The 54287-nt window shown below is 43.0% G+C and carries 47 protein-coding genes; 16 read left to right on the top strand and 31 right to left on the bottom strand.

Annotated elements, in window-relative coordinates; genetic code table 11:
* Nucleotides 1–387 precede the first annotated feature (387 nt).
* The 6 genes from LPH68_RS26630 to LPH68_RS14345 all read right to left on the bottom strand — a co-directional run bounded on the left by LPH68_RS26630 (nt 388) and on the right by LPH68_RS14345 (nt 5598).
* Nucleotides 388–513, bottom strand: a complete 126-nt coding sequence (locus LPH68_RS26630; RefSeq protein ID WP_008019746.1) for a hypothetical protein — start codon at nt 511–513, stop codon at nt 388–390.
* On the bottom strand, nt 506–1858 hold the full coding sequence (gene creD / locus LPH68_RS14325) for a cell envelope integrity protein CreD (RefSeq protein WP_015530935.1): 1353 nt from the start codon (nt 1856–1858) through the stop codon (nt 506–508). The genes LPH68_RS26630 and creD overlap by 8 nt, the downstream gene beginning before the upstream one ends.
* A 26-nt stretch (nt 1859–1884) precedes the next feature.
* Nucleotides 1885–2181, bottom strand: coding sequence for a transcriptional regulator (locus tag LPH68_RS14330; RefSeq protein WP_004313179.1), 297 nt, complete (start codon nt 2179–2181; stop codon nt 1885–1887).
* Nucleotides 2182–2781 carry a hypothetical protein gene (locus LPH68_RS14335; protein ID WP_004313178.1) on the bottom strand — a complete coding sequence of 200 codons (600 nt, stop codon included), beginning with the start codon at nt 2779–2781 and terminating at the stop codon, nt 2182–2184. It lies immediately after the preceding gene.
* A gap of 231 nt (nt 2782–3012) precedes the next feature.
* The gene (locus LPH68_RS14340; protein WP_004303833.1) at nt 3013–4503 is read right to left on the bottom strand and encodes a UxaA family hydrolase; all 1491 of its coding nucleotides are present in this window, start codon (nt 4501–4503) and stop codon (nt 3013–3015) included.
* Between the two features lie 30 nt (nt 4504–4533).
* Entirely contained in the window at nt 4534–5598 is a 1065-nt protein-coding gene (locus LPH68_RS14345) for a LacI family DNA-binding transcriptional regulator (RefSeq protein WP_004303832.1), read from the bottom strand.
* Nucleotides 5599–5851: 253 nt separating this feature from the next.
* On the opposite strand from LPH68_RS14345, the gene LPH68_RS14350 reads away from it, so the two are divergent.
* The 13 genes from LPH68_RS14350 to LPH68_RS14410 all read left to right on the top strand — a co-directional run bounded on the left by LPH68_RS14350 (nt 5852) and on the right by LPH68_RS14410 (nt 20639).
* On the top strand, nt 5852–6877 hold the full coding sequence (locus LPH68_RS14350) for a sugar kinase (RefSeq protein WP_015530936.1): 1026 nt from the start codon (nt 5852–5854) through the stop codon (nt 6875–6877).
* A gap of 51 nt (nt 6878–6928) precedes the next feature.
* The gene (locus LPH68_RS14355) at nt 6929–7291 is read left to right on the top strand and encodes a four helix bundle protein (RefSeq protein WP_009040469.1); all 363 of its coding nucleotides are present in this window, start codon (nt 6929–6931) and stop codon (nt 7289–7291) included.
* A 49-nt stretch (nt 7292–7340) separates the two neighbouring features.
* A complete protein-coding gene (locus LPH68_RS14360) occupies nt 7341–8009 on the top strand; it encodes a bifunctional 4-hydroxy-2-oxoglutarate aldolase/2-dehydro-3-deoxy-phosphogluconate aldolase (RefSeq protein ID WP_004300153.1) in 669 nt (222 codons plus the stop codon).
* A 276-nt stretch (nt 8010–8285) separates the two neighbouring features.
* Nucleotides 8286–9185, top strand: coding sequence for a cation diffusion facilitator family transporter (locus tag LPH68_RS14365; RefSeq protein WP_015530937.1), 900 nt, complete (start codon nt 8286–8288; stop codon nt 9183–9185).
* Nucleotides 9186–9233: 48 nt separating this feature from the next.
* Nucleotides 9234–10832: an aspartate:alanine exchanger family transporter gene (locus LPH68_RS14370; protein ID WP_009040471.1), complete on the top strand. Its 1599-nt coding sequence runs from the start codon at nt 9234–9236 to the stop codon at nt 10830–10832.
* A gap of 71 nt (nt 10833–10903) precedes the next feature.
* Nucleotides 10904–11260 (top strand): hypothetical protein, encoded by a 357-nt coding sequence (locus tag LPH68_RS14375; protein WP_032851504.1) that lies wholly within the window; start codon nt 10904–10906, stop codon nt 11258–11260.
* An 85-nt stretch (nt 11261–11345) separates the two neighbouring features.
* Nucleotides 11346–13673, top strand: a complete 2328-nt coding sequence (locus LPH68_RS14380; RefSeq protein ID WP_009040473.1) for a TonB-dependent receptor — start codon at nt 11346–11348, stop codon at nt 13671–13673.
* 125 nt (nt 13674–13798) lie between these two features.
* A complete protein-coding gene (locus tag LPH68_RS14385) occupies nt 13799–14140 on the top strand; it encodes a hypothetical protein (RefSeq protein ID WP_370638801.1) in 342 nt (113 codons plus the stop codon).
* A gap of 109 nt (nt 14141–14249) precedes the next feature.
* A complete protein-coding gene (locus LPH68_RS14390; RefSeq protein WP_008022917.1) occupies nt 14250–16589 on the top strand; it encodes a TonB-dependent receptor in 2340 nt (779 codons plus the stop codon).
* A 104-nt stretch (nt 16590–16693) separates the two neighbouring features.
* On the top strand, nt 16694–17887 hold the full coding sequence (locus tag LPH68_RS14395) for a helix-turn-helix domain-containing protein (RefSeq protein WP_008022915.1): 1194 nt from the start codon (nt 16694–16696) through the stop codon (nt 17885–17887).
* Nucleotides 17888–18105: 218 nt separating this feature from the next.
* Nucleotides 18106–19299, top strand: coding sequence for an Ig-like domain-containing protein (locus LPH68_RS14400; RefSeq protein ID WP_008640656.1), 1194 nt, complete (start codon nt 18106–18108; stop codon nt 19297–19299).
* Between the two features lie 60 nt (nt 19300–19359).
* Nucleotides 19360–20175 carry a DNA-binding domain-containing protein gene (locus tag LPH68_RS14405; protein ID WP_004312541.1) on the top strand — a complete coding sequence of 272 codons (816 nt, stop codon included), beginning with the start codon at nt 19360–19362 and terminating at the stop codon, nt 20173–20175.
* A 119-nt stretch (nt 20176–20294) separates the two neighbouring features.
* The gene (locus tag LPH68_RS14410) at nt 20295–20639 is read left to right on the top strand and encodes a hypothetical protein (protein ID WP_004312540.1); all 345 of its coding nucleotides are present in this window, start codon (nt 20295–20297) and stop codon (nt 20637–20639) included.
* A 280-nt stretch (nt 20640–20919) separates the two neighbouring features.
* Here LPH68_RS14410 and LPH68_RS14415 read toward each other — a convergent pair whose 3' ends face one another.
* Both LPH68_RS14415 and LPH68_RS14420 read right to left on the bottom strand, forming a co-directional pair.
* The gene (locus tag LPH68_RS14415) at nt 20920–22485 is read right to left on the bottom strand and encodes an ATP-binding protein (protein ID WP_008640655.1); all 1566 of its coding nucleotides are present in this window, start codon (nt 22483–22485) and stop codon (nt 20920–20922) included.
* A gap of 89 nt (nt 22486–22574) precedes the next feature.
* Entirely contained in the window at nt 22575–23489 is a 915-nt protein-coding gene (locus LPH68_RS14420; protein WP_008022898.1) for a cation diffusion facilitator family transporter, read from the bottom strand.
* 188 nt (nt 23490–23677) lie between these two features.
* On the opposite strand from LPH68_RS14420, the gene LPH68_RS14425 reads away from it, so the two are divergent.
* Nucleotides 23678–25999, top strand: a complete 2322-nt coding sequence (locus LPH68_RS14425) for a family 20 glycosylhydrolase (RefSeq protein WP_151923769.1) — start codon at nt 23678–23680, stop codon at nt 25997–25999.
* 171 nt (nt 26000–26170) lie between these two features.
* Here LPH68_RS14425 and ccsA read toward each other — a convergent pair whose 3' ends face one another.
* The 10 genes from ccsA to LPH68_RS14475 form a co-directional block, all read right to left on the bottom strand.
* Complete coding sequence (ccsA, locus tag LPH68_RS14430) at nt 26171–28270, bottom strand: cytochrome c biogenesis protein CcsA (protein WP_008640653.1); 2100 nt, start codon at nt 28268–28270, stop codon at nt 26171–26173.
* 19 nt (nt 28271–28289) lie between these two features.
* Complete coding sequence (locus LPH68_RS14435; RefSeq protein WP_008640652.1) at nt 28290–29444, bottom strand: Rid family hydrolase; 1155 nt, start codon at nt 29442–29444, stop codon at nt 28290–28292.
* 20 nt (nt 29445–29464) lie between these two features.
* Nucleotides 29465–30178: a cytochrome c gene (locus LPH68_RS14440; RefSeq protein ID WP_008640651.1), complete on the bottom strand. Its 714-nt coding sequence runs from the start codon at nt 30176–30178 to the stop codon at nt 29465–29467.
* 23 nt (nt 30179–30201) lie between these two features.
* Nucleotides 30202–31416, bottom strand: coding sequence for a porin (locus LPH68_RS14445; protein WP_015530945.1), 1215 nt, complete (start codon nt 31414–31416; stop codon nt 30202–30204).
* Between the two features lie 27 nt (nt 31417–31443).
* Nucleotides 31444–32874, bottom strand: coding sequence for a di-heme oxidoredictase family protein (locus LPH68_RS14450; protein WP_008640649.1), 1431 nt, complete (start codon nt 32872–32874; stop codon nt 31444–31446).
* A gap of 110 nt (nt 32875–32984) precedes the next feature.
* The gene (locus LPH68_RS14455; protein WP_008640647.1) at nt 32985–34139 is read right to left on the bottom strand and encodes an imelysin family protein; all 1155 of its coding nucleotides are present in this window, start codon (nt 34137–34139) and stop codon (nt 32985–32987) included.
* Between the two features lie 26 nt (nt 34140–34165).
* A complete protein-coding gene (locus LPH68_RS14460; RefSeq protein ID WP_015530947.1) occupies nt 34166–35506 on the bottom strand; it encodes a hypothetical protein in 1341 nt (446 codons plus the stop codon).
* Between the two features lie 391 nt (nt 35507–35897).
* Nucleotides 35898–36260, bottom strand: coding sequence for a DUF2023 family protein (locus LPH68_RS14465; RefSeq protein WP_008640645.1), 363 nt, complete (start codon nt 36258–36260; stop codon nt 35898–35900).
* A gap of 33 nt (nt 36261–36293) precedes the next feature.
* A complete protein-coding gene (gene fldA / locus LPH68_RS14470; RefSeq protein WP_151923768.1) occupies nt 36294–36800 on the bottom strand; it encodes a flavodoxin FldA in 507 nt (168 codons plus the stop codon).
* Nucleotides 36801–36934: 134 nt separating this feature from the next.
* Entirely contained in the window at nt 36935–38110 is a 1176-nt protein-coding gene (locus tag LPH68_RS14475) for a phosphoribosylaminoimidazolecarboxamide formyltransferase (RefSeq protein WP_074708834.1), read from the bottom strand.
* 209 nt (nt 38111–38319) lie between these two features.
* On the opposite strand from LPH68_RS14475, the gene LPH68_RS14480 reads away from it, so the two are divergent.
* Together LPH68_RS14480 and LPH68_RS14485 are read left to right on the top strand one after the other, a co-directional pair.
* Nucleotides 38320–39024 carry a hemerythrin domain-containing protein gene (locus LPH68_RS14480; protein ID WP_032841758.1) on the top strand — a complete coding sequence of 235 codons (705 nt, stop codon included), beginning with the start codon at nt 38320–38322 and terminating at the stop codon, nt 39022–39024.
* A complete protein-coding gene (locus LPH68_RS14485) occupies nt 39014–39625 on the top strand; it encodes a LuxR C-terminal-related transcriptional regulator (RefSeq protein WP_004312521.1) in 612 nt (203 codons plus the stop codon). Before LPH68_RS14480 ends, LPH68_RS14485 begins: the two co-directional genes overlap by 11 nt.
* A 746-nt stretch (nt 39626–40371) precedes the next feature.
* Here the strand turns inward: LPH68_RS14485 and LPH68_RS14490 are convergent.
* From LPH68_RS14490 to trpB, 13 genes are all read right to left on the bottom strand, one after another.
* A complete protein-coding gene (locus tag LPH68_RS14490; RefSeq protein WP_004316628.1) occupies nt 40372–41019 on the bottom strand; it encodes a DapH/DapD/GlmU-related protein in 648 nt (215 codons plus the stop codon).
* The gene (locus tag LPH68_RS14495; RefSeq protein ID WP_009040483.1) at nt 40971–41918 is read right to left on the bottom strand and encodes a glycosyltransferase family 2 protein; all 948 of its coding nucleotides are present in this window, start codon (nt 41916–41918) and stop codon (nt 40971–40973) included. The genes LPH68_RS14490 and LPH68_RS14495 overlap by 49 nt, the downstream gene beginning before the upstream one ends.
* Before the next feature lie 11 nt (nt 41919–41929).
* On the bottom strand, nt 41930–43087 hold the full coding sequence (locus tag LPH68_RS14500; RefSeq protein WP_008022882.1) for a sugar transferase: 1158 nt from the start codon (nt 43085–43087) through the stop codon (nt 41930–41932).
* Between the two features lie 17 nt (nt 43088–43104).
* Nucleotides 43105–43470, bottom strand: a complete 366-nt coding sequence (locus tag LPH68_RS14505; RefSeq protein ID WP_004300114.1) for a PleD family two-component system response regulator — start codon at nt 43468–43470, stop codon at nt 43105–43107.
* A 234-nt stretch (nt 43471–43704) separates the two neighbouring features.
* Nucleotides 43705–46089, bottom strand: a complete 2385-nt coding sequence (locus tag LPH68_RS14510; protein WP_074705270.1) for an LruC domain-containing protein — start codon at nt 46087–46089, stop codon at nt 43705–43707.
* 246 nt (nt 46090–46335) lie between these two features.
* The gene (locus LPH68_RS14515) at nt 46336–47376 is read right to left on the bottom strand and encodes an asparaginase (protein ID WP_004316615.1); all 1041 of its coding nucleotides are present in this window, start codon (nt 47374–47376) and stop codon (nt 46336–46338) included.
* Nucleotides 47377–47597: 221 nt separating this feature from the next.
* Nucleotides 47598–48368: a tryptophan synthase subunit alpha gene (gene trpA, locus LPH68_RS14520; protein ID WP_004316614.1), complete on the bottom strand. Its 771-nt coding sequence runs from the start codon at nt 48366–48368 to the stop codon at nt 47598–47600.
* 12 nt (nt 48369–48380) lie between these two features.
* Entirely contained in the window at nt 48381–49010 is a 630-nt protein-coding gene (locus LPH68_RS14525; protein WP_008640637.1) for a phosphoribosylanthranilate isomerase, read from the bottom strand.
* Nucleotides 49011–49036: 26 nt separating this feature from the next.
* Complete coding sequence (trpC, locus tag LPH68_RS14530; RefSeq protein WP_074705265.1) at nt 49037–49819, bottom strand: indole-3-glycerol phosphate synthase TrpC; 783 nt, start codon at nt 49817–49819, stop codon at nt 49037–49039.
* A 51-nt stretch (nt 49820–49870) separates the two neighbouring features.
* The gene (gene trpD / locus LPH68_RS14535) at nt 49871–50866 is read right to left on the bottom strand and encodes an anthranilate phosphoribosyltransferase (RefSeq protein WP_004316609.1); all 996 of its coding nucleotides are present in this window, start codon (nt 50864–50866) and stop codon (nt 49871–49873) included.
* Nucleotides 50867–50870: 4 nt separating this feature from the next.
* On the bottom strand, nt 50871–51437 hold the full coding sequence (locus LPH68_RS14540) for an aminodeoxychorismate/anthranilate synthase component II (protein WP_008770619.1): 567 nt from the start codon (nt 51435–51437) through the stop codon (nt 50871–50873).
* 133 nt (nt 51438–51570) lie between these two features.
* Nucleotides 51571–52977 (bottom strand): anthranilate synthase component I family protein, encoded by a 1407-nt coding sequence (locus LPH68_RS14545; protein ID WP_074705262.1) that lies wholly within the window; start codon nt 52975–52977, stop codon nt 51571–51573.
* A 48-nt stretch (nt 52978–53025) separates the two neighbouring features.
* On the bottom strand, nt 53026–54213 hold the full coding sequence (gene trpB, locus LPH68_RS14550; protein ID WP_007752215.1) for a tryptophan synthase subunit beta: 1188 nt from the start codon (nt 54211–54213) through the stop codon (nt 53026–53028).
* Between the last annotated feature and the right edge of the window lie 74 nt (nt 54214–54287).

Raw genomic sequence — 54287 nt, forward strand, 5'->3', positions numbered from 1 at the left:
CGTGGGCTCGGAGATGTGTATAAGAGACAGTTTATGGATGGGCTAAAAATGGTTTTTCTAGAAATGGGTTATTCAGAGCATTATAAAAAGATGATGAAATTGAAATAATCACTGTAATGATTTGAAATAAACATTGAGAAGAAAAGAATAATCTATTAGCATCTTTTCATTAGCTTATAGCAAAATCAAATATCATTATAGCAAAAAGAATTATGCTTATAGCTAATGAAATATTGATCCTGGTGGAAGGGTAGGTGAAGAGTTAGCCCTTCACCCTGTATCTCCGATGAATAAAAAGTATCGGAGCAAGGTGAAGGGTGAATTGCTTATTAAAAAATACAAGAAAAAAGCCATTTGTTAAGTATTTCAGTTCCATTATGGTTATTATCAGGCACCGTAATTAATCTTAGCTTTCGTTTCCCCTTGTAGTAATATGGATAGAAAGGAAGCGATCATCATCGTCTGATTCTCCTTTTGGATCAGGATGTGAATTTCCCCCAATGGTTTATTCATTAAACCAATCTATCTTCTTTGAAAAATACATTACCATTGCAAGGATAATAAATAATCCCAAGCTGCCTGCCAGTAACGCAAAAGTTTCTAGCTGAATAAGAACAAATATATAAAGATAAAGTATACCTAATAGTCCGGACATGATTAATGACGGTTTCTTTTTCTTGGTGATTCCGAACATGTATCCGCCTACCAGTATAATAGTCAGTGCAGAAGATAACAAATAGGCAGGGTTGAAACCGATGTGTTCAGAGAAGGAGAGGAGCAGGCTGTAGAATAGGCAGAGTGCCAGTCCTACCAATAAATACTGCAAGGCATGAATGCGGGTCTTGTTCATGATTTCAGTGAAGAAGATAACTCCGAAAGTCAGTAGGATAATCAGAATGGCATACTTTGCGGAGCGCATGGACTGCTGGTACTGTTCCACCGGAATTTTGAAGTTTACACCAAAACTAGAGTTTTCAATATCCTTGATGTTCGAGGTGTTGTAGTCAGCCATCACCTGCGAGTAATTTCGGTTCAAGTTTAAGACTTGCCATTGTGCGGAAAATTCCTTCTCCGTAATATTCCGGTTGTTAGGCAGATAGTTCCCGGTGAAGCTCGGTGTATTCCAGTTGGCTTTCAGGTCTACACGGGTTGTTTTACCCAACGGGATAAAGTTGAGTGACTGTGAACCTTTCAGTTTGATTTTTATTTCGTATGGCAGTTTTTTGTTCTGCTTCAACTCCGACAAATTAGCGATCGCATGAACTCCGGTGTTAGCTATTCCTCTGTTGTCCATACCCGGCTCGAATATATAAACAGAATCTCCCAAGGTGATGCTGATTTGTTCGCTGATACCCCGCATATCGGTTAGGTTCAAGCAAATAGCCGCCCTGTCAAACTGCAACTGGTCCATGTCTATTCTGCTCTTTTTCAATTCTTCCGAACTGAATGACCCTTTCAATGTCAGTTCCGATTGATATACATTGACCTCATAGATACTTCTTTTCAGGATTTCGGTCTTCAGTTGTCCGTTGACCATAAGCTCGTCAGGAAAAAGTATCAGGTCTTTGATGGAAACCTTCTTCTCACCGTTGTTTTCAGTGACAACCGGATACTGGAGATTCAGATAAGGGCCAGTGATGGTCTGTGCAAGACTCCATTTTTCGCTTACCTCGTCGATAGCTTCTTCTTGGGTTCGTCCCCGTTCGGAAATAAGATTCTCAATCATAAACATGGGTATCATCAGGAGAAGGATTAATAATCCGATGATGACAACCTTGATTGTTTTGGAGAAACGGTGGAGGCATCCCATAGGTTGCTGCGCCTGTTGCTCATTTAAATTTTCATTGAAAGCGTCCATAAGCCAGTAGTGTTTTGATGAATTATTTATTTTGATTTTAGAAATTTCTCTAAGGCTTCAATATGCGATTTGAAAGCTTCTCTGCCTTGCGGGGTTGCCTGAAAAACAGTCCGTGGTTTTCGTCCGACAAAACTTTTGTTGCATACGATATATCCCAGTTCTTCCAGGGCACGGGTATGGCTGGCAAGATTGCCGTCGGTCAGAGAGAGCTGCTCTTTCAGAAAATTGAAATCAGCTTCCTCATTTACCATCAGAATAGCCATGATGCCCAGTCGGACCTTGCTTTCGAATGCTTTATTAATATATTGGAATGCTTCTATCATTTATGATCTCTTTCTTTCGTAGTGTAAATAGAACAATATACCATAGAGGATATGGAAACCGCCGAAACCGATGGTCCAAAACAATAATGAATGACCTTCCCAAAAACAGTCTACGACGCCCAAACAGATGAAAGCATAACCTAACCATATGATGCTGGAATAAGTAAACTTGGAAACGTTGACCAGTGCCAGCCCATAAAATAGAAGCATGACCGAAGCCAGGATGTCATAATACTCGTGCATAAGGATGGAAATACATAAAACACCTCCGGTCAGCATCGGAAGAGAGAAATTCCACAATGCCCGGTAAGTGAGGCGGCTGAAAAATTTTTGCCCTGTCTTCTTGGATTTGTAATAGGACAGGATGCAAGCAGTGACCGCAGCAGCTACCAATACGAGCGAGGCTATTATAGCCATCAATTCAAGGGCAACAATTAAATGAGTGCCCGGTGTAATAACTTGTGTGGCGATATATGCGCCAACTAATGCGTAAATGCCCGCCATGATTGCAGCGAGACCACTTAGAGAGATAAACTTTGAGGACTTTTCCATCAACTCTTTTATCTCATTTACCGATTCTAATGCTTTATCTTTATTCATATAAAAAGTACTTTGTGCTGCAAAGTAAAATAAAAGATTTCAGATGAACAAACTTTTTGCTTGAATATTTTGATAATAAAGAGTTCAATGGTATGATGAGGCTTTGATATGGTATTATACAAAAAAGAATTGCTGTCCCGTTCAACTTCTTGTTGAGTAGGGGATAGCAATTCTATGGTGTTAACGATATGTCTTTTAACTTCGTATAAGTTACTGTATCAAAAAAATAATTTACAAGGTTACGCCTGTTTTAAAGATAGCAATTTCGCGATAGCCTTTCTTTTCGTTGTTTACGAATTCACCGCTTGCTACTTTGATAATATAATCAATGAAACGTTCGCAAGTCTTTTCCATCGGTTCGTTTTCTACAATCACACCAGCGTTGAAGTCAATCCATCCCGGTTTGTTTTTAGCCAGCGTCGAGTTGGTGGAAATCTTCATGGTTGGAACAAAAGTACCGAAAGGAGTACCACGTCCGGTGGTGAAAAGTACCATGTGACATCCGCTTGCAGCAAGGGTGGTGGCTGCAACCAGATCATTGCCCGGAGCAGAAAGCAGATTAAGACCTTTTTTCTGTAAACGTTCGCCGTAAGGCATCACGCCGGATACATAGCTCTTTCCGCACTTCTGGGTACATCCCAGTGCTTTTTCTTCCAGGGTGGAGATACCGCCGGCTTTGTTTCCCGGAGAAGGATTTTCACCGACAGGCTCTCCGTGTGACAGGAAGTATTCTTTGAAGTCATTAATCAGATGGACGGTCTGTTCAAACAGTTCCTCGTTTTTGCAACGGTTCATTAGGATGGTTTCTGCACCGAACATTTCCGGTACTTCGGTCAATACGCTTGTACCTCCCTGTGCAATCAGGAAATCGGAGAACATACCCAATAGCGGGTTTGCTGTAATGCCGGAGAAACCATCGGAACCACCGCATTTCAATCCCACACGCAGTTCGGACAAAGGAACATCGGTGCGTTCGTCTTTAGAAGCCTTTGCATATAAATCACGCAGGATTTCCATTCCTTCTTCATACTCGTCACCTACCTTTTGAGTAACCATGAACTTCACGCGGTCTTCATCAAACTCGCCCAGAAACTCACGGAACACGTCCGGCTGGTTATTTTCGCATCCCAAGCCTACTACCAATACAGCGCCTGCATTGGGGTGAAGCACCATGTCACGAAGAATCTTTTTCGTATTTTCGTGGTCGTCACCAAGTTGTGAGCAACCGTAGTTGTGTGGGAAAGCGACAATGGCATCCACTCCCTTACCTTCGGTTTCGCGACGCAGTCCTTCAGCCAGTTGACCGATGATACCGTTTACGCAACCTACTGTCGGGATAATCCATATTTCGTTTCTTACCCCTACATCACCGTTTTTGCGACGATAACCTTTGAATGTAAGATCTTTATGAGGAATATCCAAAGAAACCTGAATCGGGTTGTAAGTGTAATCCAACAATCCGGCGAGGTTGGTTTTGATGTTCGTTTCGTTCATCCAGTCACCCTGTTTCTTTGCCATTCGTGCATGTCCGATAGGATAACCGTACTTGATTACATTTTCGCCTTCAGCAAAATTCTTCAATGCGAATTTATGTCCGGCAGGAATGTCTTCGTTCAATGTAATTTCAATGCCATCTACAGAAAGATGCTCTCCTGCCGGGAGGTTGACAATGGCAACGGCAACGTTGTCGGCAGGATTAATTCTTAAATACTTTGTTTCCATGTAATGTACTTGTAAAGTTGTACTTTGTTGTTATTTGCTATGGTAATAGTCTATTGTTTCTACCGTTAACAAGTCGATGGGCATATAGTTGATGCAGGTCACTTCTTTCTTGAAAATAAGGTGATCGCAAAGAGCTTTGATGCCATTGGCGCCTTGCAGTTCCGGTTGCTGGGCAATGAGGAAAGAGATGCTTCCTTCTTTCAGGCAGGTGACATTCCGTTCCAGAAGGTCATAACCTATCAGATTGAAATCTTTCTTTCCGCGACTTTGCAGGTATTCGCCGACGATATAGGCTTTAGAGTTGAATGTGATTCCGTTCTTCACTGTCGGGTAGGTACGGAAGAATTCATCCAGCATCTCATTGTCTTCGTCGTTGCGTTCGGCATGCAAGTCGAGCTCCAGTATAGTACAAGACGGATGATGTTCTTTCATGTACTGCCTGAAACCGATTTCTCTGTTCTCTTGCTGGTTAGAACCCACAATTCCTTCATGTATTTTGCGGAAAATAACGATTTCCTTTTCATCCCGTGCCAGTAACATCATCATTCTGGCAGCAAAATATCCGCTTTGGCGTGAGTTCTGACCGAAGAAGGCAAGAGGAGGAACGTCTTTGATATTGGAGTCTATATATATATAAGGTATATCCAATGCCTGCAACTGATCGGTGAAACCTTTCGTATATTGCGGAGCGGTAGGAGCTACCATCACTCCGTCCGGCTGTAAAGCCAGAATGGCTTCGCTGGCATTCTCGAATGAATGGTAGTCGTACGGATCGTAATAGTTGATTTTCACCGAAGTATTGAAATCCGAATAAGTGGCAATGGCTTCGTGGATACCGGTTTCTACCGCTGTCCAGTATTCGCCTTCCAGATGCTCCGGCAGCAGACAGATAAACGTATACTTCTTATTAGAAGCCAAAGCGCTGGCGTACATGTTGGGCTGGTAGTCAAGCTGCTTCAGAATTTCTTCTACGCGTTTCTTGCTGGCTTCCGACACTCCGCTACGTCCATGAATAACGCGGTCTACTGTTCCCACTGATACATCTGCCAGACGGGCGATGTCTTTGATTCTGATCCTTTCGGGCAATTTATTCATACGATAACCTTTATTTATATAGGTTTTTGTGCTCGCACACAATAATAATCTTAATATTTTCGATACAAATATATAACAATTTTTGTAATTACGAAAATTGTTGTATCTTTGTGCCCGCACACGAAAGGTATGTGGTGTTAGTCTTTTTATAGATTAATAGTCATGTTATCAGTGTATTAACCCCTAAAATAGGGCTGGAATGATAAATTGAAAGTTCATAATATTAATAACTTAGAATTTAAAACATAAGATTATGGGAAAGAAAGTCGTTACATTAGGCGAAATCATGCTTAGATTATCAACTCCGGGTAATACTCGTTTTGTTCAATCTGACTCTTTTGATGTAGTATATGGTGGTGGAGAAGCTAACGTTGCAGTGAGCTGTGCCAACTACGGACATGACGCCTATTTCGTAACTAAATTACCGAAACACGAAATTGGACAGTCTGCTGTTAACGCATTGCGTAAATATGGCGTAAAGACAGACTTTATTGCCCGTGGTGGCGACCGTGTAGGTATCTACTACTTGGAAACAGGTGCTTCTATGCGTCCTAGCAAAGTTATTTATGACCGTGCTCATTCTGCAATTGCTGAAGCTGACGCTACTGATTTCGACTTTGATGCTATCATGGAAGGTGCTGACTGGTTCCACTGGTCTGGTATCACTCCGGCTATTTCTGACAAGGCTGCCGAGTTGACTCGTCTGGCTTGTGAAGCTGCAAAACGTCACGGCGTAACTGTTTCTGTTGACTTGAACTTCCGTAAGAAACTGTGGACGAAAGAAAAAGCACAGTCTATCATGAAACCGTTGATGCAGTTTGTAGACGTATGTATCGGTAACGAAGAAGATGCAGAACTTTGCTTGGGCTTCAAACCGGATGCTGACGTTGAGGCTGGCCACACAGATGCTGAAGGCTATAAGGGTATCTTCCAGCAAATGATGAAAGAATTCGGATTCAAATATGTAGTTTCTACTTTGCGTGAATCTTTCTCTGCTACTCACAACGGTTGGAAAGCTATGATCTACAACGGAGAAGAATTCTATACTTCAAAACGTTATGATATCGATCCGATTATCGACCGTGTAGGTGGTGGTGACTCTTTCTCCGGCGGTATCATCCATGGTTTGATGACTAAACCTAATCAGGGTGCTGCTCTTGAATTCGCTGTTGCTGCATCTGCATTGAAACATACTATCAATGGTGACTTCAACCTTGTTTCTATAGAAGAAGTAGAAGCATTGGCTGGTGGTGACGCAAGCGGTCGCGTACAGAGATAAGCTTATTTACGATTGGACGATTTACTATTTACGATTTAATACTTTTGCGTAATGACAACTATTGAACTTAAAAATAGACTAAAGGAATTAGCAATACGTATTATTCGATTAGTAGATAAGTTGCCCAATACTCCTGCTGGTAGAGCTATCGGTAATCAAATCATTCGTTCGGGTACATCTCCTGCTGCCAATTATAGAGCTGCATGTTTAGGAAAATCAGATAAAGATTTTCTTAATAAATTGAAGATGGTGGAAGAAGAATTGGATGAGACTTTATATTGGCTAGAATTATTAATGGAAGTTCAATTGGTTAAATCAGAATTGTTAGTTGATTTATACAAAGAAAATGAGGAACTTTTAAAAATAATAGTTAGCTCGATAACCACTATGAAAGGCCGGATGAATAATAAATAGCAAAAGTATTAAATAGTAAATTGTAAATAATAAAATAGTAAATAATAAGATGGCAAAATTCGATAAAATAGCCGTATTGAATAAGATCGGCTCTACAGGAATGGTTCCTGTATTCTATCACAAAGATGCAGAAGTTGCAAAGAAAGTAGTAAAGGCTTGTTATGACGGTGGTGTTCGTGCTTTTGAATTCACAAACCGTGGTGACTTCGCACAGGAAGTATTTGCTGAAATCGTTAAGTTCGCAGCAAAAGAATGTCCTGAAATGGCAATCGGTATCGGTTCTATCGTTGATCCGGCTACTGCTGCTATGTACTTGCAGCTGGGTGCTAACTTCGTAGTAGGTCCGTTGTTTAATCCTGAAATTGCTAAGGTATGTAACCGTCGTTCGGTAGCTTATACTCCGGGATGCGGTTCTGTATCAGAAGTAGGTTTTGCGCAGGAAGTAGGTTGCGATCTTTGCAAAGTATTCCCGGGTGATGTTTACGGAACTAACTTCGTGAAAGGCTTGATGGCTCCGATGCCATGGTCTAAGCTGATGGTGACAGGTGGGGTAGAACCTACTAAAGAAAACCTGACTGCATGGATCAAAGCTGGTGTATTCTGCGTAGGTATGGGCTCTAAATTGTTCCCGAAAGATAAAGTGGCAGCAGAAGACTGGGCTTATGTAACTGCAAAATGTGAAGAAGCTCTCGGTTATATTGCCGAAGCTCGTAAATAAGATTAGAGAGCGAAAGCTGTCTATAATAAAAAGAGGTTGATGCGACAGCCTCTTTAAAATATGCCTCGAGGGTTAGTTAGTTTAGTTAGTATATGAGGCATATTTTCATTTTGTTTAAAGGTGTTTAAAGGGGATAAGCCATCGGGATGATTCATTCATTTCGGTGGCTTGTTTTTTCTGGAGGGGAGCCGTTACTATTGCCGAAAGTGGAATGGGGATGAACCAATCTCCCAATAAGATGTTTTTTAGGTAGTAGATGTAATAACAATATATAATATGGAATCTCATCATCACGAACATAATCATCAGTTGACATCGCTCAATAAGGCTTTTATTATAGGCATCACTCTGAATATTGCTTTTGTTATCGTAGAATTCGGAGTAGGGTTTTATTATAATTCTCTGGGATTGCTTTCTGATGCCGGGCATAACTTGGGTGATGTAGCCAGTCTGGTGCTTGCTATGTTGGCTTTCCGGTTGCAGAAAGTTCATCCCAATAGCCGTTACACGTATGGATATAAGAAGAGTACGATTCTTGTCTCTTTATTAAATGCAGTTATATTATTGGTTGCCGTGGGCATTATTATTGCCGAGAGTGTAGATAAATTCTTCCACCCGGTTTCCGTAGATGGTTCTGCCATCGCATGGACAGCCGGGGTGGGAGTGGTCATCAACGCACTGACTGCCTGGCTCTTTATGAAAGATAAAGATAAGGATCTGAATGTGAAAGGAGCTTATCTGCACATGGCAGCAGATGCATTGGTGTCTGTCGGTGTAGTTGTTTCCGGCATTATTATCACCTATACAGGATGGAGTATTATTGACCCGATTATCGGACTTGGCATTGCTGTTATCATTATTGTCTCTACTTGGGGATTGCTTCACGATAGCCTTCGGTTGTCGTTGGATGGAGTACCGGTGGAGATAGACGCTCAAAAGATACAGCAACTTATCATGGAACAACCCGGCGTGGAGAATTGCCATCACCTGCATATCTGGGCGTTAAGCACAACGGAAACCGCTTTGACTGCCCATATTGTTATTGACAATATCACACAGTTGGAAGAAGTGAAACAGCATATAAAGGAAGCACTTGAAGAGGCAGGTATTCATCATGCCACTTTGGAGTTTGAAGACGAAAGGACTACTTGCTGCAAGGAATGTTGTGAGGATTAAATAAAATCCGTACCTTCGCGCCCTTAAACTAACTAACCTTTATTTTTTATGTTTACTGACTTATTGCATTCCTCTTATTTTTCCCTTTTCCTGATTGTCGCATTGGGATTTATGCTGGGAAGAATTAAAATTAAGGGGTTATCTCTCGATGTGTCGGCAGTTATTTTCATTGCCCTTCTTTTCGGGCATTTTGGTGTTATCATTCCTAAAGAATTAGGAAATTTCGGCTTGGTGCTCTTCATTTTTACCATCGGTATTCAGGCAGGGCCCGGATTCTTCGATTCTTTCCGTAGCAAAGGAAAGACGCTTATTCTCATCACTATGCTTATTATTTGTTCCGCCTGTCTTACTGCAGTCGGACTGAAATATGCATTTGATATCGATACACCGAGTGTTGTCGGTCTGATTGCCGGAGCGCTGACTAGTACGCCGGGTTTGGCTGTTGCCATCGACAGTACCAATTCTCCTCTGGCATCCATTGCTTACGGTATCGCATATCCGTTTGGAGTGATCGGCGTGATTCTGTTTGTCAAGCTGTTGCCTAAAATCATGCGGGTGGATTTAGATAAAGAAGCCCGTCGCCTGGAGATAGAACGTCGCGGACAATTCCCGGAATTGACTACTTGTATTTATCGCGTCACTAATGCGAATGTGTTCGATCGCAGCTTGGTGCAAATTAATGCGCGTGGTATGACAGGTGCTGTCATTTCACGTCTGAAACACAATGATGAAATATCCATTCCTACCGCCCATACGGTGTTGCATGAAGGAGACTACATACAAGCCGTAGGCAGCGAAGAGTCACTGGATCAACTGGCTGTGTTGGTAGGCAATAGAGAAGAAGGTGAACTGCCTTTGGATAAAACACAGGAAATAGAGTCTTTGTTGTTGACTAAAAAAGACATGATAAACAAACAACTGGGTGATTTGAACTTACAGAAAAACTTTGGTTGTACAGTGACTCGTGTTCGTCGAAGCGGTATTGATTTATCTCCGTCTCCCGATCTAGCCTTGAAGTTTGGTGATAAACTGATGGTAGTCGGTGAGAAAGAGGGACTTAAAGGAGTAGCCCGCCTGTTGGGAAATAATGCGAAGAAACTATCTGATACGGACTTTTTCCCCATTGCAATGGGTATTGTATTGGGCGTGTTATTCGGCAAAATAAATATCTCTTTCTCTGATAGCCTGTCATTCTCACCGGGACTGACCGGGGGAGTTTTGATGGTAGCTCTTGTGTTGAGTGCGATAGGTAAGACAGGACCCATTATCTGGTCTATGTCCGGACCTGCCAATCAGTTGTTGCGCCAGTTAGGTCTGCTTCTTTTCCTTGCCGAAGTGGGAACTTCTGCCGGTAAGAATCTGGTAGCTACCTTCCAGGAAAGCGGATTATTGATGTTCGGAGTAGGAGCCGCCATCACATTGGTGCCAATGCTTGTTGCAGCCATTGTCGGACATTTCGTATTTAAAATCAGTCTGCTCGATTTGCTGGGAACTATTACAGGAGGGATGACAAGTACTCCGGGACTCGCTGCTGCCGACTCGATGGTGGATAGCAATATTCCGAGCGTAGCTTACGCAACTGTTTATCCGATTGCCATGGTATTCTTAATTCTGTTTATTCAAGTAATAGCCTCGGCTGTATATTAACAGAATTTCATATAATAATTGATTGTTAAATAAATAGTTCGTATCTTTGCCGCCTCAAAGAAAAAAATGAGGTGAAACGATTGTTATTGAATATTACACGCTACTTCTTGCCGATACTGTTTGTATCGTATCTGGTAAGCTTTACATTCTTTGCCCACGTGCATGTGGTCAATGGCGTGACAATCGTCCATTCACACCCGTTTAAGAAAGGGGCGGCACATGAACATTCTACAGTCGAACTACAGCTGATTCATTGTCTGTCTCACTTAACGGCAGACGGTGCGGCTGTTGTTTTTGCTCTTTCCCTTTTTATTCCTTTCTTATTATGCTTGTTGCCCGGACGTTCGCAACACACTCACTATCACTGTCCGTATCATGGGGTAGTGGGACTTAGGGCACCCCCGGTTATTCGTTTCTCTATTCTTTAAATGATGATACCGTACCTTGCATGAGGTACGGGCATTATCTGTCTATCCATGTAAATACTTATCGAAAACGAATAACAAACGAAAAATGAAGAATTACATCTTTTCGCTTGTCTGCTTGTGCTGCACATTGTTGCCTGCCCTCGAAGGACAAGCTCATGAATATCCTAATCATCCCGAATTACGTAAGTCAGATGCCAATATCGTTGGCCATATTCTTGATAAAAATACAAAAGAGCATTTACCCTATATTACAGTCGCCTTGAAAGGTACGACCATCGGAACTGTGACCGATGCTACCGGGCATTATTTTTTGAAGAATCTTCCCGAAGGTAATTTTGTGCTGGAGGTCAGTTCGGTGGGATATAAAACCGTCAGACGGAATGTGACGCTGAAGAAAGGGCGTACATTGGAAGAAGATTTCGAGATAGAAGAAGATGCGGTTGCTTTGGATGGCGTAGTCGTATCTGCCAATCGTAATGAAACCACCCGCCGTCTGGCTCCGACACTGGTGAATGTAGTAGATTTGAAAATCTTTGAGAATACCAATTCTACGACTTTGGCGCAAGGCTTGAGCTTTCAGCCGGGTGTTCGTGTAGAGTCCAATTGTCAGAATTGCGGTTTCCAGCAAGTGCGTATCAATGGACTGGATGGCCCTTATACGCAAATCCTGCTCGATTCCCGTCCCATTTTTAGTGCGCTTTCCGGTGTGTATGGTATCGAACAGATTCCTGCCAGCATGATAGAACGTGTGGAAGTGATGCGTGGAGGCGGCTCGGCACTGTTCGGCTCATCTGCCATTGCCGGTACAATCAATATCATCACCAAAGAACCGATGCGCAACTCTGGTATGTTATCTCATACGATTACGGGAATTGGCGATGGCGACGTTTTCGACAACAGTACGGCATTGAATGCGTCTCTCGTGACGGACGACCAGCGTGCAGGTCTGTATATCTTCGGTCAGAACCGCCACCGTTCTGCGTATGACCATGACGGCGACGGATATTCCGAAATACCCAAATTGCACGGTCAGACAATTGGTTTCCGTTCGTTCCTGAAAACAACGACTTATTCGAAACTTACTTTTGAATATCACCACATGGAAGAATTCCGCAGGGGAGGAGACTTATTGAACCGCCCGCCTCATGAAGCGAATGTGGCGGAGCAGACCGAACACTCAATCAATGGCGGAGGACTGAAGTTCGATTATTTCTCCCCTAACGAGAACCATCGTTTCAATGTGTTTGCATCTGCACAGCATATCAATCGCGACAGCTATTATGGTCCAGGTGACAGAGACCCTTTGGATGCTTACGGAAACACCACTGACTTGAACTGGATGGCAGGCTCACAGTATGTCTACAGCTTCGGCAAATGCATCTTCATGCCTTCCGACCTGACTGCCGGAATAGAGTTCAATCAGGACAAACTGGAAGATAACATGTGGGGATACAACCGCACGGTAGACCAGAAAGTGAATATCGGTAGTGCTTTCCTTCAGAACGAATGGAAAAATGATCATTGGGGATTCCTGATTGGCGGCCGTTTGGATAAGCATAATCTGATTGACCATGTGATATTCAGTCCGCGTGCCAACTTGCGTTATAATCCGACAGAAAACATCAATCTTCGTTTTAGTTACTCATCCGGCTTCCGTGCTCCGCAGGCTTTCGACGAAGATTTGCATGTGGAAAATGTAGGCGGTAATGTAGCGATGGTTGAATTGGCGGATAATCTGAAAGAAGAAAGATCACAGAGCTTGAGTGCTTCGGCAGATATTTATCATCGTTTTGGTGCGTTTCAGGTTAACTTCCTGGTAGAAGGATTCTATACAAAGTTGTCGGATGTTTTTGCCCTTACCGACGGAGAGGTAGTGGATGGAATTCTGACACGTACCCGTCACAATGCATCAGGAGCGCAAGTTCTGGGATTGACACTGGAAGGAAAGATGGCTTACCTGAATAAAATCCAAGTTCAGGCGGGAGTCACTCTGCAACAGAGCCATTACAGCAAACCGCACATCTGGAACAAAGAAGCTCCGGCGGTGAAGAAAATGATGCGTACGCCAAATACTTACGGCTATTTTACAGCAACCTACACCCCGATAAAACCGTTATCTATCGCTCTTTCCGGTACCTATACCGGTTCGATGCTGGTTCCCCACGAGCCGGTTCCGGGATTCCTTGAAAATCCGATAACGGTGAATACCAAAGACTTTTTCGATATCGGTTTGAAAGCTGCTTATGACTTCAAACTTTACAAGTCGATGAACCTCCAGTTGAATGCCGGCATACAGAATATTTTCAATGCCTATCAGGACGACTTCGATAAAGGAGCTGACCGTGACTCCGGCTATATCTATGGTCCGTCACTTCCGAGAAGCTTCTTTGCCGGGGTGAAGATCAGTTATTAAGATTCGGTTAAGATTTAAAATCGTTATAAATAGGGATTGTTTTGCATGGAGACAATCCTTATCTTTGCAAAAAAACAAACTAAACCCTGACTTTACTGCACAGAATAGATGTGCAAGATTACCGGATGAAACAATTGTACCTACATATAATGAAGTGGTTTTTGCCTGTACTGTTTATCTCGTACATGGCAGGAATCACTTTATTTAATCACTCCCATGTAGTAAACGGGGTAACGATTGTCCATTTGCATCCATTTAAAAAAGGCAGTGAACATAGCCATACGACGGTTGAATTCCAACTCATTCACCTGTTGAATCATGTATTGGTGACAGACAGCGGATTAATACCTACATTCGCGGTCGCTGCTTTATCTCTATTATGTATCCTGTTTATCCGCCCGCAAGTTGAGCCATATCACCGTTCTTGTCCGGGCGTCATATCTCTTAGAGCACCTCCTGTCGCTTAGTCTATCTTTTCGGGAACAGTATTCATCAGTTAGGAACAACGATTAATGATCGCTGCTTCCCTTTCCCTTATTATTATTTTTGATTTTAAACATTAAAAGACTAACGACAATGAAGAAATATCTTTTAGTCCTGGCCGGCCTGTATTGTGTCCTGTCATACGCATTGGCTGAACATCCGGACTACCCTGAACTGAAAAAATCCGATGCGAACATCATAGGCCATGTACTGGATAAGAAAACGAAAGAGCACCTTCCTTACATCACCATTGCACTGAAAGGAACAACGATAGGAACCGTGACCGACGCTACCGGACATTATTTTTTGAAGAATTTGCCGGAAGGTAACTTTATACTGGAGGTTAGCTCGGTCGGCTACAAGACCGTGACCCGCAACGTGACTCTGAAAAAAGGAAAGACACTGGAAGAGGATTTTGAAATAGAAGAGGACGCGATTGCTTTGGATGGGGTAGTGGTTTCCGCCAACCGCAGTGAAACGACGCGCCGTTTGGCTCCTACTTTGGTAAATGTCGTCGATCTGAAGCTATTTGAAACGACTAACTCTTCCACTTTATCGCAAGGGCTGAACTTTCAGCCCGGTGTACGTGTAGAGACAAACTGCCAGAATTGTGGTTTCCAGCAAGTCCGCATCAATGGACTGGACGGACCGTATACGCAGATTTTGATAGATTCCCGTCCCGTATTCAGTGCCCTTTCCGGAGTGTATGGCCTGGAACAGATTCCCGCCAGCATGATTGAACGCGTAGAAGTGATGCGTGGGGGAGGTTCCGCCTTGTTCGGCTCTTCGGCCATTGCAGGAACCATCAATATAATCACCAAAGAGCCTTTGCGCAATTCCGGCCAGCTGTCGCACACCCTTACTGCTTTAGGGGGCGGCTCCTCATTCGATAACAATACCTCCCTGAATGCTTCATTAGTGACGGACGATCATCGTGCCGGACTGTATATCTTTGGTCAGAACCGTCACCGGTCCGGATATGATTATGACGGAGACGGATTCACCGAACTACCTAAATTGAAGAATCAGACAGTGGGCTTCCGCTCTTATCTGAAAACAAGCACTTACTCCAAACTAACCTTCGAATATCACCACATGCAGGAATTCCGTCGGGGAGGGGATATGTTGGACCGTCCTCCTCACGAAGCCCATATTGCAGAGCAGTTGCAACATTCGATTGATGGTGGAAGTTTGAAGTTCGATTATTTCTCGCCAGATGAAAAGAACCGTCTAAGTATCTTTGCGTCAGCCGCCAATACAGATCGGGACAGTTATTACGGACCGGGTAACGATCCTCTGAAAGCCTATGGAAAAACAACGGATTTAACCGCTATGGGCGGCGCGCAGTATGTACATACGTTTGATAAGTGTTTTTTTATGCCTTCTGACCTCACGGCAGGACTTGAATATAACCGTGATCGTCTGAAAGATAATATGTGGGGATATGACCGCCACACGGATCAGACGGTAAATATTTACAGTGCTTTTCTGCAGAACGAGTGGAAGAACGACCGTTGGGGCATTCTGATCGGTGGTCGTCTGGATAAGCATAACATGGTAGATAATGTCATCTTTAGCCCCCGTGCCAACTTGCGTTTCAACCCGACACAGAATATAAACCTGCGTTTGAGCTATTCATCCGGATTCCGTGCTCCGCAGGCTTTTGATGAAGATATGCATATTGAAAATGTGGGCGGAACAGTGGCAATGATTGAGCGTGCGAAGAACTTGAAAGAAGAGAAATCCCAAAGTTTCAGTGCGTCCGCAGATATGTATCACCGTTTCGGAGTATTCCAGACGAATTTCTTGATCGAGGGCTTTTATACAAGACTGACAGATGTCTTCGTGTTGGGCGAACCTTATGACCGTGGCGATGGGATATTGGTAAAACCACGCAGTAACGGTCCCGGCGCGAAAGTGATGGGGCTAACGCTGGAGGGCAAAGTGGCTTATCTTTCCATCCTGCAAATACAAGCGGGACTCACTTTGCAACGCAGCCGATACGATGAACCTCATAAATGGCATGACGACGCACCGGCAGAAAAGAAAATTTTCCGTACTCCCGATACATATGGTTACTTCACAGCTACTTATACTCCCATCAAACCTTTATCCATTGCCCTGTCAGGAACTTATACCGGGAGAATGTTAGTGCAACGCATGGATATCACCGCCGAGAACGCCGAACTGGGCGCAATGCCCGAACGAAAGGCGGAAGCCATCCGTACACCCCGTTTCTTCGATTTGGGAGTGAAACTGGCTTATGACTTCAAGCTATACAAAACAGTCGATTTGCAACTAAACGGCGGAGTTCAGAACCTCTTTGAGTCTTATCAGAAGGACTTTGATAGAGGAGCTAATCGGGATTCCGGCTATATTTACGGGCCTTCTCTGCCGAGAAGTTTCTTTGCCGGAGTGAAGATTAGCTATTAGGTTGTTTCTATACGATTTTGCAGACTTGTCGAGTTTTACAGGGTGTAACTAGTCGGTTTCTCGTCAAGATTCATTAACTTTGTCGGGAAAATAAATGCTAAGCAATGGATATACCGGCTTTACACACACTAACAAACGGCATTATTATCGGAATATGTCTGTCTATATCTTTCGGTCTTGTCTGCTTCAAGCAGATGGCGCACGCCATTAATCCCAAATACAGGCGTGCATGCCATTTCTTCATCGCTGCTTCTCTCATTATCGCTGCCGGTCATTTGGCGGAGTTGCTGGTTGACGGGTTCGGCGTATACCGGTCGTTGGACTTATTCTCAATATTGGTGTTGGTGCTTGCTTCTTCGCAGGCGTTGATGTTCACGTTTATGTTGATATTGCTGTTCGACAGCAGATACGTCACTTTTGCCAATGTGATGAAGCATGCGGCGCCTTCGCTCGTTTTCATTCTGCTGTATGTGGTGAGTTGCTGCATTGAAGCGGACGTCTGTGTATATTCTTTAGCAGAATGGCGTGCGTGTGTCGTTCACAATCTCCCGTTGGCAGTGCGGACCTTGTTCGGTGTCACCTATACCGTACAACTGTTCGTTTACGTCCGCCTCTTTTTCCGTAAAAAACACCGCTACATCACGCATTTAAAAGAATTGACCGGAGAGTGTATCTCAAAACTGGAACTCCGGTGGACGATGCGCGCTTTCCTTTATGCGTTGAGTATCGGCATTGGCGCATGGGTTTTACTTGTCTGTCCGGGACCGATACCCGAGTTTAGTTTCAGTTTCCTTATCGTGGTTTTCTATCCTGCTTTTGCATGGCTGTACACTAACTATCATTACACTTACGAGATGCTACGCCGTTTTATCGTCGAACAGGATGGAAAACTGTCCCAACCACCGCTCGAAGCCGATATGGGCGACCTCATCTGTTACCTGCAATCCGGCGATAGCAACCACTTGTTTGAAGAGCTCGAAGCCTATCTGCAGAAAGAACAACCGTACCTCGACTACAACTTCAAGCGTGACGACCTGATTAAAGCTCTTGGCACAAACGAGCGTAATCTCTCCGCCGCTGTGGGGCGTGCCACAGGACTGACCTTGCAAAATTATCTTCTCCGCCTGCGCATCCGTCATGCCATGGACTTGCTCCTGCTTCCGGACTACGCGAACCACACAATCGAAGACATTGCCGGAGCGTCGGGCTTCAAGGCAATGCGCACCTTCAACCGCAATTTCCGCGAATTGGTAAAAATGACTCCTACTGAGTTCCGCCAACAAAAGTCTGTACTTTAAAGGAGAAGGCGATACTCTTTTATCATCAAATGCTGTTGTTTCCATCAATGCATAGGTAGAAGTTTCTCCGAACAATGGAATTTCCGGCAATCCTGCAAGATTTGCAGGATTTTGGCTATACAATGCAGGATTTTGGCTATACCTTTTCGTTGTTGCATATTATTTTTGTCCGAAAAGAGAACACGATTTATTCACCCTTTTAGAAAGACAAAAGACGTATGAAACAACTAAGAATCTTTTTCCTCTGCCTTATGGCAGCAACGTTGGCAACCGCCTGTGGCGACGACAACAATGACGACAACTCCGTGCCCGTAGAGAGCATCACCCTCAATCATGAGACTCTGACCCTGAAATCGGGAGCGACCGAAACGCTGGTTCCCACCATTGTCCCCGACCGGGTGACTGCCGAATCCGTAGTATGGAGCAGTGACAAAACTTCCGTAGCCACCGTAAGTAAAGACGGACTGGTGACCGCCGTAGCTGAAGGAACAGCTACCATCACCGCCACCGCACGCGAAAAGTCCGCCACCTGCCTTGTGACGGTCAGCAACAAGACGCTTGTCACTACCGCAGCCGAACTGAAAACCGCTATTGAAACGGCAGACGGCACTGCGGATGCACCAACACAAATCATCCTCGGTGGAAGTTTTGAGGTTGCTGCGGATGCAGAGCATTTTGCCTTTTCAATAGACGGCAAACACATTGCTATTGACGACGGAAATAATCCTATCAGCGGCGATAATTATAGTATTTCCCGTACCGCTAGCGACAAAAGCCTTTTTGAGCTTACAAACGGCGCGTCATTGAAGCTGACCAACCTCAACATTTATGGAAATGCTGATGCCCATTTAGCTGAAGTCGCCTGCATATTTGTTAGGGCGTCTTGCAAACTAACGCTGGGTAACGGCTTCGAACTATATTCCGGCAATGGGAATGATAATGACCAGCTAATTGGTATCTCTGTCGGTGATAATGCCACGCTCATTATGGAAGGCGATGCTGAAATCTCCAAAAGCATAAAGGGGCAGGAAGTGCTTGTTGCCCCTACAGGAATACTGCAACTGAAAGGCGGAAAAATAAAAGCAAGGGAGGAGGGAACGTATGGGAGTGAACGGAGCCTCTGTCTGCAAGCTGCGATTAATGGCAATCAAGTGACCATCCCCACCGTTACGGTTGAAAACGAACTTCCGGCGGATTCTGATTTTAAATTAGATCTATATGATTACTTGTTGAGTCGTTCCACTGTCCGGCCAGGAGCCGAAACCGTTGTTAAGGGAACCGACAGCTACACCTTGACTGACAGTGATCTTATGAAGTTCCATCTGATGACTAATACTACTGGGGGCATGACATATGACAGTTATCTCGAACTTTATCTGGACGGTAATGCTATCAAGATACGTGCGAAATGACAAGCAGCACAGAACGTAACTAATAAATAGATATTCACTTTCCTTAAAACAATCATTATCATGGCAACAAACGAAAAAATCACGCTCAATGTTGACCTTTACGACAACATCATGACCGAGCAAAAAGGCGACTACACCGGACGCGCACGCATCACAGGCAGTCTGCACAACAAAGAAATCGCAGCACGCATCATCAAGGAGCGTACCGAGTACCGGCAGGAAACCATCGAGAACATCCTCGACCTTGCCGACCAGAAGAAGGTGGAAGCCATCGCCGAAGGGAAGAGCGTGGTAGACGGTGTGGGACAGTACATCGTCACCGTACGCGGTTCGTTCCTCGGGGAGAACGCCCAGTTTGACGCCACGAAGCACTCGCTCGGTGTGTCCTACACACCGGGACAACTGCTGCGCGACCAGCTCAAAGCCGTAAAAGTAATCTGCAACGGGCTGGCACAGACGGGGCCGGTCATCAACTCCATCACCGACTCCGTGACGAAGAGTATCAGCCAGGTCATCACTTCCGGCGGTCCTGCCGTTATCAGCGGAAGCAACATTAAAATCCTCGGTGACGACCCTTCGGTCGGCATCTATCTCACCAAAGACGAAGAGGGAGCCGTCCCGTTGAAAGTGTCCGTCATCGTTCACAACGCACCGTCACAACTCACCATCATGCTACCTGCCATAGAAGCCGGAAAGCTCTATGCGCTAAGCATCACGACACAATATAGCGGAAGCAACAAGGCATTGAAAACGCCACGCTCTTACCGTTTCCCGATTCTGCTGGGTGACGAAAACGCGGGTGGTGGCGGTGGCGGTGGCGAAGCGCCCGACCCTGAAATCCCCGGAGGAGGTGAAGCCCCCGACCCGGCTGCATAAAGAAGCAGGTCACGAATGAGGACGGACAGTCCGGCTGCAGACAGCGCATCCGCCCTCATGGCAAACAAAAAAGCGGCAGCCTTTCATAATTTACCCTTTTAAAGAAAACAGAAAGACGCATGAAACAACTAAGAATCTTTTTCCTCTGCCTTGTGGCAGCAACGTTGGTAACCGCCTGCGGCGGCGACGACAAAGACAACTCTACACCGGTAGAGAAAATCACCCTTGACAAGGACAAACTGACGTTTGTGGCTCAATGGAAGATGCGGCCATCCCATTTTCCCGAAGGTGGATTCACGGTGGTGAAAGGAGACGGATACACCTTAACCCAACTCGATCTTGAGAAAATCACCTCATTGGAAATGGACGTCACCGGTAGTTCTGTAACCTCTGAAAACTGCGAACTGGTACTGGATACAGCCGAAAATGCCATCAAGCTGCGTATCAAAGCAACAGCCTATTGAATACGTAAAACCGGAACGGCGGAAAGGGATGTGTGCCGCAGTAGGCTGGGGAGACGTGCCGCAGCAGGCTAGGGAAGCATGCCACAGCAGGCAAGGGGAGCATGCCACAACAAGTTAGGGAAACGCACCACAGCAAGCTGTGGCAATACACCCTAATTTCCCGGCTACGACAGCACAGAACACGCAAAAAGGCAGCAGTTACTCACAGACGAGAGCAACTGCTGCCTTTTTCATGTGTCACATCATATCCTTGTCTACTTCAAGCAAGTGGCGTACGCTGTTAATCCGTTTCGATTTTCCAGTCTCCAATCGTTCTCGTGGTACTGTCGAAGTTGATGCCGACCTTCACCACTTTCCGGTGGTCTGCCTCATAAGGAATCGCATACCCTTTGCTGTTAATCTGCGCTAAAGCCTCTTCTGCGGTGCCGTTCATTTTAAATTCAAGTATATAAATAGCATCCTGCATTTTGATAACCACGTCCGCCCGTCCGACAGCGCTTTTGACTTCGGTATCCACATATTGTCCCATCAAGCGGAACAGAAGATAGAATATAGTTTGATAATGTTTTTCCTCTTTGTTGTTTAGGTCGTTCGGAATAGAGGCGAAGAAAGACCGGGTGCGTTCAAGGCAAGATTCAAGGTTTCCTTTCATTAAATCACGCACAAAGGACACTACATAAAAGTTGCTTTCGCGCGTAGGTTGGTAAAGATAAGAAGGGATGAGCGACTCGATAAAGCCGATTCTTACTTCCTCGTTCGGGTAGCCTAATGTATAGGTACGAAAGAAAGCATCGTACGACTTGATTGTGAGATAACCGCTTTGGTAGAGCACCGGAATTGGGTCGGTGAGACAATCCGTAGCCTTGTCGAAGTCTTCCGGCTTGGCGTCCATACGGTCGAGCAGACGGATATCAAAGTTCATTTGTTGCAGGAGTTCTATCAGAAAGGTAGGGGTACCGGTAGAAAACCAGTAGTTCTCATAACTCTTTTGGGCAAAAGCATTAATCAGGCTGAAAGGATTGTACACATCCACACAGGATTTACTGAAATGATATCCGTCATATTGCTTCTTCAAGTGGGCACACGCCTCTTCATACGTTTCATCGTTGGCTTGTGCCATCTGTTCGACATCAATTTTCATCTGTGTCAGCAGTTCCTGTTCGGTGATACCGCAGATAGTGCTGTAATTATCGCTCATGCTGACGTTCTGAAGATTGTTAAGTTCGCTGAATATGCTCATCTGGCTGAATTTGCTGATGCCCGTCAGGAAGAGGAAGCGAAGATATTTACCTGACTTTTTTAAGGGGCTGAAGAAGTCGCGCATGATACCACGAATCTCATGCTGCAACTCATGGTTATTGTTACTGTCCAGCATCGGGGCGTCATATTCGTCCACTAATACGACAACCTGCTGCCCGGTTTGCTCATAAGCGCGGCGGATGATACCTTCCAGACGTAAACTAAATGTGTCTTCGCCTTCCTGACGTCCGTAGACGTTTTCCCAAAGTAACAGCTGAACATTGATAGATGCGCGAAGTGACTCTGCTTCCATATATTTACTGCCGCTAAAGTCGATATGTAGCACCGGATACACTGTCCAGTCTTTCTCTAACTGCTCCATGTCCAGTCCGTTGAAAAGTTCTTTCTTTCCCAGAAAATAGGCTTCGAGCGTAGAGACAAGCAGACTTTTCCCGAAACGACGGGGACGACTCAGGAAATAAATCTTATTTGTATTGACGAGTTGATAAATCAGTGCAGTCTTATCAACATATATGTAATCATTATTGCGCAAATCTTCAAAATCCTGTATCCCGATAGGATAGCGCCTGAATGTTCCTTCTTCCATATCAAATTTTTATTAAAATGTGAACGATGAATGCAAAGTTAAGAAAAAGAAGCGGAATAGCTTTCTTTGTTGCCGAAGATTTTCACGTGTCACACCATATCCTTGTCTACCCCGAATTTCTCATCCGTCTGACACTCCCCGGCAGGTTCCACATGCACCAGAATATCATAGACATTATCTATCGAGCTTTCAATACTTTTCTCCACCGCCCCGGCAATCTCATGCGCTTGTGTAATCGTTATCTGCGGATTCACCTCTATATCGAGCGTAATTATATACCGGTTTCCTATCATTCTCGACCTGACCCGGTGCGGATTACTTGCTCCCGGCACTTTCTCGACAGCTTCGAATATCTTATTATACACATTGACATCCTTCACGCCATCCATAAGCTCCACATTCGAGTCGAGAAAAATACCAATGGACGACTTGATGATAAAGAGGCTGATTATCAATCCCGTTATCGAATCGAGTATCGGCAATTTGAATATAAAAGTAAAAATCAACCCTAATAAAACTCCGGCCGAGATGACAACATCATTACGCATATTTATCGCATTCGCCGTCAGCATGGAACTGTCTATTTTCTTTCCCTGTTTGTACTGGTACGAAGCCAGCATCAGTTTGCCGACAATAGAGAATATAGTCACATAGATAGCGATAGCCGATGGTATCTCTTTCACTTCATCTGAAAAGATGCTTTGAATGGAAGATATCAGCATTTGCATACCGGCATAAAATATCACCAGTGACAGAATCTTTGTCGCGATGCCTTCCGCTTTCTCATAACCAAATACATATTTCTTTGAAGGAGGACGGTTGATGAGGCGTGCCGTAAAAATCATAACGATAGAGATAACGACGTCGGTTGCCGAGTCGATACCGTCGCCCACTACCGCCAAACTACCGGCCCATAAACCGATGATGATTTTTGATGCGGACAGGATTGCATTGCCAATGGTGCTAATCCATGAGGTTTTGATTAAGATGTTCTCTCTTGACATTGAAGTGACTCTTTATAATTAATTGTTTGATTGCGATTGGCTAGCAAAGATAAACATTTATAGGAGTCTGTGACGTCAAGTCGCAAAAAAACTTTTTCCGGGTTTTTAGTAGTTTCTATGTTTTAGTTGTATTATATATAGATGGTCAATTAAAGACAGGACAAATCATTTATTAAATAGTTAACCGCATGTTCAAAAAACTAAGTAGTTCTTTACTCATTGTATCAGCTTGTGTTTTTTCTTCTTGTACGCCCACCGTCAAGCAAGAGATTGCAATCCTACCTACCCCCGTTAGTCTGACCGAGCAGTCTGGCTCGTTTGTTTTAAAAGATGGAATGAAGATTGGGGTTTCCGATCAGTCCTTGTTTCCGGCTGTCGGGTATCTGCAGGAGATTCTTCGGAATGTCATATCGTCTTCTGTTGAAGTCACTACCGATCAGAATCAGGTAGATATGTATTTCCAGTTGAAAGATACCGGTGGAAAGCCCGGCTCTTATAAACTTGAGTCTACACCGGAGTCTGTTCGGGTAGAGGCAACTGACTATTCGGGCTTTATTTCTGCGATTACTACTATTCGCCAGTTGCTTCCTGCAACGATAGAAGTACAGGGAGAAAAACAAACTTATTCGATTCCTGCCGTGCAAATAGAAGATGCCCCCCGTTTTGAATGGCGTGGATTTATGCTGGATGCTTCCCGTCATTTCTGGAATAAAGATGAGGTGAAGCATGTACTGGATCTGATGTCTTTGTATAAACTCAATAAATTCCACTGGCATTTGTCTGACGATCAGGGCTGGCGTATAGAGATTGAGAAATACCCGCTGCTTACCGAAAAAGGAGCTTGGCGTAAGTTTAATAAGCACGACCGTACCTGCATGGCACGTGCGAAAGAGGAAGATAATACCGATTTCCTGATTCCGGAAGATAAGATACGCATTGTGGAAGGAGATACGCTGTATGGAGGTTATTACACTCATGATGATATCAAAGAAATAGTAGCCTATGCTACGCAAAGAGGAATTGATGTCATTCCCGAGATTGATATGCCGGGACATTTCCTCGCGGCTATCAGTCAATATCCGGAGTTGGCATGCGACGGACTAATCGGATGGGGAGAAATCTTCTCTTCTCCTATCTGTCCGGGTAAAGACGCGACGCTGGAATTCTGCCGGAATGTGTTCAAAGAAGTTTTCGAGCTTTTCCCTTATGAATATGTGCACATGGGTGGTGATGAAGTGGAAAAAGCCAACTGGAAGAAATGCCCTCTCTGTCAGAAACGTATCCGTACGGAGAAGCTGGGTTCGGTAGAAGAACTTCAGGCATGGTTTGTACGTGACATGGAGAAATTCTTCCTCGCCAACGGAAAGAGACTCATCGGCTGGGATGAAGTGGTAGCCGACGGATTATCTTCCGATGCTGCTATTACATGGTGGAGAAGTTGGGCGAAAGACGCGTTGCCTACGGCGACCGCGCAAAAGCAGAAAGTGATTGCTTGTCCGAATGAATATTTCTATTTCGATTATGCGCAGGATCAGAATTCAGTGAAGAAAATACTGGCATACGATCCGTGTTCGGATGATAGATTATCACCCGAACAGAAGAAATATATTTGGGGTGTACAGGCTAATCTCTGGTCTGAATGGATTCCGACAATGAAGCGCATTGAATACCTGATCGTTCCCCGCATGATTGCATTGAGCGAAATAGCCTGGGTAGAACCGGCTGTTAAACCAAGCCTCGAAGAGTTTTATCGTCAGCTTGTTCCGCAGTTTAAACGGATGGATGTGATGAGGGTAAATTATCGTGTGCCTGATTTACAGGGATTCTATAAAGTGAATGCATTTATTGATGAAACAACGATTGACTTGACTTGCCCGTTGCCCGGTACTGAAATACGCTATACGACAGACGGCAGTATGCCTACCAAAGAGTCTACTCTTTATAATGGTGCTCTGGACGTGACGGAGACTACCGATTTCGCTTTCCGCACGTTCCGTCCGGACGGTTCTCCTTCGGATGTGGCACATACTAAATATGTAAAGGCTCCTTATGCGGAGGCGGTGACTGCTCCGGCTGCCTTGCAGCCCGGCTTGAAAGCTGTATGGCATGACTTCCGCGGTAATCTTTGTGCAGATATTGACGCGGCTCCGGTAAAAGGGGAATATGTGGTAGAATCGGTATCTATCCCCGAAGAGGTGAAAGGAAATATCGGCTTGGTGATGACCGGTTATCTGGAAGTTCCCGCTGATGGTATTTACACCTTTGCCCTTCTATCGGATGACGGTAGTACATTGACGCTTGACGGTGAATTGCTGGGAGATAATGACGGTGCACACTCATCGGTAGAGATTATTGTGCAGAAGGCATTGAAAGCCGGATTGCATCCGATAGAGGTTCGTTACTTCGATTGTAACGGAGGTGTATTGCAGATGGAACTGGTGAATGAAAAAGGTGAAAAAGAAATGCTGCCGGGTGCGTGGTTGAAACATGAGGTGCACGCACGTGTGTGAAACTGGATGGGTAAAAGAGGGTATCCTTTTGTGAAGTGCACCCTCTTTACCTCTTTTAGAATACATCATCTATTCATATTCCAAAATGAATACATTAATGTTTTTTCAACTTAACAACCAAATAAAAGAAATGCGGGTGAATCACTTCGGCCGATTCTTATGTATGGTGGTTCAGGAGTTTGCATAACTATGCATCCCGCCAAGAACATAATTCACTCCGAAATAAGTCATTAAGACTGTAAGGAAAGCAAGAATCATATAAATATGGAAAAATAAAGGCTTGCGGAAAATGCGCAGGCTTTGTGAATGGAAGGCTGCTCCATATACAAGGAAGGTAATCAGCGCCCATACTTCTTTCGGGTCCCACGCCCAGTATCTTCCCCAGGAAACGTTTGCCCAGACTGCTCCCAAAAAGATGCCTGCCCCTAAAAAGAACGTCGCAGGATAGAGTAGCAAACGGCTGACTAGCGTCAACTGTTCTATCCGGTTATCTTGTCTGTCGTCATTTTCAGAGACATTGTTTTCCGGCTCTTTTTTTCGGAGACATAATGCCAGTATTCCGTTTAGCATGATAAATGCCAATAGGGCATAAGACATCATAATCAATGAAACATGAATGCTTAACCACGGAGAGACGAGCACCGGCATTAATGGCGTTATCTGCGGATTCATTTGTCCCAGATAAGAGACTAACAACGCAAAGCCGGAGAGCAAGAATCCGAATGGAAGTACGAATGAGAATCTTCGATGGAGCAGGCAGGCTACCAAGAGGATGCAGAGTGCCATAAACTGCATGGTTTCGTAACCGTTGCTAAGTGGAATGCGTCCGCCAATATACCAACGTAGGCAATATCCTGCTAAATGGAATATGAAAGCAAGATAGAGCGCAACAGAAAAGAACGCTCCTGCTGTGCGGGTAATCGCTTTGGCTTTCGGTGAGAGTACCCTTCTTCGCAGGCTGTACTGAAGCAGAAGCAGGAAAGACAATACTCCCAATGATAGATTAATCATAAAAAGAATCTTGCTGAACGGAATCCGGTTGTAGAGTAGTTCGGCTTTTATTTCCAGTTCGGAGAGTGGTTGCACGCTGCCATCAGTGGGTAATGGCTGAATGAATGTTCCTTTTTCCAGCATCAGGATCAATCCCACTTTTTCGTCCGTTTCTTGGATGGCTTTGGCGAGTTTGCTACCTTTTCCCTGTTCTTGTTGCCAGGTTTTCTGAAGACGGTAGACCGGACCGTCAAATAAATCGGTTAATCGGGCGTAAGGTGTCTGTAAGTTTAGCAAATGCTGCAACTCTGTATTTTTGATGTATATCAATGGTTCATTTCTCCATACTTCCGGATAGAGTAGCCAGCCACCAATTACCTGTTCAGGCGTCAAACCTTTATATGAAGCTTTGCCTGTCAATTTCTGAATGAAATCGCGCGCCAATGTATTGAATGGTACTACTCGGTCGTGATAAATGACCTGTTCTTGTGCCAAACTGTCTGCTTGTACCCGTTTCAGTGCCGGGAGAAGTTTTTTTTGTGCTTGCATACTACCTGCAAGACAGAAGAGGAACAATAGAAATACACCTCCTTTTTTCAGTAGCGGGTGACTTAGCAGGCGTCGGAAATCGCCATAGCGGGAAAATAATAACCAGATCATGGAGATACCGAGCAGAACATATCCTGCATACGTAACTCCCGTACCCCACGGGTCATAATTGACAGTCAGCCAACTCCCTTTTCCATCATCATCGAAAGATGACTGATAGAAACGGAAACCTTGTAATGTAAATATACGGTTCATTGAAATCTGTTCGTGTGACAGAACATCTTTTTGTCCGGGAAGAGAGTAGGTGATATAACTGATGTAGTCTGCCGGAGCTTCAGTTCCGGGATAGTATGCTATACGAAAACTATCCAGCTGTATTGTGAATGGCAGGTCTGCTTCTCTTCCGCTTTCCGACTCCTGAAAACTACCTGCCGTCACTCCCGGCAGTAAATGTACGTATCCTTTTTTACTGCCGGTAAACGTAATCATGGCCCCCACCAGGATAACGAGGAGGGAGCCATGAAACAACAATATGGGGAACCGTCGCCATAAAGCACGTCGGATGAGAGCAACAAGTGCAATTGCGGCAATAACTCCCCACAAACAACAAAACCAGCATGTATGATATATATTTCTCTCTACAAAATCTGTCCCATACGCTTGCTCTACAAAAGTAGCTGCAGCGAGTAGTCCCACCAGACAGATATATAAGATAATAAGTAACCTTTTCAACGGTATAATCTTTTATGATTTAAAATGGAGCGTACCCCTTGTTCTTACATTCTTTCACTCCCATACATTCCATCTCAATCAACCATCCGGGGCGACATACCGGAGCATGAACAAATACTTTGGGAGTGTGCGGGAAACGTTGGTCATACATTGCTTTAACGACTGCATAGTCGGCTATATCACGCAAATATACAATCATTTGTCCCAAATTTTCAAAAGTGCATTCTGCTTCTTTTAGCAGGGTTTCCACATTTTCCCACATCCGTTCTGTCTGTTTGCGAATGTTGCCGGGATATACCACTTCGCCTTTGTTGTTGATGCTTGCCGTACCCGAAATAAATATCTGGCGGCGGTCGCCATAATCTACATACGTGCCACGTTCAAAACTTACTCCATATTCATAAGTCGGATTCAGGTGGGTAGGTGCATAGAGAAAATGAATCTGTTCCGGTTGTAATCCTGCTACGGCATAAGTATCCATTTGTACCAGTACTTTCGGATCGGCATGGCGACCGCCGATACCGGTGCTGGAAATGTAATGTGTTTTTTCTGTCAGGTTTTGGGTAACGAAAACTTCATTACGCGCTTTCACTACTCCGGCATAATTCACGTCTACATTTTGTACAAAGAACCATGTGCGGATACAATTGTCCGCCAGTCTGCAACCTTGCTCCATGAGTTGCATCACATAGTCGTTCAATAACAGGCGGGTCTGGTATTCCGAATTGGCGGCACGATTGAATGCGCTACCACCCCAAAAGTGGCGGTAGGCACTGTGCTTCACCTCGAAAAGCCCGTTATGCAGGACTTGCGTCTGTACGTCAGTCAACAGATAGACCCATAAGGCAATCTTGGTTCCGTCCAGCGGGGGCTGTTCCACAATGGAAAGTGTGCAGCCCGAACCTTCAGTTGTCAATGCCAATAGTGTATCTGCCTGATTGGCGGCGTCACTTAAGAAATAGCGTTTGAGGATGGCGACTGCTCCTTTCAGTTCTTGGGTAAGTAAATAGTCGTAAGTGTTTAATACTGCATTCAGTTGTTCTTCGTATGTATCTTCCGGTTTAGTAGAATGAATGATGATGTGATACTCTGAAGCTTCTCCTCCTGCATTGTATTTAAAAATCTCTGTTAGTGTCTTTTCAGACTGAATATTCTGTTGTTTTTTGTTGTTCATATCAATTGTATAATAACTATTTATTCTTGTGCGCCGTTATTGATCCAATCGTCAATAAGGGTCAAAATAGGGGATGACAGTATTTCTTTAGAGTGATCGTATCCCCAAGTTGAACTAATAGTGGTATTCAATAATGTATGCAATACACTTTCTTGTGCACTGCCTGGCTTGACAAGTAACATACCGTCTACTTTCTTTGACGGATGGTTGACGAGTGCCTCATAGCTTTTGCCCTCTGTCAGATACAGGTTGCCTGCTGCCGAACTACCTCCACCATGACAGTGGGCACATGTAGTATTAAATACTTTTTCCTGAATGCCATGATACATACCTGCATCCACAGTTCCCACATCCATAAGAATAGTGTCGTCAACTGCCGTAAGATCGTCCATTGACCGAAAGCTGATTACTCGTTTTCTTAATCTATTAATAACGCATAACTCAATAGTGGTTACTTTGTCACTGACTCCTGTCATGGTTACCTGAATCTCATCATTTTCGACCGCCGGAATTGTTTTTGTGACAACGGCATACTCGCTCTCATCACTGAAGCCTGCCACTACAACACTATAACCATCGGGCCATTTATTGATACCACTGATTCTTCCGCTCATTCTCAATGTGCGTCCTTCTTCTGACAGGGTCTCTGTTTTTTCATAAATACGTCCGTCATCACATGACGTGATATATGCCAATAACAGTAGACAGCCACCGAAAAGAATGTATTTTTTCATAAACAAATCCTTTCTTGTGCTATTTAGAATGTATATTGAAGTAGAATACTGGCCGAATGTACTGCCAAACCTAAATCATCGTTATCCCGATCGAGTTGGGTGTCATGACCTTTGCGGGCAATATACTGGTACATAGCTTGTAACTTCAAGTTGCAGTTTTTGAAGAAATAGTTCATGCCTACGGCTGGCATATTCAGGAAACCATTGGTGTCCATTCCGTTACGATTGAAGAAATCATAACGTGCGGCTGCCTGCAGGCGGGGAGCTATAAAATAACCACCTTGTACATAACCGCCCAGGTAATTATATGACTCGGAAATCTTTTGTCTTTTTGTAAAACCTACATTCATATAATAAACTTCAGCACCCAGATAAAGTTTGTTTTTTAGCATTGCAAACTCTAATCCCGCACGATAATCATTGGTACTTTCATTTTCACTTTCTACATTAATAGAAGTAGAAATACCAAACATAATTTTGTCTTCATTCAGCCTGTTCGGATTTCCCTGTGTGGCAGGCATCACTCCCTTCGGCATATAAGTGAAACGTCCGGCATACAGTAAAGACGGAATGTGCCAGTCATCGCTGAATGTCTTTGTCGCGGTGTTGACAGAAGCGCCCGTACCATTGAATAGACCGATTTCATACCCGAATTTGTCAGCCACTAAACCGTGAATCTCTACCCCTAAATCGAATCCGGTGCCAATGTTAGGTGTTACCGCATTCAAGGAGTAGGGGAGGATAACGGGAGCAGTGAGTGATACTGGTAAATTGGGTAACAATGTTTCTCCCAGTGTTGTCAGATAGGCATGTGAGAACGGAGTCTTGAATTTACCGACCCGGATGGCAAATTGCTTTTTCAGCTGAACATCAAACCATGCCTGTTGAAGTAATGCGCCTCCGCTGGCTGCCGCATTGATGGAAAGGTTGAAAGATATTTTATCGAAAGCCTTTCCGGTGAACCCGAGTACAGCGTAAGGAACGGAAAAACCGGAGTTGGCTATGTTATCCTGATTATATGCCTTATCTAGTCCTTCATCGTCGTACCAATTGAAGTTTGCACTGGTTTGTACGAGCAGATAGGGTTTGAATACGAAATCTCCCTTCTTGGTTTCGATCGTGAATCCTTCTCTTCCAGCCAATGATACTACACCATTTTCTGTATCTTCTTCATGTTGCGCCATTGCAGCCAAAGGCATGATGGCAGTCAGCATGGCAATGATTATAAATTTCTTCATAATTGCTTTGTATATACTACTTTTAGTTTAAAGTGAATTTAAAAATGCGATCAGCGCATCGCGGTCTTCTTTACTCATGTTTTTAAATAAGTTCTTCGATGCTTCTCCTTCTCCGCCATGCCACATGATAGCTTCTGTCAGATTGCGGGCACGGCCGTCATGTAGGAAATAAGTATGCCCGTTGACCTTTTCTTGCAGGCCAATTCCCCAAAGAGGGGTAGTGCGCCATTCGTTTCCACGTGCCAGGCCGCTTACGTAGTTGTCATTCAGGCCGACTCCCATAATTTCCGAACCCATGTCGTGTAACAGATAATCGGAATAAGGGTGAATGGTCTGACCGCCCAGCCACGGGAGTTGGGTATTGTTTAATAACACAGTACCGCGTGGTTTGGTATGCAGGGTCGTCACATGACAAAGATGACATTTGGCTTTATAAAAGTTTTGTTCCCCTTTGATTACTTGCGGATCGTTTATATTACGCCGGGCGGGTACGCCGAGACTCTGCATATAGAGATCTACATTTTCCATCTCTTCTGTGCTGACATCCAACTGGTCATAAGAAAGTCCCATCATGCTGCCTTGGTTGACTTGCGTTTGTCCTTCGCAGATTTCTTCCGGATAGCGGCTGTTGGTAACACCCATATCACTGGAGAATCCTAACTCTACCGTTAAATCGGCATGTTGGGCTTTGTTGCCGGACAATCCCAGACATCTTACTCCCCGTTCGGTGATGTAATTACATCGTCCGCTGATTCCATATTCGGGATAATTGCTTTTTGCTGCGAGTGCTTCAATTTCAATGGGATCTAATGCCATCATCTGTCCCATACCTACGTGACGTAATGGAATACGTACGGTGCAAAACAAATCTTCCGGTTTGATCTCTTCGGCATACCATTCGGATATGCTATACTGCGGTTTGCAAAGCGTGTAGGCTTCTCCATCAGGGAAAGAAAATGTTTCGTAAGTGTATTCTACGGATAGTTTGCCTTCCGGTTGTACTCCGTAGATTGCCTGGTCATGAAGCACACGGCCATAATCCTGAAAGAAAGCTCCGTTCTTACGGGATATGTAAACCAGCATGGAGGAGAAACCATAGCTGCCCGATCCGCCCTCTGTCCATAAAGAGGGTTTAGTGCGCCCTGCATTCCGGTGGCAGCTGCCGCACGAGTAACCGGCATAAACAGGTCCGAGACCGCCACCATGCCCGTTGTTGCTTGTACGTACATCGTCATATAGCCTGTCGCCTCGGGTGAAGCGTACGTCATATGCTCCTGTTATCCAATCTGCAGGCGTATCATAAGCAACGGATGAACTCAAGAAAATGGTTGATGTTCCGGCTGACAGGGCATAGCCTTCCGGGATTTCGATATCCAATACGCCAATTCCGTCGTCATCACAGGCTGAGCATGCCAACAGGCAAAAAATAGAGAATGAATATTTTAGAAAGTGATTCATTGTTTATTGACTTTATTTCAATAATATGTTTTAAACATACCAAAGAAGTAAAGGTGGATGATTGACTTCCAACCTTTACTTCTCAATAATATCTTAGCTAAGATAAGTCTTTATTGTACTTTACGTGGTTCACCGTTTTTGTAGAGAAGGAATTCTAATGTGTGGAAACCGCGTACATTCTGTGCCGACTCAACAGCGGCTTCATCATCATTTTCATTCCATTCAAGATCACTCCAGCTTTGAGAATTCAGAATTTGCACGATGGCATTCTGGTCTAAAGGCCAGCTGTCCATGTTAGGATCAAGTCCCATCTCGTCTACCGGACCGAACAAGAAGGCTTCGCTCTTTTCCCATGGCTCACGTGCGGTGATCCAAGCTTCACAGGCTTTATCGAAAGCGCTATTTGACGGGTTGTCTGCAAGAGCTATTACTGCATTGTAGAGAGCATCGTTCTTTTCTTTCAAGCTTTTATAGGTAGGTACTACTACTGCATCTACATATTGCATTACCACAGGATTCAGTACGGCGTCGGTATTGATGTTGTTGGCATTATTGGCAATATAAGATTTTAAGTCATTCTTCAATATACTTTCCAGTTCGGCACAAGCATCCATTGCTGCTACTGTTTCATTACTGGGTATATGATTACGGAAAGGTTGCGGAATATCCTGAATGGCTTTTGCCGCTTTTTGAATGGCATTCTTTACATTAGTATCTAAGGATGGATTAACACCGGCGACTACAGTTGATAAAGAGTTAGCATTTATACTGCCGTCTAAAGAACCGTAATACGCATTCCGGATGGAGTAAATGTTGTTTGTATAATCATCACGTGAATGCCAGCTGTACCAGGATTCCACAGCGTACAATGCTTCTTCTGTATTTCCCGCTTTGTATAAGTTGTACGGATCACCAATCTTGGCGGTACCGACTTCGTTGGCAATTTCCGCGCATTTATCTACGATTTCTTCTACACAGCTCAATGCACTTGCATAAGGAGAACCGTTATGAGCCTTAAAGAGAGAAGCATAACTGTCGCCTCCTTTATAACTTGAGTTCCATGCGTTATAAAGATTGGTTGCATCTGTTTTTAAAAGTGCTGCTACATTTCTCATGTAGTTATGCCAGCTTGATGCGTTTTCAGAAGTGTAATCGATGTTAGCAGGATCTACTGTCGGGTTGTCATCGTCACTGCTACAAGAAGTAGTTGTAAATGCTAATCCCCATATGAGGGCTGCAACATAAAAGAATTTTGTTTTCATCATATAAAAATTAAATAATTGATTATTTGTTATTTCTTGATAAACCATCCTATATAGGCTATTCCAATGGAAAATTCGTTTTCACTGTTATATGCTTTTGAAACGCCAAAAACTTTGTTGGTACCAATCTGACGGGTGGCATAGTCAGCTTTTATCACTAAGTTTGGCAACGCATACCAATTTAATCCCGCTGTCCACATACTTACTTGGCAGCGTTTTTCCATCGTTTGCCCTTTTTCTCCTTTTTCTTGTGGATTGTAGTATTCATAGCGGGCAAATGGATAGATAACCGGAATCTTTTTATTGCCTCCGAAGACTGAGCGGATATTGATACCGGCTTCTGCTGCATAGCTTACAGCATTCTTAGCTACCGGTGCCAGACGACTGTACGGTGATTTATTGGATAACTTGACATTTGCTTGGCTCACTCCCAAAGAGTTTCCTAAATTTCCATATAAAATATTACCACGTGCCGTTACATATTTATTGCGATATTGTGCATCTGCGGTGAAGATTCTTACCGGAATTTTTCCATAGCTTGAATAAGTCTGTTCCTTGTCGGAATTGGCTCCTGCATCTGCGCAATAATAGAATGAGGCACCTACACGTAAGCCGGGAACTCCTTTATAGTCCAAGCGGAATACATATGCGGGAGAAGTGAAATTATCTTCTTCAAAAATTCCCTGTTTACCACTGCCTACCCATGTATTGCGATCGAATCCGTTAGGGTTCAGACCTGCTACAACCATAGCTTGGTAGTCAAAACTGGCATAACCTTTTCCAAAGGAACCAAAGATTTCCAAACCATTTTCATGCCAGGTAGAGGGCAGAAGGGTGGTTTCACCCTCCGGACGTGAAGTTCCGAAGAAATTGATCGGTTCATGGTGTGCGTTGGTCAGTCCTACCGGAACAATAATATGTCCGGCACGCACGTTGAGGGAGCGATGAATCAAACGTGTGATGTGAAATTGCTCAATAGCCACTTCTCCTCCTTTTTCAACTTCGGTTTCGTATTCACCGTTTTCGGTGTTTTCTAATTCGAAAGCTGTACCTGTTCCACCGGATTCAAACTCAATCTCTGCACCGAGTATCCATTTGGAATTAAACTTATAATCAAAAGCTAAAACGAAACGGGGGATTGAAATGGTATTCCTGTTTTTCTTTGGATTACCATCGTTTCCTCCATAGAAACGGTTGATGCCATAATCTTTAAAATTAGCGACCATTTCACCATATCCACCAAAACGGAATTTAGTATAATCTTCTGTAGAAGAAGAATTACTATTTTTGGAAATTTCTTTTGTCTCCTGTGCTGAATTTGAAAGAGAAGGCAGGAGACATAGAATAACGATTGCGGTTATTTTTCTCATCTTTTTAATAATTTTATCGGTTGCAAAGTTAGATGAGGTTAAAAAATGTGGCAATACCTAATACTAGGCATAGTTATTTCTTAAATTCAGTATATGTAGGTAATTTGAGACTAAAGAGTAAAAGAAAGATAAGTATTGAGAGAATAAAAAAGACAAAGGTATATATTAGTGTGGTAATTTTTACTGATATATACCTTTGCCTGTTGTTAATGTGTAGAGTTGTCCTTCTTGTTTATTTCATCATCGCTTTTGTTTGTATTTGAGTGAATCGTTTCCTTCACAACCAGTCTTTTTGGATATATCTACCATCAGGAAATTGCTCTTTTCAGAAACGATCCGACTCAAGACAAACTACATACAAACAAAGCTAAACTTATGCTAAGGTTATTGCTTAAACTGCCATCTTTATACCTTCTTTTTTGCTGCAATACCGTTTGCACTGCTGGCAGAGGTCATATCCCAGCATGGCCCCCAAAATAAAGTCTTCTTCGGCTGTCAGTTGATTTAAGGGGCGAATGATGATATGCCGCATGGCTTCCATACATTCAGGCTTTCCAAAGAACAGGTTGATTTTATTGGTGCCTACTTCCTGTATCATATAACTGATCTTTTGATTTTTCAATCGGCGGATGGCAAATTCTTCGTGCTCTTTACTCATTGTATAAAGTACCATGTTGCGTACGCCTTTCTTAAACTCATAAATGTGATTAAGAAAAATCCGGATTTCGCCGGGGATGATTCTTTCAGTTGCCATGATGCAAAGTATTCTTTTTATGTTAAGGTAAAATTAGCTGATTTCTTGTTTCACTTGTTCAACCCATGCGCTGATACGTTCGTCTGTCTTATTGTCTTCATTGACTTCGTCAAGCGGAAGCCCTACAAACTTGCCGTCTACAACAGCGATAGAAGAGTCGAATGTGTAGCCTGCAGTGTCTGTTGCTCCACAGAATTTACAATGGGTATCTTTCAAGTCTTCATAAAGAATACCTATTGCGTCACAGAAAGTGTCGCTATACGAGTCAGAGTCGCCGCAACCGAACAGGGCTACAGACTTATGAGATAAATCGCATTTTTTTAAAACTTTTACTCCATCGTACCAGTCGTCCTGAAGTTCGCCTGCTCCCCAAGTGGAAGAGCCGAGCACCAATACGTCATATTCATTGACTAATGCCTCTGTTAGCTTGGATACATCAAATACATCTGCCGATGGTACATCTAATTTCTCTGCAATTCGACGGGCAAGGTCTTCTGTTGTTCCGGTTGTGGAACCATAAAATACACCAATTTTATTCATCTTTGATTCGTTTTTAAATGTAACGCTGCAAAGATAGAGGGGCTTGAAGAAATAGGAAATCCCCATTTATAATGGAAGATTTGTCTCATTCTCATTATAAATGGGGATATATGGAATAAAAATAGTCGATATTGTTAATGGTGGAATAGGCGGATGCCTGTAAATGCCATTGCCATATTATATTTGTCGCAAGTTCCAATCACATGGTCATCACGTACGGAACCACCCGGTTGTGCAATGTAGCTGACACCGCTTTTATGCGCGCGTTCTATATTATCTCCGAATGGGAAGAAAGCGTCCGATCCTAAAGCTACACCTGTCATCGTATTCAGCCATGCCCGTTTTTCTTCACGTGTCAGCACTTCCGGCTTTTCTGTGAAGAACTGCTGCCAAACGCCGTCTGCCAATACATCGTCATAATCCTCCGAGATGTAAACGTCGATAGTGTTGTCACGATCTGCACGACGGATTTTTTCAATCCATGGCAAGTTCATCACTTTCGGATGTTGGCGTAAATACCAGATATCTGCTTTATTTCCTGCCAGACGCGTACAGTGGATGCGTGACTGTTGGCCTGCGCCAATACCGATTGCCTGCCCGTCTTTGGCATAACACACCGAATTGGATTGCGTATATTTTAAAGTGATTAAGGCAATGATTAAGTCACGTTTTGCATCAGCCGGAATTTCTTTGTTCTGCGTAGGCATCTCTTTCAAAAGGCTTTCATCGATTTTCAATTCGTTTCTTCCTTGTTCGAAAGTCACTCCGAATACATCTTTGTGTTCGATAGGAGCCGGACGGTATGCAGGATCTATCTTTATTACATTGTAAGTCCCTTTTCTTTTATTCTTCAGAATTTCCAGCGCTTCGGCTGTGTAGTCGGGGGCAATTACGCCGTCGGACACTTCACGGTTGATGATGCGTGCTGTTTCTTCGTCGCAAGTGTCGGACAATGCGATGAAATCTCCGTATGATGACATACGGTCTGCGCCACGTGCACGTGCGTATGCTGTGGCTAATGGAGAGAGTTTCATGTCGTCTACGAAATAAATCTTTTTCAGCGTGTCGCTCATTTCTACCGCAACAGCAGCACCCGCAGGGCTGACATGTTTAAAAGAAGCGGCAGCCGGCAGTCCGGTAGCTTCTTTCAGTTCTTTCACTAATTGCCAACTGTTGAACGCATCCAGCAGATTGATATAACCGGGACGTCCATTCAATACTTCGATGGGGAGTTCTCCTTCTTTCATGAAGATACGGGCAGGCTTTTGGTTAGGGTTGCAGCCGTATTTCAGTTCGAGTTCGTTTGCCATTTTATTAAATATAAAATTACGAGTTACTAATTACAAATAGATAGCGACAAAATTACTAAAAAAAGACTAGCTTGCCTAAAGTTGTGCCACAAAATAGTAGCATATAATTAGTATTTGCTAACGAATGAGGATGTAAAATACCTATAAATGATGATTGTATTTCAGCAAAATATTCCGTTTCTTTGCAGTCTCTAATATACATAGGTATGATGGATAATTTACAGAAATACAAGCCAACTGATAAGATGATCGATCTCATCAGCGATAATTATTCTTTGTTGCAAGTGATGAGTCGTTTTGGACTTTCGTTGGGTTTTGGTGACAAAACAGTCAAAGAAGTTTGTGAACTAAATGGAGTGGACTGTCGGACCTTTCTGATTGTAGTCAACTTTATGGCCGAAGGCTTTTCCCGGCTCGATGGGGATAAAGATGATATTTCCATACCTGCATTGATTGATTATCTGCGGCAGGCACATATTTATTTTCTTGATTTTTCTCTTCCGGCTATTCGTCGTAAACTGATCGAGGCAATCGACTGTTCGCAGGACGATGTGGCTTTTCTTATTCTCAAGTTCTTTGACGAATATACACGGGAAGTGCGTAAGCACATGGATTATGAAGAGAAAACCGTCTTTAAGTATGTCGATTCATTGATTAAGGGAAATGCTCCCAAAAACTACCAGATCAGTACCTTTTCCAAACATCACGATCAGGTAGGGGAGAAGTTGACAGAACTAAAAAATATCATTATAAAATATTGTCCCGCCAAGGCAAATGAGAATCTTCTGAATGCGGCTCTTTTTGATATATATGCTTGCGAAGCCGGATTGGAATCTCATTGCAAAGTGGAGGATTATATTTTTGTTCCTGCTATTCTGAATTTGGAAAGGAGGATGAGGGAAAATGAAAAATAATGAGGTCGTTCGAATTGCTATTGCAGAAACTTCTGTAATTATTCGTGGTGGGTTGACTGCTGCGTTGAAGCGTCTTTCTAACGTAAAAGTGCAACCAATAGAATTGTTGTCTGTTGAAGCTTTGCACGATTGCGTCCGGACGCAATGTCCCGAGATGTTGATTGTCAATCCTGCTTTTGGTGATTACTTTGATGTAGCTAAGTTTCGAGAAGAAATATCTGGTAAAAGGATACGTTTAATAGCGTTGGTTACTTCTTTTGTAGATGCTTCATTATTGGGTAAGTATGATGAGTCTATTTCAATATTCGATGATTTGGAAACTCTTTCTAAGAAAATTGCGGGTTTGCTGAATGTGGTTTCTGAAGAAGAAGGGATGGATAATCAGGATACGCTTAGCCAGCGGGAAAAGGAAATCGTTATCTGTGTGGTGAAGGGAATGACAAATAAGGAAATAGCGGAAAAGCTTTTTTTGTCGATTCATACGGTGATTACACACCGGAGAAATATTAGCAAAAAATTGCAAATACATAGTGCTGCCGGTTTGACTATCTATGCTATTGTAAATAAGCTGGTTGCATTGAGCGATGTGAAAGACTTATAGCCTGCGGAAGTGTTATAAAATATAAAACCGTTTGCGCACACGAAAAATATTCGTACCTTTGCAAAGCAGTTGAGAAATTGCTGTTAGTTTATAAGGTAAAAGAAAATATTAAATAGAGGTATTAGATTAGACAGTTTAAGGTATTAAAAGTTTTTTAGTTTAGTTCAATAGGATAAGTTTTTAATAGAAGGTAAAAGGATAACAATAGGTAAGACGTTTTTAGGTAAAAAGAAGATTAGTTTTCAGGAAATTTGAGGTACTATGGAAAAGCCTTTAGGCTTTTCTGATGCGGTGGCGAGTGGTTCTATAAAAAGAATTAGCTCGTTTTTTTTATTTATATGGGATTTAAGTCTGTCGCATTGTTATGGGTTAAACAGAGAGTATTATTAGTATAGACTATATAGTAGGTTTAAGGGTCCATGCAAGCGAAAAAATAGTGACGGTATATGACAACGATACCGTTGCTATCCCGGACATATACCGTCACTATCCTTGCCGGATAGCGTCACTATTTTGTAGACGAAAACTTATCGATGAATAGGGTTGCTTGATCTTGCAGGTTAGGAGGGTAATAAAAAACAAAATCCCGACGAAATCGCTTCGGCAGGATTCTATTTCATTTTTTACTTAAATGTGGCTACGTAATAAAATTATGACTAATTAATTCAATTCTGATACTGCAAAGATAGTTCGTTTCAGTATGAGTCACAATCACCTTTATGAGGTATATTATGTAGTAGTTCTCACTATTTATGGTTAGTGGCAGGCGTTTTCTCTACTTTCTTCCACTCTTTAGTCTCGAAATCGTATGCTTTTATGATTCTTGCAGGGCATCCGGCGCATATTGAATAAGGTGGAACGGAATGACTGACTACGCTTCCGGCAGCCACTACGCAATGTCTTCCTAAGGTTACTCCCGGTAGAATGACCGAATTGGCGCCTACCCATACATCATCCTCAATGACAACAGGCAGTGTGCTGACTCCTTGTTCATCAATCATCTTTTCCGCATCCTGGTAATTGTGGTTGAGTCCTGTGACTGTTACATTCTGTGCCAGATTGACGTGGTTGCCGATATGAACCGGACCTATGATTGTATTTCTTAATCCGATGCGTGTATAATCTCCGATTGTTAAGTCGCCAACTGCATTGTTCAGACAGGAGAAATCTTCGACAACAGAATATTTTCCCAAGAAGAACCGGTTGAAAGGAGGGAGGTCTTTGCGGACACTCCGGTAGATGACAGAACCCTTTCCACGTTTCAGGTATATGAAATCGAAGAGCCGTATCCACCAGTTGGGGCGAGTTTTAACGGGATGCATGATGAAACGATGCACAGCCTGTTTCAAGCCGGGGTTTTCTTTAATTCGTTGTTTAAGTGTTTTTTTCTCCATATTGAATGTTTTTTCTTCTTTTTGTCTTCTACCAGATAATCAGGGATTGCCAGGCTGTAAGTGATTAATAGACCGAAGAGTGCGATCCACCATCCGAATGATAAGGTCCAATTGTATACGGTTATCAACGAAGCCCAAACGCTTACGATGATACATAATTTAAGTGGAGAAGGTGTCAATTGTTGTACGATCCGGTTGCAGAAACTCCAGTTTCCCTCAAATATGGAAGGGAGCAAGTAGGAAGTCGTTTTCCGGATACGTTTCCGATAAGGGCAGACCGGAGCGGATTGGCAGTATACAATTACGTCCGGCAGGTAATCAATGTATATATTCTGCCGGAATAACTTTCGCTCAATATTGGTTTTGGAACTTTTCATGTTCTTTTGCAGCCATTTCAGATCGATTGCCATATTAGTTCCCAGCAAATGGGAGGATAGTCCGAATTGTGTATTACCGGCTCTGCAAAGGCTGTTTTTTATTTCTTCACGTATAGCACGGAAGCGATTACGGAAACCTTTGCGGTTTTCTATTACCGTATGTAGCTGGATGGCTTGTATACCGGCATCGTATGCATTGTATATTTTGTCCAGAAATTGCGGAGATAAAGCAGAGGCTGTATGGGACAGAAAGAGAACCAGATCGTAATGCTCCTGGTCTAAACTGTTGATTGCCTGATGCAGATCGCTGTATGTGATAAACTCGTATGATTCTTCTTTATATATTTCCGGAAGAAGGCTTCCTTCCGGAACGAGAATAGCGCAACGATATGTTTTTTGAGCTTTAGGATAAGTGATATGTTTGAAATGTGAAGCTACGGCCATCACAAAGAGGTATAGCAGCAAAAGCCCTGTACAAAAGAATATCAGATCATCTATTATGTAGATATAAGAGTCTATCATCTGAAAGGAGATTATACGTTCTCTTTTTGAATGAATGCAGTAACTGTTTTCAGAATAATCTTTATATCCAGCCAGAAAGAGAATGTCTTTGCATAGGTGATATCTAACTGCTTGCGTTCTTCGGCAGAAAGTTTACCGGCTTCGCCTCTTTTCTCTACCTGCCATAAACCGGTCAATCCGGCCGGCCCCATGAAACGGTCGATGTGCTCATCGCTTGTCAGCAATTCGGCTTCGTAGAGTGGGAGAGGACGGTTGCCTACTATTGACATATCCCCCTTTAAAATATTAATAAGCTGGGGTAATTCGTCAATACTATATTTACGGATAATGCGTCCTATCTTTGTTATTCTCGGGTCATTTTCCAATTTAACGAAAGCATTGCTTTTTTCTTTGGACTTCTTGTTGATGTAGTCTTCTTCGGAGATTACGAAATCGTCCGATATCAGGAGGATTTCTTCTTCGTCGGCTTCTTCATTAATATCCGGTTCCAGTTCTTCCCCCCAAATATCCTCATCTTCCTGTTGATACTGGTTAAGAGCATTGAAATCCTTTAAATGCTTGTCGGCATCAGTGTACATCGAACGGAATTTAAGGAAGTCGAATATCTGATAGTTACTTCCTACTCGCTTGGATTTGTAGATAATGGGGCCCTTGCTTTCTAACCGGATAGCTAATGCAGTAAATATTAGGAGAGGAGAAAGGCATAATATCGCCATTCCCGAAAAGAATATATCAAAAGTTCGTTTCCATAAAGGCAATCGGAAAGCATTAATATTTTGTGTTTTAAGCTGAAGTGCCTTTATTTTCTGATCTTTTCTTCGTTTAAGGAAAGTCGATAAGTCCTTTAAAGCCTCTTGGCTCGTTTCATATTTGATTGTATTGTTAATGCCGGCTTTAAGATATTCGGATGCTTCTTCCTTAGACAAGGAATCGATGACGAGTATCATATAAAGTCCCGGATATTTTTTGCGCATGTATTGGATATCTGCAATATCTTGGGATAAGTTCACCTGTTCGAAAAATAGGGCTGCGTCATATTTTTCGCGTATTTTCTCCAATACTTTGACAGCTTTGCTACAATTGGACGCAGCATAGAATACCCCAATACTTAGTCGGGAGAGTAGTTCTATTGTTTTGCTATCTCTGCCTATATAAACAAAATATTGCATGTGTAGAAGACCCGGTATTAGTCAATAATCTTTTTGATTCGGATTTTGAGTTCCAATGGGTTGAATGGTTTCAGGATATAGTCTTCTGCTCCCTCTTCCAGTAGTCTGATTCTTTCCGTTGTACTTTCTTCGCTGGATAACATAACGATAGGAATTGATTTGAATAATTCATTGTTCTTCATGTATCTTAAAAATTCATCACCCATCATAAGAGGCATACGAATGTCTGAAATAATGAGGTCAGGTACATTGCCTTCATTAAGCCATTCTATTGCTTTGATGGGATCTTCCAAATAGGTAAAATCATACTCTTTTCCTAGATACACACCGGCCACTTTTCCGATTGTCGATTTATCGTCGACTAGTAATATTTTTTTCTTCATACGAATAGACCTTTCTATCGCTTGCTTTGTTATTTGATTTATTGATTGAGATTGTTGTCACATTATATTTGTGATACACTGCAAATATAGATATTATTTTAGAATAATCTCCATTCTGGAGAGTAAAATTCGTGATATATGTTTTTTTTCTATTAATTGCGACTAACAGTATCTTGATGAAAAAACACGGATTTCAACTTTCATGAAATCCGTGTTGATGATTGACTGTTTGGCTTATTTATAGACTCTTGATGAATCAAAAGTTTTCCACCATTCTTCATTCTTAGTACCGCCACTTGTTACCCAACTTTCGAACAGCGAGTAAGCAGATTTGATATTCACATATTCCAAAGGCCATTTGAAGTCTGTCGGAACCATGATTCCCCATGCCAGGTTGTCTTTACTGATGTAATATCTTTTGCGGGAAGTAGAGCTATCGTCGTTGTTGCCTCCGAACAAGTCGGTATTTGCTAACTTAGTGGGTTGGTAACCGACGATATGGATCTCTTTACGTTGGTTTCTGTTTCCTTCTACGAAGATGAACACATTCAGTTTGTTGATATTAAGCTCATCCACAGAAATAGGGTTGCTGAACTTGATTGTGAAACTGATATTTTTAGGATTCGTATTGGCAGAATGATCTTTAATGGTATTAATCTGTTCGTAACGGTCTCTTCCCAATGCGTTGTGAGCATCGTCAAATAATGGGATAACAGCATAGTCCTGGCCGTTCTCAATCTTATTACTATTCACATTAAAGTTTTTAGCAAGAGAGTTATCACTGAACACCACCGGTTGCGTGATAGCACTGGCAGGAATACCGTCCAGCATGATAGCAGCTCCGATGCTCTTCGTAGCTCCGGCAGCCGATAAATCAAGACTTAGCGTGAACTCTTCTGCCTTATTATCCTTGTTGATGGAAATCTTTCTTTCTTTGATAATCAAAACAAGGTCGTTCATATCGTAATCTCCATATAAAGGCCACTGGTCTTCAAATAGATAAGCGTAATTACGAGTATCATCCATGATGATCGGGAATTTAGGATCTTCTGGTTCTTCTCCTTCATTTCCATTATTCTTAGTACCCGTGCAGACATCTATCACGACTTTGGATTCTCCCATTCTAGTGAAGTATGCGCCATTTTGTACATGGAAGTTGTTCCAATATGGGCTTTTTTCAACATGATTATCACATTCAATAACTAAATTTCCGTCATACGTAAAACCTTGTCCGGTTATAACCGGAGATTTTATCATAGAAGTATTTTCGCCTTTTCCGTAAAATTTAGCATGAGCCGTATTCATGTAAATACTTGTAGTTGCATCCAGCATAGAACCATTGCTCAAGTTGACTGTCCCATTAACAAACTCCATCGTAGGAGCTTTTAAATATCCTTGGGTAAAGTTGAATGTTGCTCCGTTTGCATAGAAAGAAGTTGTGGCTTCCAGGCTGCAAGCATTGTTGAATGTTGTATTGATGAGGCTGATGGTTGTAAATCTCATGATGTTGTTATTGGTAGCAACAGCATTAGAATTTGCAATTAATTTCTCTCCATAAATCTCTCCGTTATTTTCCAATGAGAAATTAGCTGGCAGATTTAATTCATCTTCCAGCTCTATCTTATTGTCATTCACAATTTTTGTGTTAGAGTTGATCGAGATATTTTTGCTGGTTATGGTTCCTTTGTTGTAGAGTGTTGCACCGGAATGTAGAGTCATGGTGTTTGTCACAGCCAGTGTCCCCCAGTTTCTTAATGCAGCAGGCGCTCCATTGGTGAATGATACATCGTCTGCGTTTACTTCTCCTTTTTCCATGATAGTCAGCATGGAGTTTCTGATGAACGTCATGGTTCCTGATGCATTAATCTTTGCATTGTTCATCACAATGATTTCAATTCCGTTCTGGAATTGGAAAGTTGCAGGAATAGTCCATTGGGCATCTACATAAACTCTGGTTGCAATATCACCGTCATATCCGTCAAATTTGAATATACCATTATAGTCAGAGGTGATTTTGTAATTAGCATTACGCAGTAAAGTAGTTCCTGTCATTTCTGTAACTTCCTTAGCGTCAGCTGGTATGGAAGAATAATCCGGTTTTTCAAATGCGAGGCTTCTTGTAGCGACACCACGACTCATTAATGCTCTATTTTGTGCTGCAGATTCTGCATAATAGAGCTTACAGGTAATATTATCGCTGTTTTCCGGCACATCGAACTGATATACCTGTTCACGTCCTCTTGGGTCGGTTTGTTTCACGTAAATACCCTTTTGAGTGGGAAGCAGGCTGACAGCAGCTGTAAATTTAAAGTTGTTTTCTTTGTTAGCTGTCCTTGTAGCGAGTACGGAAGCATTTTCGTTAGTCAAAGGATCTTCTGCATATATTTCAATTAAATAAGCAAATTGCCCTCCTTCTTCATCTTTCACTTCGACTGAAACATTTTTAGTGGTTATCATGTTCCAATTGATATCATCGGGAGCAGCAAAGCCGTCTCCCATCGGGTTAGGTGTTTCATAAGACGGATCATAGAGATCCTTTCCGGAGTCCACACAACTAAACATAGTACCTGCTATTGCTATTGCAATAATGGGCACAAATTGAACTGTTTTCTTCATCATAATGTATTATTGCTTGATTGTTTGTAACCAAATCCATCACAAAAATAACTGCATATCTTTTATTGGAAATGTTTTTTCTGTTATTTTATAGAGTGAAAACAACTATACTTCTGTTTTGGTTCTTCTTTGGCTCGTTTAGGTTTGATGAAGTCTCGATGATGGTGAAGAGAAATCCCTTGATTTTCACTTTTATAAGACTGCTCTGCTTAAAATGAAAATCAAAGGATTATATTAAGTGTATTTAATTTAAGACTTAGTAATTTCTCCTATTAAGCAGGAGTTCATTTTATATCGGATATCCTTGTTGGGTAATCCATGTCCCAATAAAAACATGAGCTTTGTTATGGCACATTCGGGAGTGCTGTCATATCCGCTGATTACACCTGCTTCCAAAAGGTGCATTCCTGTTTCATAACGTCCCATCTCTACTGCTCCGGAGGCACACTGTGTGATGTTGACAATGATAATTCCGCGATCGGTAGCTTCCTTTAGTTGGCGGATGAACCATTTCTTTTGCGGGGCATTTCCTGAACCGAAGGTTTTCATGACAACTGCCTTCAATCCGGGAACATGAAGCAGAGAAGTTACGATACTCTCCTGAATACCAGGGAAGAGGGTCAAAATAACTACATTAGTGTCAAATAGATAATGTGGCTTTAATGGTTTTGTCGGGTCCGGTTTCCGGATGAGATTAGGTTCATATTTGATGTGGATGCCTACCCGTGCCAAGGGTGGATAATTGAAAGAGCGAAAAGCGTTAAAATTCTCCGCATTAATTTTGGTAGTACGGTTGCCACGCATCAAATGATTTTCAAAGAAAATACATACTTCAGGAACAATGGCCGTACCATCCGTGTTTTTGGCAGCTGCGATCTCAATGGCTGTGATGAGATTTTCTTTTCCGTCTGTGCGCAAAGTTCCGATTGGTAACTGGGAACCGGTGAGAATGACGGGCTTGCTTAGGTTTTCGAGCATAAAGCTTAATGCAGAGGCTGTGTAAGCCATCGTATCTGTTCCGTGAAGGATGACAAAACCATCAAAATAATCATAATTGTAATTGATAATCTTTACTAGCTTTGCCCAGTAAGCAGGTTCCATATCCGAAGAGTCGAGAGGGGGATCAAATTGGTAGGAAGAGATGCGGTAGTTGAATCTTTTTAGTTCGGGTACATGCTTAAGCAAATGATCGAAGTTGAAGTTTTCTAAAGCACCTGTTTCCGGATTCTCTATCATTCCGATAGTTCCACCCGTGTAAATTAACAAAACGGAAGGGGTTTCTGCTCTCATAATTGTTGAATTACTGTTAAAACGCTGGCAAAGATAGGAAAAAATAGTGATTTATGATTTATGAATTATGATTTATGAGTTTTCGAATGATTTTGTAGATTTATCATTCATGTGAACCTCCCTCACATCCCTCACACTTGATTAATTTATTAGAATTACCAATGCCCTGGATTCAACTGCTGATTCGCATAAATCATAATTCATAAATTATAAATCATAAATCATTTCACCGCTTCTTTTAATTTAAGGATGGCTTTTTCCGGGTCTTTTTCTTCTTCGAGCAGAGTAACGAACTTACTGCCGATGATAGCTCCGGAAGCGTGTTCGCAAGCTGCCTGGAACGTCGCTTTATTGGAGATGCCAAATCCTATCATCAACGGATTGTTCAGATGCATATCTTTTATTTTCTTGAAGTATGCCTGTTTTTGTTCGTTGAAATTCTGTTGTGCTCCGGTAGTTGCTGCTGATGAAACCATGTAAATGAATCCGTCGGTATGTGTATCTATTTCGCGTACCCGTTCTTCGCTGGTCTCCGGTGTGATGAGCATAATCACTTTGATGTTGTAGCGCTCTGCAATGATACGATAATGTTCTTGATAATCACGGAAAGGGAGATCGGGGATGATAACACCATCAATACCGCATTCCACGCATTTACGGCAGAAGTTTTCAAATCCGAATTGCATGATTGGATTTAAGTACCCCATGAATACAAGTGGTATTTTTACGTCCTTGCGAATATCCCGCAATTGTTCAAAAAGAAGTTTTAAAGACATGCCGTTGCGCAATGCTTGGGTAGCGGCATTCTGGATAACAATGCCGTCTGCCATCGGATCACTGAAAGGAATACCGATTTCAATCATGCTTACTCCATGTTTTTCGAGTGTGCGGATTACATTGGCAGTACCATCTAAAGTGGGGGTGCCGGCACAAAAATAAATAGAAAGTATGTCTTTCTTGTTGCTATTGAAAAGTTGATTAATTCTATTCATGACGTTGGAATTTTAAAGTGATGATTTTAATTCGTTTAAAAATGTCCGGATACGCTCCGGATCTTTTTCTCCCGGTTTGGTTTCAAAACGGCTGTTGAGATCATATCCGGCAAGCCGGGGATGCTTGAATTCTTTCAGGGCATTGGCACTGTATGAGTTGATACCTCCGCTCAAAAGGAAAGGTACATCTCCGTTATATGTGTGTAATATGCTCCAATCAAATTGATTTCCCGAACCACCATATTGCTCGCATTTGGTATCGAACAGAAAAAGATCACAGACTTTTTCGTAGTCATACACCTTTTTCAAGTCTTTGGGGCGGTCTACGGAAAAGGCCTTGATGATTTTCAATCCGGTAGAATGTAAGGACCGGCAGTATTCCGGCGATTCATTTCCGTGGAGTTGCACATCATTCAGTCCGAAACGATCAGCATACATGCTGACCACTTGCTTATCTTCATTGACAAAGACGCCGACACGCCGGGCATGAGTGGGCAGGTAAGCCGGAAGCTCGTAGACACATCGGGGAGATTTAGGATAAAAGATGAATCCCAGCATATCTATGCCTTCGATAGCCTCTACGTCCTGTATGTTTTCAGCTTCTCGCATACCGCATACTTTGATAATTTTTCCGTTAATCATAGGGCTGTCCGTTTTGAATAATTAGTTTATTGAATGGCTTGCAGGAAATTCTGTAAAGTTTCTCCCGGTCGCTGTGTTTTCATAAATGTTTCGCCGATCAGGAATCCCCGGAATCCGGCTGCCCGGAGGCGTTTAACTATTTCCGGATCGGAGATGCCGCTTTCAGATACCAGTACCGAATCTTGAGGAAGTTGTCCGGCCAGGCGGAAAGAGTTTTCTACATCGGTGAAGAAAGTACCCAGATTACGGTTGTTGATACCTACCATATCTATTCCTTTGTTGATGTACGCCAGTTCTTCGGAACTATGAATCTCTAATAAGACCTCCAGTCCTAATTCATGGGCTTTTTCTGCAAGTTCATTGCATTTTTCCGGTTCTAGTGCGGCTGCAATGAGAAGTACGGCATCTGCACCAACAATTTTAGCTTGGTAAAGCTGGTATTCATCAATGATGAAGTCCTTTCTAAGGATGGGAATTTCCACCAAAGGGCGTGCGGCGCGGATATCTTTCAGGCTTCCTCCGAAAAACTTCTCATCAGTAAGGATGGAAAGGGCGGAGGCACCTGCCGCTGCATAGGAGGGAACGATCTCTTCCGGACGCGCTTCTTCTTGTATCCATCCTTTGGAAGGAGAGCGCCGCTTGAACTCGGCGATAATACCTGATGTGGAAGAGGCTAATGCCTGCTTCATAGAGCGGGGAGTCGGAGATTCGCTGATACCTTCCTGTAATTGTTCGATAGAAATAGCCTGCTTTTGCAGGTCAACTTCAAATCGTTTGTTTGCTATAATCTCGGATAATATATCTTTCATTAGTTCGTTTGTTTTTATATTTATAATCAGACTTGCTAATCGTAAATCAAATTAACTATTCAATTCGATGAATTTTTTTAGTGTTGCTAATGCACGTCCGCTTTCCAATGATTCTTTGGCAAGAGCAATACATTCTTCAATTGTCTTTTCCGGACGAATCACATGGATAGCGAAAGCAGAGTTGACTATCACTACATTTTTTTGAGCTTCCGTAGCTGTATTATTCATGATATGATCGAAAATCTTAGCTGCATCTTCCGGTGTTTGTCCGCCATCCAGATCAATATCCTTATAACGGGAGAAGCCGAGGCTTTCGGGAGTGTAAATCTTTTCATGATCGCTGGTTGCCACTTTAAACTCATTGGTCAGAGAAATCTCATCATATCCGTCAAGGCTATGAACAACGGCAAATTTCGTCTTGCTTTCCTGATAAGTATAGGTGTAAAGGCGAAGTAACGGTAGATTGTAAACTCCTAACAATTGGTAAGCAGGTAATACCGGATTTACCAATGGACCGAGCATATTGAAGAAAGTGCGCACTGCCAATCCTTTACGAACCGGAGCTACTGCTTTTAATGCCGGATTGAATAAAGGGGCATGCAGATAAGCAAGATTGCATTTTTCCATGCTGCGACGCAGTTGGTCTACATCACTGGTGAATTTTACACCGTGTTGCTCCATTACATTACTGGCACCACTGACCGACGTTGCTCCATAGTTACCATGTTTCACAACCGGGAAGCCGGCTCCGGCAACTGTGAAGCAGGAAGCTGTAGAAATATTGAATGTATTTTTTCCGTCACCTCCGGTTCCTACGATATCAATCGGAGCGAAATCACTCAAATCGACCGGAATACGCATTTCCAACAGTGCGTCACGGAAACCGCATAATTCCTCTACGGAAATATTACGCATCAGAAAGACGGTGATGAGTGAGGCCACTTGCACATCGTTATATTTCCCTTGCGCGATGTTCTGTAGAATGGTGCGCGCTTCATCGCGTCCCAAATATTGATGTTCGAAAAGTTTGTATAGAATCTGTTTCATAAGTTTAATCGTTTAAGAAGTTTTTGATAATTTCTTTTCCTTGCGGAGTTAATACTGATTCGGGATGGAACTGAATACCATGTACATTATACGTTTTATGGCGGATTGCCATGATTTGTCCCTCCTGGCTTTCTGCTGTTATTTCCAGACAGTCCGGAAAGCCTTCCCGGCTGACTACCCAGGAATGATATCTTCCAACAGGGATTTCTTTTCCTAATCCTTCAAAAAGCAGGTCCTGACGAATGATACTTACCGGAGTTTGTACGCCATGATATACTTCTTTGAGATTTTCCAGACGTGCTCCGAAGGCTTCGCCGATAGCCTGATGACCCAGGCAAACCCCCAGAATGCTTTTGGTCGGAGCGTATCTCTTAATAATAGGTAGTAACAAGCCGGCTTCTTCGGGTATGCCCGGTCCGGGAGACAGGATGATTTTATCAAAACGATCTACTTCATCAAGCTCTATCTGGTCGTTGCGGACTACTTCTATATCTGTAGCCCCTAATTCTTTCACTACATGCAGCAGGTTATAAGTGAAAGAGTCGTAGTTATCTAAAAGTAATATTTTCATTTTTATTGTCATTGTAAAATGGTTGTTCAAATACTATCTCTGCTTTTCTGCCTAAAGAAATAGAAGCGTTTAGGCAACGGGAATCTTTTTTCAGGCAACAGCAATTATTTTTTAGGCTGACTATTTTGGCCGGTTAATTTTTTAATTTGACAGCTAAATCAATTGCTTTTTTCAGTGCTCCCAGTTTATTGTTCACCTCTTGCAGTTCGTATTCATCTTGGCTGCGTGCTACGATACCTCCTCCGGCCTGGAACCAGAGTTCGTTGTTGCGGCTTACAAAAGTACGGATGGTGATTGCTTGGTTTAATTCGCCATTCAATCCGATAAAACCGATACAACCACCGTAGGCTCCACGATTATGTGGCTCGATTTCACTGATTAACTGCATAGCGCGTACTTTGGGGGCGCCGCTTAACGTACCGGCCGGGAACGTGTCAATAAACGTTTTTATTTTGTCTGCGCCTTCATTCAGCATACCACTGACACGGCTTACCAAATGAATAACATGGCTATAATATTGCGGTTCCTTATAGAATACCACGCGTACGTCATGGCAATTACGTGAAAGATCGTTTCTTGCAAGATCAACCAGCATGACATGCTCTGCATTTTCTTTAGGGTCGGCCAGTAAAGCCTCTGTCAATTCGCGGTCTTTTACTGTGTCTCCCGTGCGACGGGTGGTTCCGGCAATCGGATCAATGTAGGCGCGGCCGTTTTCGATTTTGCAATGTGTTTCCGGCGAAGAACCAAAGATACGATATCCTCCGAAGTCGAAATAGAAAAGATAAGGAGAAGGATTGATGCTGCGGAGTGCGCGATAAACTTTGAAATCATCTCCGGCGTATGGTTGGATAAATCTTCTGGAAAGCACGATTTGGAAAACATCTCCGCGCATACAGTGTGCGATTCCTTTGCGCACATTTGCTTTGTGCTCTTCGTCGGTGATGGGGCTGGTTACGGGGCCTGTTACAGAGAAATTGTAGGAAGCATAATTCCGGTTTTCGATGGCTGCTTCCAGTTCCGGCAAACCGCTTTCTTCTCCTTCGGACAACATTTCAACTAATGTCAGCTCATTTTTGAAATGATTGAAAACAATGACATACTTATATAATATGTATAGTAAATCCGGAGCATCGTTTTGCTCATCATGACTTTCTTTCACCGGGATGTGCTCGAAGTACTTCACGGCATTAAACGTCGTATATCCGTAAAGTCCGCATACATTCTTATTATCTCCGGCCACCTGAAACTGATTGATAAACCGGTTCATGGCCTTTTCTACATTGAATGTTTTTGTCAGCGGTTCTTCCGTACGGCTATTATCGGGATAGTTGGCAGTGACAATGCCACCGTTTACACCGATGCTTGCCAAGGGACAAAGGGCTATAAATGACAGGGAATTTTCTCCGGCATGATAATCGGAACTTTCCATTAATGCGGATTGAGGATACATGTCGCGTACTTTCAGATAAATGCTGACGGGAGTATGCATATCTCCGAGCACTTGTTTGCTATGGGTAGTATAATTAAATGTTTTCATTTCTATAATTGCTTGATTATTGATTGCGAATGATGGTTGACTAATTATTTATAGCTGTTCGTTAAACGACAAATAGGTTTCAATATCTTTGTCTCCTCGTCCCGAAACAGTCAATACAACGATATCTTCCGGCTTGAACTTCAATTTTTTCAAAGCTCCTAATGCATGGGCGGATTCCAATGCAGGGATAATACCTTCGAGTTTGGTTAGTTCGTAGGCAGCTTCTATCGCTTCGTCGTCGTTGATTGCCAATACGTTGGCACGGCTTTGGGCGGCAAGGTTAGCGTGTATCGGACCAATGCCCGGATAATCTAGTCCGGCGGAAATGGAGTATGGTTCCTCTATCTGTCCGTCCTCGTTTTGGATGACATAGGTACGTGCTCCGTGGATAATTCCCATTTTGCCGAGTTGGATGGTAGCGGCGGTCATTCCGGTTTCTATTCCTTTACCTCCCGCTTCCGCCAGGATAATGCCTACCCGTTCGTCGTTGATATAATGATAAATCGTTCCGGCAGCATTACTTCCTCCTCCCACGCAGGCTATCAGATAATCCGGATAATCGCGTCCTTCTTTTTCTTGCAGTTGCTTTTTGATTTCTTCGCTGATAACAGATTGCAGACGTGCTACCATGTCAGGGTAGGGATGAGGACCTACGGTAGATCCGATGATATAATAAGTGTCGGCAGGATGACAGCACCAGTCGCGGATCGCTTCGTTGGTTGCATCTTTCAGAGTCATGTTGCCGGAAGTAACGGGGATAACGGTGGCTCCCAACATTTTCATTTTCTCTACATTGATGTGCTGGCGTTCTACGTCCGTCTTTCCCATATAAACGATACATTCCATATCCATCAATGCACAGACGGTAGCTGTTGCTACTCCATGTTGTCCGGCTCCGGTTTCGGCGATGATACGCTTCTTTCCCATGCGGCGTGCCAGTAAGATTTGTCCGATGGTGTTGTTGATTTTGTGAGCACCTGTATGATTCAGGTCTTCCCGTTTCAGATACAACTTGCAACCGTACTTTTCAGAAAGGCGTTTGGCCAGATAGAGTGGGGAGGGACGTCCTACGTAGTCACGTAGCAACTGGTCGAACTCCTTCTTAAAATCTTCGCTTTCAATCACTTCGAGGTACTTATTCGTTAGTTCCTCAACACATTTGTGGAGGATTTCTGGTACGTAAGCACCGCCGAATTCTCCGTAATAGCCATCCTGGTCAACTAAAAAACTTTTCATAATCCTATCTGTATTTTTATGTTATTATTGAATCTGTTTTGAAACGGGTAAATAAAAAGAGCCCTGTCGCAGGT

Origin of the sequence: Bacteroides sp. 1_1_30, assembly GCF_020982715.1 — a bacterium.
Taxonomy (GTDB): Bacteria; Bacteroidota; Bacteroidia; order Bacteroidales; family Bacteroidaceae; genus Bacteroides; species Bacteroides xylanisolvens.

Coding starts and splice junctions, on each gene's coding strand:
- LPH68_RS26630 (WP_008019746.1), bottom strand. CDS start 513: ATGAATAAACCATTGGGGGAAATTCACATCCTGATCCAAAAGGAGAAT.
- creD (WP_015530935.1), bottom strand. CDS start 1,858: ATGGACGCTTTCAATGAAAATTTAAATGAGCAACAGGCGCAGCAACCT.
- LPH68_RS14330 (WP_004313179.1), bottom strand. CDS start 2,181: ATGATAGAAGCATTCCAATATATTAATAAAGCATTCGAAAGCAAGGTC.
- LPH68_RS14335 (WP_004313178.1), bottom strand. CDS start 2,781: ATGAATAAAGATAAAGCATTAGAATCGGTAAATGAGATAAAAGAGTTG.
- LPH68_RS14340 (WP_004303833.1), bottom strand. CDS start 4,503: ATGGAAACAAAGTATTTAAGAATTAATCCTGCCGACAACGTTGCCGTT.
- LPH68_RS14345 (WP_004303832.1), bottom strand. CDS start 5,598: ATGAATAAATTGCCCGAAAGGATCAGAATCAAAGACATCGCCCGTCTG.
- LPH68_RS14350 (WP_015530936.1), top strand. CDS start 5,852: ATGGGAAAGAAAGTCGTTACATTAGGCGAAATCATGCTTAGATTATCA.
- LPH68_RS14355 (WP_009040469.1), top strand. CDS start 6,929: ATGACAACTATTGAACTTAAAAATAGACTAAAGGAATTAGCAATACGT.
- LPH68_RS14360 (WP_004300153.1), top strand. CDS start 7,341: ATGGCAAAATTCGATAAAATAGCCGTATTGAATAAGATCGGCTCTACA.
- LPH68_RS14365 (WP_015530937.1), top strand. CDS start 8,286: ATGGAATCTCATCATCACGAACATAATCATCAGTTGACATCGCTCAAT.
- LPH68_RS14370 (WP_009040471.1), top strand. CDS start 9,234: ATGTTTACTGACTTATTGCATTCCTCTTATTTTTCCCTTTTCCTGATT.
- LPH68_RS14380 (WP_009040473.1), top strand. CDS start 11,346: ATGAAGAATTACATCTTTTCGCTTGTCTGCTTGTGCTGCACATTGTTG.
- LPH68_RS14385 (WP_370638801.1), top strand. CDS start 13,799: ATGAAACAATTGTACCTACATATAATGAAGTGGTTTTTGCCTGTACTG.
- LPH68_RS14390 (WP_008022917.1), top strand. CDS start 14,250: ATGAAGAAATATCTTTTAGTCCTGGCCGGCCTGTATTGTGTCCTGTCA.
- LPH68_RS14395 (WP_008022915.1), top strand. CDS start 16,694: ATGGATATACCGGCTTTACACACACTAACAAACGGCATTATTATCGGA.
- LPH68_RS14400 (WP_008640656.1), top strand. CDS start 18,106: ATGAAACAACTAAGAATCTTTTTCCTCTGCCTTATGGCAGCAACGTTG.
- LPH68_RS14405 (WP_004312541.1), top strand. CDS start 19,360: ATGGCAACAAACGAAAAAATCACGCTCAATGTTGACCTTTACGACAAC.
- LPH68_RS14410 (WP_004312540.1), top strand. CDS start 20,295: ATGAAACAACTAAGAATCTTTTTCCTCTGCCTTGTGGCAGCAACGTTG.
- LPH68_RS14415 (WP_008640655.1), bottom strand. CDS start 22,485: ATGGAAGAAGGAACATTCAGGCGCTATCCTATCGGGATACAGGATTTT.
- LPH68_RS14420 (WP_008022898.1), bottom strand. CDS start 23,489: ATGTCAAGAGAGAACATCTTAATCAAAACCTCATGGATTAGCACCATT.
- LPH68_RS14425 (WP_151923769.1), top strand. CDS start 23,678: ATGTTCAAAAAACTAAGTAGTTCTTTACTCATTGTATCAGCTTGTGTT.
- LPH68_RS14435 (WP_008640652.1), bottom strand. CDS start 29,444: ATGAACAACAAAAAACAACAGAATATTCAGTCTGAAAAGACACTAACA.
- LPH68_RS14440 (WP_008640651.1), bottom strand. CDS start 30,178: ATGAAAAAATACATTCTTTTCGGTGGCTGTCTACTGTTATTGGCATAT.
- LPH68_RS14445 (WP_015530945.1), bottom strand. CDS start 31,416: ATGAAGAAATTTATAATCATTGCCATGCTGACTGCCATCATGCCTTTG.
- LPH68_RS14450 (WP_008640649.1), bottom strand. CDS start 32,874: ATGAATCACTTTCTAAAATATTCATTCTCTATTTTTTGCCTGTTGGCA.
- LPH68_RS14455 (WP_008640647.1), bottom strand. CDS start 34,139: ATGATGAAAACAAAATTCTTTTATGTTGCAGCCCTCATATGGGGATTA.
- LPH68_RS14460 (WP_015530947.1), bottom strand. CDS start 35,506: ATGAGAAAAATAACCGCAATCGTTATTCTATGTCTCCTGCCTTCTCTT.
- LPH68_RS14465 (WP_008640645.1), bottom strand. CDS start 36,260: ATGGCAACTGAAAGAATCATCCCCGGCGAAATCCGGATTTTTCTTAAT.
- fldA (WP_151923768.1), bottom strand. CDS start 36,800: ATGAATAAAATTGGTGTATTTTATGGTTCCACAACCGGAACAACAGAA.
- LPH68_RS14475 (WP_074708834.1), bottom strand. CDS start 38,110: ATGGCAAACGAACTCGAACTGAAATACGGCTGCAACCCTAACCAAAAG.
- LPH68_RS14480 (WP_032841758.1), top strand. CDS start 38,320: ATGGATAATTTACAGAAATACAAGCCAACTGATAAGATGATCGATCTC.
- LPH68_RS14485 (WP_004312521.1), top strand. CDS start 39,014: ATGAAAAATAATGAGGTCGTTCGAATTGCTATTGCAGAAACTTCTGTA.
- LPH68_RS14490 (WP_004316628.1), bottom strand. CDS start 41,019: ATGGAGAAAAAAACACTTAAACAACGAATTAAAGAAAACCCCGGCTTG.
- LPH68_RS14495 (WP_009040483.1), bottom strand. CDS start 41,918: ATGATAGACTCTTATATCTACATAATAGATGATCTGATATTCTTTTGT.
- LPH68_RS14500 (WP_008022882.1), bottom strand. CDS start 43,087: ATGCAATATTTTGTTTATATAGGCAGAGATAGCAAAACAATAGAACTA.
- LPH68_RS14505 (WP_004300114.1), bottom strand. CDS start 43,470: ATGAAGAAAAAAATATTACTAGTCGACGATAAATCGACAATCGGAAAA.
- LPH68_RS14510 (WP_074705270.1), bottom strand. CDS start 46,089: ATGATGAAGAAAACAGTTCAATTTGTGCCCATTATTGCAATAGCAATA.
- LPH68_RS14515 (WP_004316615.1), bottom strand. CDS start 47,376: ATGAGAGCAGAAACCCCTTCCGTTTTGTTAATTTACACGGGTGGAACT.
- trpA (WP_004316614.1), bottom strand. CDS start 48,368: ATGAATAGAATTAATCAACTTTTCAATAGCAACAAGAAAGACATACTT.
- LPH68_RS14525 (WP_008640637.1), bottom strand. CDS start 49,010: ATGATTAACGGAAAAATTATCAAAGTATGCGGTATGCGAGAAGCTGAA.
- trpC (WP_074705265.1), bottom strand. CDS start 49,819: ATGAAAGATATATTATCCGAGATTATAGCAAACAAACGATTTGAAGTT.
- trpD (WP_004316609.1), bottom strand. CDS start 50,866: ATGAAACAGATTCTATACAAACTTTTCGAACATCAATATTTGGGACGC.
- LPH68_RS14540 (WP_008770619.1), bottom strand. CDS start 51,437: ATGAAAATATTACTTTTAGATAACTACGACTCTTTCACTTATAACCTG.
- LPH68_RS14545 (WP_074705262.1), bottom strand. CDS start 52,977: ATGAAAACATTTAATTATACTACCCATAGCAAACAAGTGCTCGGAGAT.
- trpB (WP_007752215.1), bottom strand. CDS start 54,213: ATGAAAAGTTTTTTAGTTGACCAGGATGGCTATTACGGAGAATTCGGC.